Here is a 57,671-nt window from a genome sequence, read left to right as displayed (position 1 = left end):
GGCGAAAAAATTGAACCGGGCGACTGGATGCCCGACCGCTACCGCAACGGACTCATCCGCATGATCTCGCAGCACGCCCACAGCGAAGTGATCGGCGCGCTGCCCGAAGGAACGTGGATCCCCTACGCACCCTCATTGCGGCGCAAAATGATCCTCATCGCCAAGGTGCAGGACGAGATCGGACACGGACAGATGCTGTATCGCGCGGCCGAAACACTCGGACCCTCCCGCGAGGAAATGATCGATCAACTGCTCACGGGCAAGGCGATCTATTCCAACGTCTTTAATTATCCGGCCGAGACCTGGGCCGACGTCGCCATCATCGGCTGGCTCATCGACGGCGGCGCCATCGTGAATCAGACGAAGCTGCTGCTCGGTTCGTACGGACCGTATGCGCGCGCCATGGAACGCATCTGCTGGGAGGAGGGCTTCCACCTCAAACAGGGCTACGACGCCATCTGCGTGCTTATGGCCGGATCGAAGTATCAGCGCGATATGGTGCAGGATGCGCTCAACCGCTGGTGGTGGCCGATCATGACCTTCTTCGGTCCGCGCGACAAGGACTCGGTGCACAGCAGCGATCTGATGCGCTGGAAAATCAAGATCAAGTCCAACGACGAACTGCGCCAGGAATTCCTCTCGAAATTTGTCCCCAAAATCCGCGCCTTCGATTTGGTCATTCCGGATCCGGAACTCCGTTATGTGGAGGAGAAGAAGGAATGGGTGTTCACGGAACCGGATTGGGAGGAATTCCACCGCGTGATCCGCGGCGACGGTCCGATGAACAAGGAACGGCTCGGAGTGCGCCGCCTCGCGCACGACGAAGGCCGCTGGGTGCGCGAAGCGCTCGAGTCCTTCGCCCGCTCCACCCGCAACTGACCGGTCGCTTCTCACATCGTTTAACACTTTCGAGAAAGGAACCCAGGAGCTACTCCCGACTCCCTACTCCCCACTCCCAACTCCCTACTGCACGACGCCATGCCCCGCTGGAAATTCACACCCTACCATCAGCCCATCGAAGAGGGCCTCGACCGCCTCTCCGAACCTTTGCCCGAACACGACACGCAGTGGCCCGAATGGGAGGTGTTTGTGCAGCCGAAACGCGGCGCGGCGCATGTGCGCGTCGGCGCGGTGCACGCACCGGATCCCGAAATGGCGCTTCTTCTCGCGAAGGAGAACTTCATCCGCCGCGAACCCTGCGTCAATCTCTGGATCGTCGATACACGCAACATCCATTCGACGTCGTACGAGGACGAGGACATGTTCGCGTACACGTTCGACAGGGATTACCGGAACACCTCGGGCTTCAAACTGGCCAAGCCGACCGCGGGCAAGGAGGACGAATGAACGCCGATCAGAAAACCGCTCTCGCCGGCATGCTGCTTTTCCTCGCCGACGACGAATACATGCTCGGCCACCGCATGTCGGAATGGACGGGCATGGGTCCCATCATCGAGGAAGACATCGCCTTTTCGTCGATGGCGCAGGACGAACTCGGGCATGCCCTCGGCTTCTACACCCTGCGTGAAGAATTGGGCGAGCCGGATGCCGATACCATGCTCTACTCGCGTGTGTCGGCCGATTTCCGCAACAGCATTCTCACGGAATTGCCGCGGGGCGATTATGCATATAGCATGATGCGGCAGTTCCTCTACGACGGCGCCGAGGCCGAACGTCTCGCAGCCCTCAAGGAATCCGCCTACGAACCGCTGCGCGATCTCGCGGCGCGTATGCTGCAGGAGGAGCGCTACCACTGGATGCACGGCACGACCATGGTGCGCCGTCTCGCGGGCGGAGCGGACAATGCGCGCCTTCGCATGCAGAAGGCCCTCGACGCGCTGTTCCCGTACGCCCTCGGCCTCTTCGAACCATACCATGGAGAGACGCTGCTGCGCGAAGCCGGAATCGCACCGGGCGAAACGGAGCTGCGCAACCGCTGGCTCGCGCGCCTCTGCCCACTGCTGCAAGATTTTGGTCTCCTGCCGCCCGCGGTGCAGACAGGCGGCCTGTGGCTGGCAACGGTCGATCCGGTGCTCGGCGGACGCACGGGCGTGCATACCGAACACCTCGACACGATTCTCGAGGCGATGGCCGTGCTGCATCGCGCGGATCCCGGCGCCACCTGGTGATCCGTGCGGGACGGACGCTGCACACGTCTGTTTGCACGATGACTGTACTTGTTGCCGTGTCAGTGTGCCGGGATCAGGATATCCACGACGGAACACGAGGATAGGATGAGCGATATTTCAACGCGGATTTGGGCGGCATTGGAAGAAGTGAAGGATCCCGAAATTCCCACGGTGTCGGTGGTGGAAATGGGGATCATCGATGAGGTGAACATCGAGGACGGCATCGCGTCCATCACGATGATTCCCACATTCTCCGGCTGTCCGGCCCTGCACGAAATACGCGCCGACATCGCCGCAGCGGTGCGGGCGGTGGGCTTCGAACCCGATGTGGTCGTCTCGAAAAAAGCCTGGAGCACGGACCGTCTCTCGGACAGCGCGCGTGAGAAAATGCGCGCCGTCGGACTTGCCCCGCCTTCGTCGCACGCGGGCGATGTCGAGTGGGAATGGTTCTCGGCCGTCCCCTGTCCCTTCTGCGGCAGCACCGACACGGTGATGGACAATGCCTTCGGTCCGACACTCTGCCGCGCCATCATGTACTGCAACGCGTGCAGTCAACCCTTCGAGAAGTTCAAACCCCTGTAGCAGCAACTGCCTTTTTCCGCATGCGCGGAATGTGTAACGTATCCCGAATCGTCGAACATCGGACCTCCGCCATGACCCGTACCCTATATCTCAGTGCCGTCCTTCTGCTCGCAGTGCCCATGCTGCGCGCGCAACAGACCGACTTTGCACCCACCCTCCAACCGGATCGGAGCTACACGTTCACGATCAAGAAGTCGCACAGCGGCAACGACGGCTTCAAGGACATCATTCCGCAGGGCAGTGAACAGACAATTGTGATCGAGACGGGTCCCGCAAATCCCGCCGGTCTTGCCGCCACGATGCGAATCGAGCGTCCCGAAAGTGTGGAGAAGAGAAAAACCGCGGGCGCACCGACGCGTGAATGGCTGTTCAGCTTCCGCGTCCGCGACGATGGCGCGCTTGTCGATATCACGTCGGAATCGAGCGACGGGGAAGTGCCCGAATCGCTCAATCGTACAGTGCTCTCGTCGCAGTTGCGCCAGTTCCTCTTCCTTCCGCGCCTGCAGCTCGGCCCCGCCGCGTCGGCTCAGCCGATCATCGTGTCACAGCGCGCCGCGGCCGATGGCGCGGTCACCATCACCTACGAAATGACACAGGCGCAGGCCGAATCCGCGCCCGACGGTTCGCCCGCCACCATCGTCACGCAGGGCGGTACCGCCGTCTACAGCACTGCCGAGAAGTTCTTCACGCAGCGCTCACACATCGAGACCTCGAAAATGTTTATGCCCGCCGATCCCGCCTCCGGCGAACAGCGCGTCGTGACCATGGTTGTTACCACGAATTACTCTGTGCGTATTTCCGGGAAGTAATTTCGAACGGAAATTCTAGATGGTAGATGGTAGATGGTAGTTGGTAGATGGTAGTTGGTAGCTCCGAGCGAGATCCTACCATCTACTGATCTACCAACTACCATCTACTGTTCTACTATTCCTTCACCCGCATGGAATCCCACGCCAGATACACCGCAAGAAGCGCGAACGCAACGATGGCAAGCATTTCCGCGGGGGGAGTTTCGACCCAGGTCCAGCCCCACTCCTCGTAGTTCGCGCCGAAGAATTTCATGCCGGCGCTCACCACGCCCATGATCGATCCGCCTGCGATGAAGCCCGAGGCGATGAGTGTGCCGCGCTCGCGGCGCGCGGTGTTGATCTTCTCGTCCTTCGACCGTTTGGAGACGAAGTGCGCGACCATGCCGCCCGCGAGTATCGGTGTGTTCAGTTCGAGCGGGATGTACATGCCGAGCGCGAAGGCCAGGGGCGGCACGTGGATCAACTCGAGGATGATGGCGAGAATGGCGCCGGCGAGATACAACGCCCACGGCGCGGGCTGATTCGACATCAGCGGCTGAATCACGGCGGCCATGGCGTTGGCCTGCGGCGCGACGAGCGCGTTTTCACCCGTGAAGCCGTACGTCTCGTTGAGAAGAAGGATCACGCCGCCGACGGAGGCCGCGGCCAGGATGGTGCCGAGGAATTTCCACTGCTGCTGGTATTTCGGCGTGTTGCCGAGCCAGTAGCCGATCTTGAGATCCGTGATGAAACCGCCGGCCATCGACAGGGCGGTGCAGACCACGCCGCCGATGATGAGAGCCGAGATCATTCCGGTCGGACCTGTCAGACCCACCTGCACGAGAATGAACGACGAGATGATGAGAGTCATCAGCGTCATGCCCGAGACGGGATTCGTGCCCACAATCGCGATGGCGCGCGCGGCCACGGTCGTGAACAGGAAGGCGATGACGGCGACAATCAGAAGTCCGGTGATCGCCTGCGTGAGATCGCCGACAACACCCTTCCAGAAAAAGATGAACACGCCCGCAAGCACCGCGACGATCAACCCCACAACAAAACTCATCGGGATGTCCTTGTCCGTGCGCTCTGTCGCTGTCTCCGAGGCCTCGGTCTTGCGCCCAAACAATTCGGAGGCCGCAAGACTCATCGCGCCGGCAATAATCTTGCGTGATTTGAAGATCCCGATCAGGCCCGCCATCGCGATGCCGCCGATGCCGATGTGGCGCACGTAGGCGCGGAACACCTGCGCTGCGTCGAGTCCTGTCGTCTGTATCGACAGCGTCCCGAGCTGATAGGGCAGTTCATTGCCGAGATAGCCGATCAGCGGGATAAGCACGAACCACGAGAGGAAGGAACCCGCGCAGATGATGGCCGCGTATTTCAATCCGATGATGTAGCCGAGGCCCATCACCGACGCGAGCGTGTTGAGCCGGAATTCGAGACGGAAGTTTTCCGCCAGGGATGAAAATCCCGGGAGCACCTTCGTCGAGAAGGTCTCCTTCCACGCGCCGAACGTCGCGACGAGGAAGTCGTACGCGCCGCCCACGAGGGACGCGGTGAGCAGGATCTTCGCCTGATTGCCGCCGCTCTCGCCCGCGACCAGCACTTCCGTTGTTGCGGTGGCTTCGGGGAAGGGCAGTTCGCCGTGCATCTCCTTCACGAAATAGCGGCGGAAGGGGATCAGGTACAGGATGCCCAGGAAACCGCCGAACATCGACGCGAGAAACACCTGCAGGAAACTCGCAGGAAGATTGAGGATGTAGAGCGCGGGTATGGTGAAAATGGCGCCCGCCACCACCACGCCCGACGACGCGCCGATGGACTGGATGATCACGTTCTCCGACAACGCGTTCTTGCGTTTAGTGGCGGTGGAAAAACCGACGGCGATGATCGCGATGGGAATCGCGGCTTCAAACACCTGGCCGATCTTCAGTCCCAGATATGCCGCCGCGGCGGAGAACAGGACCGAGAAGAACATGCCCCAGCCGACGGAGTAGAGACTGATCTCGCGCGGGGTCTGACCCGCGGGCACCAGGGGAATGTACTTCTCGCCCGGCTGCAACGGTGTGTACGCGTTTTTGGGCAGACTGCGTGTCGTGGGCTCCATACGCGATCCTCGAATTGGGTGATGAACTGTGCGGTGGATGTGGCGGATGCTGGGACCCGCCGGTGGGTCGTCCAAAGTAGAGAATTCGAGGAGAAGAGGCAATGTGATGCGCCTGTGGATCCGCTCTGTAACGTGTGCTGTCCCATCCTTGTCTTTCCTGAGTATAGACTTTTGCATTGTGGCGGCACGGCGCTTTCGCTAATATTGTTCGATTCATAAAATGAGGTCCGTTATGAAACATGTGTTCCGGCGCGCGGGTATTGCTGGTTGTCTCTTCCTTGCCGCGGTCCTGGCCGTAAAGGCGCAGGCGCCTTTTGATGTCGCTGCATACAAATCGTATCTGGCCTCGCATGCCTCCGCCACCGGATCCTCGGTCCGCGCGGAGTATCCCGCGCCGCTGTTCCAGAAGCGCGCTGCCGCTGCAACACCGCGCTATCTCGATTCCGTGCTGATCAAGTACCGGCTCACCGATGACGAGCGCGATCTGCTGGACCGCAACGGCTTCCTCGTGACGGAGCGCCTGTCCTTCGACTCCTTCGGCGACGCCTACGGCGATGCCTGGGTAAAGGACATGCCCGTGTTCGTGACAAGTGACGCCATTCTGCATGCCGTGCACATGTCGTACGACGAGATACTCATCGCCACGGAAATGCAGTACCTGATCCCCCGGCTCGAGTCGCTGCTCGCGGCGCTGCACACGCAGGCGCTGCCCGGACTCGAATCCTCCTACACGGGCATGGATGGAATGCGCGCGCCGCTGCGCGACGTGGACCTCTACCTCACCGTCGCGCGCCGTCTGCTACTCGGAACTGATGTCGCTCCGTTCTATCCCGAAAACAAGACCCCCGTATCCGATATTCTGACACGTATCGAGGCCCTCGCGCCGGCCGATGTCACCCTGTTCAGCGGCACCCCGCGCACGCTCGATTTCAGCCAGTTCACCATCCGCGGTCACTACACGCGGAGCATGCAACTCGGCCGCTATTTCCGGAGCATGATATGGCTCGGCCGCACCGAGTTTATGCTCACCAAACCCGTGGAGCAGGGGCCCTTCACACCCACCGACGAGGATATCCAGCGCCAGATCATCGCCTCCTACCTCGTGCGCGAGGCGCTTGACCGCGGCACCTCCCTCGCGACATTGAACGAGATCGACGACTTCCTCGCCTTTCTCGTCGGCGAGAGCGACAATGTCGGCGCGGCGCAGCTCGACGAATTACAAAACGAAACCGGTTTTTCATCGGCCGCCTCGCTGCTCGACATGAATGTCGTCCGCTCGCTGCAGGCCGTGCTTGCAACCAAGCCGTTTGCGGGTCAGCGTATCAATTCGCAGATACTGATGTCCGATCCGTTCGCTCCCGAACAGATCGCGCCGCCGTCCGCCTTTCTGCTTCTCGGCCAGCGCTTCATCATCGATTCCTATGTGTTCGGGAATGTGGTCTATGATAAAATCCTGAAGGACGGACAGAAGGTGCGCCGCATGCTGCCGAAGCCGCTGGACGCGCTCTTTGCCCTGGGCAATGACGCCGCCGCGCAGTTCCTGCAGGACGACATGGCGCGTTTCCACTACGCGCCCAATCTCACGTCGCTGCGCTACCTCATCGACGCATACGACGCGTCGTTCTGGACTTCCTCGCTCTACAACACCTGGCTCGACGCGGTACGCGCGCTCAATCCTCCCGCGTCCCTCGAAGGGCTGCCGCCGTTTATGCACACCGCCGCATGGTGGCAGCAGAAGATGAACACGCAGCTCGCCTCGTGGGCGCAGCTTCGTCACGACAATATCCTGTATGCAAAACAGTCGTACAGCGGCGGAGTCACCTGCTCCTTCCCTGAAGGATATGTTGAGCCGTATCCCGCTCTCTACAGCCGCCTGGCCGTGTTTGCGCGCAATGCCGAGGCCCTGTACAGGACGAAGAAACTCGACTACATCGCGCAGTACTTCAAACGTATGCAGGGCACGATGGACACCCTGCGTGTGATTGCAGAGAAGGAGCTTGCGGGCACCCCTCTTCTGGAGGGTGAATACACGTTTATTCAGAGCATGCTCTTCCGCGTCATGCGCGGTTGCGCACCCGCATATGACGGCTGGTACCAGAAACTGTTCTTCCAGCGCGACATCACCGATCACGACTTCATCGTGGCCGACGTGCACACCGCGCCGACCGATGAGGCAGGCAATCCCGTCGGCTGGGTGCTGCATGCGGGCACTGGGAAGGTGAATCTGGGCTTCGCCGTCGCACCGTCACAGAACGGTGGTACGGTGGTGTACACCGGCGCGATGATGAGTTACCACGAACACACCACCACGAATTTCAAGCGCCTCGACGACGAGCAGTGGAGCGAGTCGATCCGCCGCAGCGAGTACACGCGGCCCGACTGGGTGAATATCTACCTCGCCGACGCACATGGCTCGGGCCGCGTTCCGGGCCCCTCGCTCGAGACCTCTGTCACCGGCATGAAGGATGTGCCCGGTATCGCGATCTCGCCGTTGATTCACACAGTGTATCCGTCCCCTGTTCCGGCCGCCGGCAGTGTGATATCGTTCCATGTCCCGACGTCCGCGGCAGGCCCGGCCCGCCTCGAGGTGTTCGATCTGCAGGGCCGCCGTGTGCGCTCGCTGTTTGACGGCGAAACGAATGCCGGGTATTATTCGCTGCACTGGAACGGCCGCGACGACATGCACACTCCGCTCCCCGCGGGTCTGTACCTTCTGCGCTTGACCGCGGGCGGCGCAACCGACTCGCGGCGTGTCAGCATCGTGCGCTGAGACGTGTACTGAACCGGGAAGCCGCATGGAGGAGAAGATCCCGTACCACACGGATATGACGATCGCCTACGGGCACCTCGAGGTTATCGATGTGCCCGCTGTTGTGGCGGCGAATATACATCCGTGGTTCAACCGCACACTCACACAAGTGAACGGAAGTGTTGTGCGCATCGGCATCGTGCAGGGCGAATTCCACTGGCACAAACACGAAACGGATGACGAGTTCTTTTTTGTGCTCGAAGGGAGGCTGCTGATCGATCTCGAGGACAGGACGATCGAGCTGCTGCCGCAGCAGGGCACAACCATCACGAAAGGAGTGCTGCACCGACCGCGCGCACCCGAGAAAACGGTCATGTTGATGGTCGAAACATCCGATATCAGGCCTCTGGGCGATTGATATTCCCACGCCTCCACTCGGCGGAGGCAGACTATACGTCGCGACGTGTGGGCCGGTGATCGGCGTATAGTGTGGTATGAAGAATAGCGGAATCGTGTGATCCGTGTCGTGTTCGCGTCAGGTCACAAAAAAATACCCCGGAAATCCGGGAACGTTATTCCGTTTGCCGAGTACAAGCTACATTAGGCCGTGTACGGCACAACAGAAACGATCGCATTGCGAAGGAGCACCCATGCGCCCCATCATCCGTGTCGCCGGAATTGTACTCATTTCGGGAATCGTCTTTTTCTTTTCACCATGGCTGCCCGGGAATCCCGGAGAGGAGTCGTCCATGATCAGGGAAACACGCGGAGAGGAGTATTACCGCGAACAGTGGAAACGTGTTGATGAAGCGATGGGCAAGGGCCTCCCGAAAACCGCCCTCGAGATTGTTGTCGCCATTTACGACCGTGCACGCGCCGAGAAGAACGACGCGCAGTATATCAAGGCAGTCGCGTATCGCGTGGTACTCGCGGGCGAATTGAGCGAGACCGGCGAGACGACACTCATCACGGATCTGGAGAAAGAGGTCCGCACCGCGCGGCAGCCCGTGCGTTCCATTCTGCAGTCGTATCTCGCGACGGCATACTGGTCGCATTACCAAAACAACCGCTGGGAGATCGCGTCGCGCACACGTGTCAATGACGCGCCGGATGCGGACTTCCTCACCTGGGACGCGGCAAAATTCATCGACACCGCGCGCGCGCTGTTTCTTGCCTCCATCGAGGACGCGTCAGCTCTGCAGGCCATTCCGATACGCGACTTCCGCCGGATACTCGTCGGGGAAGAGGAGAAGTCCGAGTACCGTCCGACGCTCTTTGATGTGCTCGCCTTCCGCGCCTTGTCGTTTTTCGAAAACGACGAGACCGATCTGCCGCGTCCCGCACGCGAGTTCGAACTCACCACACTCGACGCGCTGGCGACTGCAGACGTGTTCGCGCGCCATGCCTTTGTTGCGCCCGACGAAACGGATCAGCAGTACATCACCGTCCGCCTGTACCAGCAGCTTCTCCGCTTTCATCTGTCCGATCCGTCCCCCGAGGCGCTGCTCGATCTGGATCTTCAGCGCCTGTCTTTCGCACGCAAGGCCACGCTGCACGAGGAGGCCGACACCACATACTACATGCAGCTCGAGCGTCTTGTTGCGGCCTTTGCACGGAATCCCATGGCCGCCGAGGTGCGGTATCGTATGGCGGAATACAAGAACGAGCAGGGCGACCATGTCGCTGCGATGAAAATGTGCGACGAGGTGATCGCCGCATCCGAGGGAACGCGCGGCGCGGTGAACTGTGCCTCTCTCAAAAGCCGCATCCTGACGAAGGACGTGGCCTGCGCGGTCGAGCAGACCGTGCTCCCCGACAAACCTTTCCTTCTGCCTGTCACATACCGGAATATTCCCACGATGTATTTCCGCATCGTGGAAATGAGCGAGTCGGATTGGGAAGAATGGACGTCCTATCGACGGAGCACGGAGGACCGTTTCCGCGACGTGCTGCGCAAACGACCGCTGCGTGCATGGAAGGCGGTCATGCCCGACGTGAAGGACTACAAGACACACACGGTGGATGTAAAGGGGCCCGAAACACCCTTCGGTCGTTTCCTTCTTCTCTGCAGTCCCGACGAAAAATTTTCGCTCGAAGAAAATGCGATCGCGTACACCCAGCTCACAGTCACCCAGCTCAGTCTCCAGAGTCAGGAACTGGTCGGAGGCACGCGCCGCTTCTGGGTGCGCGACGCCGAAAGCGGTGCGCCGCTGGCGGGAGTGGACGTCGAGTTTTCGACACTGCAGTGGGAGTCGTCCACTCAGCGATATACGCGCGTGTACGGACGCTCGCTGCGCTCCGATCGCGACGGCATGTTTGAACTCGAGCCCGAGTCCTCCCGCGACTATGTATATGTGACACTGCGCAAGGGCGCCGACGTCTACCGCGTCGATCAGCAGTTCTACGCGTACCGCCACGGCCGCGACGAGGAGAAGGTCCGTACCATCTTCTTCACCGACCGTTCGCTCTACAGGCCGGGACAGACCATCTACTTCAAGGGTATTGTGCTCCGCCAGGATGCGCAGAACGTCAAGTACCGCGTGCAGGCGAAACACGCCACCACCGTCACGTTCTACGATGTGAACAATCAGAAAATTGCGGAACAGAATTTCCGCACAAATGAATTCGGTTCCTTCAACGGAGTCTTCACCGCGCCCGCGGGCGTGCTCACCGGAGCCATGACGATCCGCAATGAAAATGGTGCGGTGTCGGTGCGTGTCGAGGAATACAAACGGCCGAAATTCGAAGTCGCATTCGAACCGCTGAAAGGCGAGGCCGCGTTGGGAGCCATCGTCACGGTGAAGGGCTCGGCCAAGGCCTATGCTGGATCGAACATCGACAACGCGGCCGTCACATACCGCGTGTTCCGTCGTGTGCGCTTCCCGTATTGGTGGTGGTGGTGGCGCCCGGCGCCCGGCGGCGCCGACAAGGAGATCGCGCACGGCACTGCGAAGACCAACGATGCCGGAGAATTTTCAATCGATTTCGAGGCGGTGCCGGATCGGACTGTCGACCGCAAGGATCTGCCGGTCTTCACCTACACCGTCAATGCCGATGTGACCGACATCAATGGTGAGACGCGCAGCGCGTCCACATCGGTGGTGCTCGGCTACACAACTCTCGAGATCAATGCCACAGCGCCGGAGTATGTAAACAGCAACGAAAAAGTGTCCGTGCCCGTACACGCGGCGAATCTCAACGGCCAGCCGCTGAAGGCCGCGGGCAGCGCTGTATTCGAGCGTCTTCGTACGCCCGGCCGCGTGTTCCGCGCCCGCACACTGACCGCGCCCGACGTATTTGCAATGGACGAGGCCGATTTCCATCGTTCCTTCCCGCACGACGCCTTCAAGGACGAGGCGCGGGAGGATTCGTGGGCGGTGGAAGAGACGGCGCTCTCTGGTCGTTTCTCGACCGACGACAAGGGCAACGATACTTTGAAGCTCGCGGGCTTTAGACCAGGCCGGTACCGCATGACACTCACCGCGAAGGATCCTTCGGGTGAAACGATCATCCTGAAACGTTTCTTCACAGTGTACGATCCTGAAGGAGGCCGGCCGCCGGTGCCCGAAGCGGCATTGTTTATTCCGAAAAAAATGGACGGGCAGCCGGGTGATGTGGCGCGTTTCCTCTTCGGTACCACATATTCGGATGCGCGGGTCCTGTATCAGATCGAACACCGGGGCCGCATCGTTTCGCAGGAGTGGCTGTCGCTCGACAATACCATGCGGGAGTTCACGATCCCCATCCGCGAGGAACACCGCGGCGGTTTGAGCCTGCGTTTTTCGATCGTGCGCGGCTACCGGCACGAGGTTATCGAACGCACGATCCATGTACCGTGGACAAACAAACAGCTCTCGATCGAAACCAGCACTTTCCGCGACAAGATGCGACCGGGCGAGAAGGAGGAATGGCGCATCACGCTTAAAGGCGACAGCGCGGGACGTGTTGCTGCCGAGATGCTGGCCTCGATGTATGATGCCTCGCTCGATGCGATCTACCCGCACGGGTGGAACAGTTTCGCCTGGCCGTCGTTCTGGCCCATGGCGTCGCTGTACGGAAGTGGCTTCGGCATTGCCTCATCCCAACTCTATAGCGAGGATTGGAATCAAACCACGTCCGGTTACTACGTGTCGTATCCGGAGCTGAACGTGTTCCTCCTCAATTACGGCTGGGGCTACCGCTACGGACGCCGATACAAATTGAGTAAACGCGGTTTCGAACGGGGTGAGGGGGACGTCATGTATTCCATGGCTGAAGCCGGAGCTCCTCCGCCACCTCCTGCCGCCGCACGCGAAGAAGCCGTGGCCGACAAGGCACTCCGTCTCAGCGACGAAAAGAAGAAAGACGGCGAGAACGAGGCAGTGGGCGGATTGAATGCTCCTGCACAGTCGGGGAAGGGCGACGACGGTCTCGGCCAGGTAAAAGCCCGCACGAACTTCAGCGAGACCGCCTTCTTTTTCCCTGCGGTGATGACGAACGAGAAGGGCGAATACGTGCTCTCCTTCACCGTGCCCGAGGCGCTCACGCGCTGGCGGCTTATGGCCTTTGCGCATACGCCTGATCTGAACGTGGGGTATTTCGAACACCGCTCAGTCACGCAGAAGGAACTGATGGTGATGCCCAACGCGCCGCGTTTCCTGCGCGAAGGTGATGCGATCGTGTTCCCGGTGAAAATCTCGAATCTCTCCGATACGACGCTCGAAGGCACGGCGAAGCTGCAGCTCTTTGATGCGGTTACCATGCAGCCTATCGACGCATTGTTCGGACTCTCCGACGCCCTGCGGCCCTTCAAGGCGGCGCAGGGCGCCAGCGCGGCGATTACGTGGGCACTGAAAGTGCCCGAAGGCCTCACGGCGATCGTGTACCGCGTGGTTGCCAAGGCCGGATCTTTCAGCGATGGCGAGGAGGCGCCGCTGCCTGTGCTGCCGAACCGTATGCTGGTGACGGAAACACTTCCCCTCAATGTGCGCGGGAATCAGACCCGCACGTACACTTTCGACAAGCTGGTCAATTCCGGCTCGTCGAAGACGCTGCGCCATCAGAAGCTCACGCTCGAGATGACGTCCAATCCGGCGTGGTACGCCGTGCAGGCGCTGCCCTACATCATGGAGTACCCGTATGAGTGCTCCGAGCAGCTCTTCAACCGCTTCTACGCGAACAGTATCGCCGCGCACATCGTACGCTCGAATCCAAAAATCGAGCGTGTTTTTAGCCAGTGGAAGGGTACGGATGCGCTGGTCTCGAATCTCGAAAAAAATCAGGAACTCAAATCGCTGCTGATTCAGGAAACGCCGTGGGTGATGCAGGGCCAGGACGAGGGTGAACGCAAGCGGCGCATCGCCCTGCTCTTCGATCTCAACGGCATGGCCAACACGCTCGACGCCGCTCTGCGGAAGATCGAGAAGGCGCAGGCGTCCAACGGCGGTTTCCCGTGGTTCCCCGGCATGCCCGAGAGCCGCTATATCACGCAGTACATCATCGCCGGATTTGGACATCTGCGCGAACTCGGCGTGAATGTCACGGAGCCGCGTGTGAAGAACATGATCGAGCGCGCGATTGAATGGGCCGACAGGGAAATGCAATCCGACTACGAACGTATGCGCCGCGAGAAGAGCTTTAATCCCGACCTCGATCATCTCGGATACCTCGAGATCCAATACCTGTATGCGCGGAGCTACTTCACAGAGCAGGAGGTCGAGAAAGCCAACCGGCCCGGAGCCGAGTTCTGGCGCAAGCAGGCAAAGAAATTCTGGGCGAAGAAAGGGCTCCTCTGCGAGGGGATGATCGCGCTCGCGTTGCACCGCCTCGACGATAAAAAAACACCCGGCGACATCGTGAACTCGCTGCGCGAACGCGCCATGATGAACGACGAACTCGGCATGTACTGGAAACAGAACGGAGGATGGTTCTGGTGGCAGGCGCCCATCGAAACGCAGGCGCTGCTGGTGGAGGTGTTCGACGTGGTCGCCAACGACGAGAATGCCGTGGAGGAATTGAAAATCTGGCTGCTCAAGCAGAAGCAGGTGCAGGATTGGAAGACGACTGTCGCAACGGCCGAAGCGTGTTATGCCCTTCTGCGCCGCGGCACCGATCTGCTCGCATCCGACAAACTCGTCGAAGTGAAGATGGGCGGAACCCTCGTCGATCCGCGCGGCGATGAGGGCAAGGCGCCCGAGGCCGGGACCGGCTACTACAAGGTCTCGTGGAACGGCAAACAGATCGAGGCGAAACAGGGCAACGTCGTGGTGACGAAGTCCGACAAGGGTATTGCCTGGGGCGCTGTGTACTGGCAGTATTTCGAACAGCTCGACAAGATCACGCCCGCGGCGACACCGCTGAAAATCGAGAAGGAACTGTATCGCAAGGCCGTCGGAGACAAGGGTGTCGCGCTCGAGCCCATCACCTCGAAGGATCCTTTGCATGTGGGTGATCTCCTGACGGCGCGTATCGTGATCCGCGTGGACCGCGACATGGAGTATGTGCACCTTAAGGATATGCGTGGGGCGGGATTCGAACTCGTCAACCAGCTTTCCCGGTATCGCTGGCAGGCGGGTTTCGGATATTATGAGGCCCCGAAGGACGCGTCGGTGAATTTCTTCATCTACTGGCTGCCCAAGGGTGTGCACGTTTTTGAGTACTCGTTGCGTGTCTCGCATCAGGGTACATTCTCGAACGGCATCTCCACCATCCAGTCGATGTATGCTCCTGAATTTGCCGCGCACACGCAGGGGTTTGTCGTCACGGTGAAATAGAACATAACGCTCGTCTGTCCGGCGCCCGCAGCGTGCCGGATGATCGAGCGGAGAACTCGCCGAGGCGCGTGCCGGTGCACCCACCCGATGTGGTCGCCGGCACGCGCTCGATTTTACCGCATCAATTGTACGGGTGTACGGTGCGGCATCCTGTGTGAGTCATGCTGTGATGGTGATATCGGATATGTATCTCCGCGAAACTTGTTTTAGGCGGCCTGCGTACATGCGGCATAACTGTTACAAAGGAACTCCCCATGAAAACGCTTCGTACGTTCATCCTGCTGCCTCTGTTTGCCCTCGTCCTCTCACTGAGCGTTGTCGCGGGCGGTGATTCTGTCAAGGACCTTGAAACATCGATGATCCTCCTTGCCGACGAGCATCCGGTGTTGTTCAAAAGAGCGGTGGATAATTACGTCGCCTGCCTGAAATCCGACAACTGCGGTGTAGTGGAATCGGCCCTCGCGCATGTTGTGAAACTGCGAATTGCGTTTCCGAATGAGTCCTTTACAGACGTATCGCGTGAGGTTACCCGTCTGGCTGCGAGCGGCAGCACACCCTACATCCGCTTCAAAGCCGCGCTGACACGTCAGGTGTTTGAAAATACGGATCTGCCCGACCTTGCCGACCTGCCTGACACCGCGAATCCCGATGCCTTTTTCTCGGAGCTCGGTATACGTTTGAGCCGCACGCTTGTACGTCGTTGAACACCGCGGCGCTGGCCCGCTGAATCATACACTGCGCCGGCCGCGGTACAAGACCACCCAGGAGGACCGGCAATACGACTTGCTCACATCACGGGATTCCGCTACCTTGCACGGCTCTAGTATTCATCACAAAGCGTGCACTGTATGATTGAGATTTTTGGTTTTCTCGTCCAACTGCCCTCGCTCGAGGAGATTGTGCAGTGGGGCGGCTATATAGGACTTTTTGCCATCATTTTTTCAGAAACCGGCCTTCTGGTTGGTTTTTTTCTGCCCGGCGATTCCTTGTTGGTTACGGCCGGACTCTTTGCATCCAATCCGGAAAACGGTCTGAATATCGCGATTCTGGTCCCGCTGTTGTGTGTGGCCGCAATTGCGGGGAACAGCACGGGATATGCCATTGGCAAGCGCGCCGGGAAGGCCCTGTTTAATCGTCCCCAGTCGCGTTTCTTTCGTCGCGATCACCTGCTTAAAACGCACGAGTTCTACGAGAAATACGGCGGCATCACCATCGTGATGGCGTGTTACATGCCTTTCGCGCGCACCTTCGCCCCGGTCGTTGCGGGTATTGCGGAGATGACCTACCGCCGCTTCATCATGTTCAACATCATCGGCGCCGTGTCGTGGATCAGCAGCATGACGCTGCTCGGATACTTCTTGGGACGAACCGTGCCGGGTATCGCGCACAACATCGAATACGTGATCCTTGTTGTGATCGCCGTCTCGGTGTCGCCGCTCATTTACAAGTACATGGTGCACAAGGTGAAGCAGCGCAAGCAGGCGCGGGAAACCGGCGCGTAATTGCCGGCGTTCACCCCGCCTGCACGCTTGTCATGATCTCGTTGAGCTGCGTGCCGTCGATGATTTCTTTGGTGACCAGCGCCTCGGCCACCGCATCGAGCTGCGCGCGGCGGCTTCGGAGAAGTTCGAGCGCGCGCTCGTAGGCTTCGTCGATGAAGCGCCGTGTTTCGGCATCGATGAGCCGCATCGTCTCCTCGCTGAAGTTCCTCTGCGAAAACGGGTTGTTGCCGAGATATGAATCGGCGCCCGGTTCCATGAGTGAAATGTTGCCGACGGTGTCGCTCATGCCGTAGCGTGCAACCATGTTGCGCGCGAGGGTGGTGCAGTGCATCAGATCGCTCTCCGCCCCCGTCGAGATCGACGCGAAGACGAGTTGTTCGGCCGCACGGCCTCCGAGTAATACCACGAGACGGTCGAGCAGGTACTCGCGCGTGTAGTTGTGCCGCTCGTCGAGCGGAGTCTGCATCGTGACACCGAGAGCGCGTCCGCGCGGCACGATGGTGACCTTGGTCACCGGATCGGATCCGGGCAGACTGATGGCGGTGAGCGCGTGCCCGGCCTCGTGGAACGCGGTGCGGCGTTTCTCCTCCTCGCTGAGAATGAGGGAGGAGCGAACTTGACCAAGCATGATGGTGTCGAGCGCAGCCCAGAAGTCCTCCATCTCCACCTGATCCTTGCGCTTCTTGGACGCATAAATCGCGGCTTCGTTGACGAGGTTCTTCAGGTCGGCGCCGGAATTTCCGGGAGTGGCCCGCGCGAGCGCGCGCAACTCCACTTCGGGTGCGAGAGGCACCTTGCGGACGTGCACCGCGAGAATCTCCTCGCGTTCGCTGAGGTTGGGGAGATCGACGGAGATCCGGCGGTCGAAACGTCCGGGTCGCAACAGGGCGGGATCGAGAACTTCGGGCTGATTCGTTGCGGCCATCACGATAACGTCTTCGTTGGATTCGAAACCGTCCATTTCGCTCAGGAGCTGATTCAGCGTCTGTTCCATCTCGCTTGCGCCGCCGCCGTAGAATCCCTGTATGCCGCCGCGCCTGCGGCCTATCGAATCGATCTCGTCGACAAATATGATGCACGGTGTGTTCTTCTTCGCCGTCGCAAACAGATCCCTCACGCGGCTCGCGCCCACACCCACAAGCATCTCGAGGAATGCCGAACCCGCCACATGGTAAAATGGGACGTCGGCTTCACCCGCCACCGCGCGCGCGAGCAGCGTTTTGCCTGTGCCCGGAGGACCGACGAGCAGCACTCCCTTCGGGGACGAGCCGCCGAGCTTCTTAAAATCCTGCGGCCGCTTCAGGAAGTGGATGATTTCAAAGAGGGCTTCCTTTTGTTCCTTCGAGCCGGCAACATCGGCAAAAGTGGTCTTCACCTTTTCCTTCGAATAGAGCTGCGCGTTCATCTTGCCCATCGACAGCAGACCGCCGCCACCGCCACCCTGTGCGCGCATCCGCGCGTTGAACACGAAGAAAAATGCGAGCATGATGCCGAGCGGCAGCACAAACCATATGATCGTGTTCCAAAAAGCCGACGCGTCCTGTACCGCGGTGACCGTCACCTTCTTCTCTTCGAGCAACTGCATGAGCGCATTGTCCGGAACGCTCGACGGTATGGTCACTGTGTAGGTCGTGCTCTTCGCGGCGTCCTTCTCGTCGGTTCCACGCGCGGTTGCGGAGAGCGACTGCCCGTCGATTTCGACCTTCGCGATTTTTCCCTCGGTGACGAATTGTTTGAAGGTGCTGTAGGGAATGGACTGACCCTGCGTGCTCCAATGATAGATGAACTCGATGCCGATCAGCACCGCCAATGCGACAAGGAACCACCGCATCATAGGCGGCATCCGAAGTGTCGCCAGGGGCGGCGTCTGTGTGCGCTTCTCGTTCTCCTTCGTACTGCTCATGTACTTGCTCCGTAAGTCTCGTGCGGCGCCGCGGTATGCGGCGCCTCCATGCGTAACATCCGGCGGGGCCGGAAGGTTCAGACCTATTTCTGTTTTCCCCGGAATTGCACCGCGATGGGCACGCCCTCGTACCCGAACAGGCGGCGCAGCGCGCGTTCGACAAAACGACGGTAGCTCTCGGGTATGTGTTTTGCCTCGTTCGTGAAGAGCACAAACACGGGCGGCGACTCGCGCACCTGCGTCGCGTACGAAATCTTCACTTCACGGCCGGTGGGTGTCGACGGCGGCGGCGTCTCGTGCACGATCTCGAGCAGCTTTTCGTTCAGTTCCGATGTGGAGACGCGTTTGCGGCGCTCTTCATGCACCCGGATGCACAGGTCGAGCGCCTTGTTCACACGCTGCTTTTCGAGGGCCGAGATCGTGATCACGGGAATAAAATCGTGCATCTTCAGCCGTTCGTGGATGTCCTTTTCGACACGCGCCGCCGAGTTCGAATCCTTTTCGATGAGATCCCATTTGTTCACCGCGATCACCACGCCCTTGCGGAGGGCGATGGCCTCGTTGATCACGTCGGTGTCCTGGTGTGTCAGTCCCGCCGTCGCGTCGATGATACACATGGCCACGTCGCATTGCTCGATGCTCTTTAACGTGCGCAGGGTCGAGTAGAACTCGATCGTCTCCTTCACCTTGCTGCGGCGGCGCAGCCCCGCCGTGTCGATCAATGTGATGGGGCGGCTGTGATATGTGAATTCCGAATCGAGCGCGTCGCGCGTCGTGCCGGGAATATCGGTGACGATGGCGCGCGTGATGCCAAGCAGCGCGTTCGTGAATGACGACTTGCCGACGTTCGGACGACCGATGATGGCAAGACGCAACCGCTCGCCGCTCTCCTCGCTCACACGTTCCGGAAAGCCCTTCACAATCTCATCGAGCAGGTCGCCCGAGAGCCGCCCCGAAATCGCCGACACCGGAACGGGATCGCCAAGACCGAGTTCGTAAAATTGCGCCACTTCGAGTTCGTACCGCGGACTGTCGACTTTGTTTACCGCCAGGACGACAGGCCTGCCGCTGCGGCGAAGCAGCGTCGCGATCTCGCTGTCCATGGGATGAACGCCTTCCTGTGCGTCGACGAGAAAGAGCACCACGGTCGATTCCGCTATCGATATTTCCACCTGCTCGCGTATTGCCTTCTCGAACACGTCCGGCGAATCGGGCACATACCCTCCGGTGTCGATCAGCGTGAATTCGCGTCCGGCCCAGTCGGTCTGCGCGTAATGCCTGTCGCGCGTCACTCCGGGAGCATCGTGCACGATCGCGCGCCGCACGCCGATGATCCTGTTGAATAATGTCGACTTGCCGACGTTTGGTCGCCCCACAATCGCCACTAACGGTTTAGCCATGTGTCTGTGCCTCTGTAACTGAATGTCGGATTGTGGATCGAGTGATAACTGGAAACTGTGATGCGAAAAGTTGTGCAGCGGTTGTTTCGCTTATTGTCGCGACTGCCCTTTGCCGAGCATTTTCATGACCACGTATCCGGCGGCCGCGATGAGACCGACAACGATGGCCCATTTCAGCGTCCACACGAGGACCTTGAGCACCAGCACGATGAGAATGATGAGACCAATCAAGAGCAGTACGTATTTCATGGCAGACTCCTTCGTTCAGGAACGTATCCAGCGGATAATTTCGGACAAACCAGGCCTTTTCCCGGTCAACAGTATGCCGACGCGGAATATCTTCGCCGCAGTCCATATCATGCCCGCGATGCTCGCGACGAGCAGGCCGAGACTCAGCGCGATTTGCCAGAAGGGCGGCGTGATGATCGGAAGGCGCAATATCATGATGGTGGAGGTGGTGGGCGGGAAAAACGACAGGCCCACGAGCAGGCCGCTGTCCGGATTCTGTATCGCAACCATCGAGATCGCAAGCGGGAGCGAGAGCAGGATCGAAAGATAGGCCGTCATCTGCTGCGCTTCCTGCTCCGTGCTTGCGATACATCCGAGCGCCACGAAGGTCGCCGCGTACAACAGGAAGCCGAGCAGGAAATACACGATCATCAGTCCGAGATTCTCGAGCGGGAGATTGGTCACACCCGACGTGATTACAAGCACCACGCTGATCGCGGACCAGAAGAGAACCTGCGTCAGACCGAGCAGGCTGAGCCCGATGATCTTGCCGAACATCAGGTCCATAGGTGAACACGACGACACGAGCACTTCCACGATGCGGTTGCTCTTCTCCTCGACCATGCTGCGTACGAGCATCTGTCCGGAACCGAGAATCATGATCAGCAGCATCAGCAGAAACACATACGAGATCCCGAAGGACTCGAGAAAGCCCGATTCCTTTTCACCTTCGGTGGAGATCCTCACAGTGCGGAGATTTGCATGCCTGTTCAACTCGCGCACGCGTCGCGGATCGAGCCCGGCCTTGACCAGTTTATGCGATGTGATGACTTCCGAGATGGCGCGTTCGAGTCCGGATATGTTTTCGATGTCGGCCACGTTGCGCGCGCGGTATTCCACATCGAGCGAATCGAGCGCGTTGCGCGGTATCAGAATCGCCGCGTCAATGCGTTCCATCAGGATGAGCGTGTCGACCGCCGCCTCGGCGCGCGGAAGCGGCGCCTCCGTGGGCAGCATGTGTATATCGTACAGCGCCGGACCCGATTCGATCCGGAAACTGCGGTCGAGAGTCGTGCGTACGCTGTCGGCAAGAATTCCCGTGCCGTCGTACAGCGCAAGACGGATAGGATCCTTCTTTGCGATAGTGTCGCGGAGCAGCATTGGCGCGATAAAAAACAGCGACATGATGCCGGGTGTGAGAAAGAGTCCGATGATGAAGCTTTTTGTTTTGACGCGCTCGATGAATTCCCAGCGCGCAACATGGAGTGCCTTGCCGGTGATCATGCGCGCTGCCCTCCATTGGCGCCCGCGCGCCTTTCGTCGGCGACGCGCCTCCTCGTCCGAATGTAGCGGTAGAGCACGAGCAGGGCGACCGCCGCGAAGCCGATGGGGAAGATCCATTCCGGATCTGCAGCCCGCACGGTCGTTGCCGTCATGTATGCGGTCATCAGGAACATCAGCACCATGCTGAAGAATGCCTTCCGCACACGTGTATCGGCGCTCATGGCTTTGGTGGTCGAGGGCGAAGGTGTTTCGTCGGCGGGCGTCGCCGCGGGCATGCCCACAGTGTCGATGAAAACGGCCTCGAGCGATGGAGCGATGCGCTCGAAGCGCGAGATCGAAAGCCTGGATGCGGCTTCCGTGAGCAGTGCATCACTGTGGGCGCCTTCGTCGAGGACCAGTTCGGCGAAGTTCTGGTCCACCCGCGCGTGTGTCACACCGTGAAGTGAACGCAGGAAGTCGCCGTCGCCCTGAAACTCTATCTGTACCGAATTACGTCCGAAGCGCTGCTTGATGGCCTGCGGCGATCCGCTGAGCACCACGTTTCCGCGGTTGATGAGCACGAGATCGTCACAAAGCTTCTCGGCGAATTCCATCTGATGTGTCGAAAAGATGATCGCGCGTTTGTCGTTCCGCAGTTCCTGCAGCGCGTCGCGGATGATGATCTGGTTCACGGGATCGAGCCCTGAAAAGACCTCGTCAAGCACGAGCAGCCGCGGCCGGTGCAATTCCGCGATAAGAAACTGCACCTTCTGCTGGTTGCCCTTCGATAGTTCCTCCACATTGCGGCGCAGATACGGCAGCAGCGAGAACCGCTCGAGCCATGGCATCGCGGCATCGCGCGCCGCGCGGGCATCCATGCCTCGTAACGATGCGAAGTAGGTTATGACGTCGATGAGTTTGTTCTTCCGATACAGTCCGCGCTCCTCGGGCAGATATCCCACCGCGTTGCGCCGGGCGTTGCCGTCGGGGATGCCCTCAAAACGTACGTCGCCCGAATCGGGCTTGATGATGTCCATGATCATCCGGATCGTCGTGCTCTTGCCCGCGCCATTCGGACCGATCAGCCCAAAAACCTGGCCCGACCGCACGGAGAACGAGACGTCGTCGACGGCGAGTACGTTGGAAAATTGTTTACGGAGATGGGAAACGGTAAGCATGTGCTGCGGGCAGTGAGACTACGGGTTGCGAGTGTGATCGTCAACAAAGATACGAAGAGGCGAGGAGACTGTTGCAGGGGTGCTGCGCCACGTGGTACGCGGCGCGGCCTCGTGTACCTGTGGCAACTTTTTGTTACCTTTTTTCTTCCTGTCACGCACCACACACCCCGCATGAAATATCAGCAAGTCCACACCTCCCGCCTCTCCTCCGCGGCCGAAAAACTCGTCCGCGATGGCGCATGGCATGGGTATGAGACGGATAGCCGCGCGTGGTATCGTGTGGTGGGGAAGGTGGTGCAGCGTGTGCGTCTGGAGGAAAGGGAGGAGGCCTCGCTGCTTGGACTTTTCGATCGGCTCGCGCCTCTGCCGAAAAAGGTGTTCAAGGAGGGTTTTCGCGAAGAACTGACTCTGCGCATCGACGACGACCGATATACGCTCAGCGGCATGTACCTGCGTTCGTTTATCGGATGGGATCTGCTGGCCCGCGCGGGCGAGAAGCTGGGCGTCGGCATCCGTTTTTATGCGGGCAATTCCATAGAATTCTCCGTGGCCATTCCAGAATGGACCACGCGCGATCTACTCCACGCGTTGGTCACTGCGAGGGCATTCGCGCAGGTTGGTGCATCACTCGTGCGTGACTCACGGGAGGGAATCCCACATACCGAGAAGGAAATTCGCGGACTGCTGCACACGGCCCGGGATTTGCTCCTCGAGGAGATCGGTGATACTGCACCCGAAGCATCGGCGGCTGTACCCGCGGGTCCAAAGCGGCGCCGCTCCTCGCAGCCGACACTCTTCACCGACGAGCCGGACGGGGCGTAGGGAACATGGATACCCTCCTGCTGCAGCCCGTTGGAGCGCGGGAACGCGCCCGGGCGGTGGAACACGCCGCCGTGTGTCTTCGACAGGGCGGAGTCGTCGCGTTTCCGACCGAAACGGTATACGGGCTCGGTGCAAACATTTTTTCCGAACGAGCACTGCACGCCGTATTCCGGGTGAAAGGCCGTCCGCCCGATAATCCGCTGATTGTGCATGTGGCGACGCCGGACCAGGCCTCGGAATTAACCGAGGCGATTCCGCCGCGTGCACATGCGCTCATGGAGAAGTTCTGGCCCGGTCCGTTGACCCTTGTTCTGCGCCGTAATGCGCTTGTGCCCGATGTGGTGACCGCCGCGCTCGACACTGTGGCTCTGCGCATGCCCGCGCACCCGCTGGCCCTTGCTCTCATCCGCGCCGCCGGTGTGCCGCTCGCTGCTCCCTCGGCGAACCGCTCCGGTAATCCGAGCCCCACCGATGCGGCACATGTCATTGCGCAACTGGCCGGACGAATCGACGTGATCCTCGATGGAGGACCCTGCCGCGTGGGCATAGAATCGACGGTCCTCGATCTCGCCGCGTCCCGGCCCCGCATTCTCCGACCGGGCGGTGTGACGCGGGAGCAGCTTGAAGACACGCTGCGCTGTCACGTCGCCGCGGCGCGCGGCGGTACGCTCCGTCCCGCGTCGCCGGGCATGAAGTACCGCCACTACGCGCCCGCGCACCCGCTGCTCCTTCTGCTTCCGCGAAGGGATGAGGACGATGCGCAGTTTCGGATCCGTTTCTCCGCAATGGTGCAGCGACAGCGTCTGCGTGGACTCCGCGTCGGAGTTCTTGCGCCGCGTGCCTGGAAGTCCGGTATCGACTGCGATGCATTTTTTTCGCTCGAATCGGGAACTCCTGCGGATTTGGCGCGTGTAATGTATCGGGGGCTGCATGCGTTCGACGATGCCGGCGTCGATGTGTTATGCTGCCCCGGTGTACGGGAAGAAGGCGGTATGGCTGACGCGGTGATGAACCGTCTGCGGAAGGCGGCAAGCTCCGTCATACGATGATGTGGCGGGACTCGTTTATCCTGGCGGATGTGGAGGACGGCGGTATTGTGCTGTCTGACACTCCCGCTGCGCAAACCGTGGCACGGATGTCCCAGCAGCGACAGTACCATCACACCGAAATGCGACACAAAAAAAGGGCGGGAAGGACATGAAACAGGACTCGGGCAGTATCCGCTGCTTCGCGGCCATGTATCCGGATGCGGAGGCGCTCGACGCGATTGCAACCGTGTTGAACCGGCTCCGTTCGAGCGAACCGCGCGTGCGTTGGGAGAAACTTGCGCAGGTGCATATCACCGCAAAATTCATCGGGGACATCTGCCCGGAAACAGCCGCGCGAATATCGGACGGCATCCGCGCCGCACTTGGCGGGAGTCCGCAGGTGCACACACGCATCGATGCAACCGGCGTGTTCCCGCACGCTCGCGCGCCGCGTATCGTGTGGCTCGGATTCAGAACGCCGCAGGCCGGGATTCTCGCGGCAGTGTCGGCCGTCGAGGATATCTGCGCTGCAGAAGGCATCGACCGCGAGAAAAAGCAGTTCACGCCGCATATGACCATCGGCCGCGTGAAGGATCCCTCGATCGCCGCGGATTTGCAAGAGGCCCTGCGCTCCTGTAGCTTCGAAGCTATCCCCGTCACTTTTCGGGCGGTACGCGTGATGCGGAGCACACTCACACCATCCGGCGCCATCCATCAGGAAATCGGACGCGCGGATCTTCTTTCCGATTGACAAACACGACTACGTTCATACTACACAACACAGGCACACAACATGGCAGAAGACAAGGAAGGAAAACTGAAAGCCCTCGGGCTCGCGGTCGATCAGATCGAGAAGGCCTTCGGCAAGGGCTCGATCATGCGTATGGGCGACGGAGTGATCGCCAAAGTCGAAGTGATCCCTTCAGGATCCATTTCGCTGGATGCGGCACTCGGCATTGGCGGGGTACCGCGCGGGCGAATCGTCGAGATCTACGGACCTGAATCCTCGGGCAAGACGACGATCTGTCTCCACATCGTGGCTGAGGCACAGAAGCGCAACGGCATGGCGGCCTTCGTCGATGCGGAGCATGCCCTCGACATCGGCTATGCGCGCAAGATCGGCGTCGATGTGGCGAATCTGCTGGTATCGCAGCCGGAAAACGGCGAACAGGCGCTGGAAATCGTCGAGACGCTCGTCCGATCAAACGCGCTCGACGTGGTGATCATCGACTCGGTCGCGGCGCTGGTCCCGAAGGCGGAAATCGAGGGCGAGATGGGCGATCCGACCATGGGCACGCAGGCGCGTCTCATGTCGCAGGCGCTGCGCAAACTCACCTCGGCGATTAGCAAGAGCAAGACCACGGTCATGTTCACGAATCAACTCCGGTCGAAAATCGGGATTGTGTTCGGCAATCCTGAAACAACCACGGGCGGCAACGCGCTGAAGTTCTATGCCTCGATCCGTCTAGACATCCGCCGAAAGGACGTGATCAAGGACAGCACCGGGAACATCATCGGCAACCGCGTGAAAGTGAAGGTGGTGAAGAACAAACTCGCTCCGCCTTTCCGCGAAGTGGAGTTCGACATCTTCTACAACGAGGGCATCTCCCATATCGGGGATTTGATGGATCTCGGCGTCGAAGCCGGCATTATCCAGAAGAGCGGCTCGTGGTTCTCGTACGAGAACGAGCGTTTGGGGCAGGGGCGCGAAGGTGTTCGCAAGCTGCTGAACGACACGCCCGATCTTTTGCGCCGTATCGAGAACGAGGTGAAAAAGGCGCTCGGCATCGACGCGGCCGATGTAATGCCCGTGGTTGAGGACGAGGAAGGCACCACGGCAGAGAAACCGCGGAAAGGCAAATAGCCGGGAGAAGTGCGCGAGCGGGGCGCCCGGAGGGCGCCCCGCGGCGTCGCTCTCACGACGTTTCTTTTCACCAGCGGTTTGTGCATTTTATAGGGCTTCATCCGTTGAACGTTTGTACGGATCCATCGGCATTGGAACCACTGGACACGGGAACGACGGATGTTTCCTTCATCATTGCGGGATATGTTTCCGACACCTTGTAGCGCGAAGAACCAAACGATTCCATGAATACACGATTCCGATTTAGTATTTCCCGCATGTTGCTGCCGGCCCTCCTGGCCGTGGCCGCGCTGCTGCCGTCCTGCGATAATTCGTTCACACCTAAATCCGATTACAAGGAACGGATCGTCGTGTTCTGCGTGCTGGAACCCTCGGCTCCGTATCAGATGGTGCGGCTCGAGACCACGTACGATGCCGCCACCACAAATCCCGACGATGCTCTGCCGAAGCGCAGGATCGACTCGGCCATCGTGCGCATCAATACCGACCGCCGCTCCTATCTTTTCACCGATACACTCATCGATGTTGGCGGAGGCGAACTGCGCCGTGTGTGGATCTCCCGCGCGTTTGTTCCCGCGGCGGGCGCATCCTATACCATGACCGTGCAGGTACCCGGCATGTCGACGATCAGCGCCGCCGTGCAAGTCCCGGGCCGGCCGTATCTCGATCTCGACACACCCAATCCGTCGGCGGGACGTCTGGGTGTCACACTGCGTGCCGGCGCCATCAGTGCGCAGGCGCCGCCGAAGGGATTCTATTTCCGGCTCTATGTCGAGGGTGAGGCCGTGGTCAACGGCAAGACGGTGAAGCTGCGCCGCGAGGTACCCCTGCGTGTAGACAATGCAAACAACGATACCACCTGGTCGAGCCCCATCCGCTCCTCGTCGCTGTCGTTTTCGGTGGACCATATCGCCGACGTCAAGACGCGGCTCGAAAATGTTGATGGTGCCAGGAACATGCAGATAATCGGCTTCGGCTATTCCCTGGACACTTTCATCTACAGCTACTTTCAGACGGTCCGCGGTTTCGATGATCCCGTGTCGGTTCGCCAGGACAGGCCCGATGTGACAAACATCGTGGGTGGTGTCGGGATTTTTGGCGCCATCGTGCGTGATACGCTCTCGAAGCCGTACGTGACTGTCATCACCAACTAGGCGGCCGCTCGGCCGCGATCCGGGCCATGGAACACCCGATCATCACTCGCATTGTCCGTCAGCAGAAGCGCGCGGGCCGCGTCTCCATTTTCCTCGACGGGGAATTTGCCTTCGGAGCACAGGACGATGTTGTGTATCGCTTCGGCCTTGCGAAAGGTGTGACAATGACGCCGGAGCTGCGTGTGCAGGTGGAGTCGGCCAATGCCGTTCTTGAGGGGAAACGCGCTGCGGAACGTCTTATCGCGCGGCGTCTGCGTGGCTCCGGCGAGATACGGCTTGCTCTGCGGAAAAAGGGCTATGCGCAGGAAGTGATCGATGTCGTTGTCGAGGATTTTACGCGAGCCGGACTTCTCGACGACGCGGAATTTGCGGCCGCATTCGTGCGCGACCGCATGCGCTTCAAGCCGAAGTCGCGCACGATGCTCGAGCGTGAACTCGAGGCGCGCGGCGTTTCTCCATCAATTGTACGCGCCGTCCTCGGCGAACTGCTCTGTGGTGATGCCGAGCGTGTTGCTGCGAAGGCGCTCGCGAGGAAATATCTCGCACGCCGCGCGCATGACGCGCCGGATGTGCTTCGTCGGCGCGCCTTTTCGTATCTGCTGCGAAGAGGGTATTCCGCGTCGCTGGTTTCTGCGGTGCTGCAGGAGTTGATCACCCGCAGCCCGGACGAGTACGTCGAAGAGTGACATCACCGCGTGTCACGGCCTGCACGTGGTCAAATTCTTCTTAAGGCCGGGCGCGGAGTCGAGACTTGCGATTCTAAAACGGCGGGATCAGAAGCCGAGCCCCATCTCCACCGTACATACAGCACCGTGCATACTGTAGTCGAATGCGGCGGTGTTGGACTGGTTTCGTGCAAATTGATAGTCGAGTGCCACTGTGAGATTCTCGACGAAGATCCATCCGGCCTCAAAGCTTTTTTCGATACCCGCTGAAAATCCTGAGCGGATGTCCCGCCGATCGGGTCCGCCGAGAACCGGATCAAGCGAAGAAGGGTAGTAGTACCGCTTGTCACGGATGAATCCGGCAAGCTGCAGCTTCATCGTCCATGGCAGAATTTGTGTGAGGGTAAGAGCTGCCTCATGTCCGCTGTAGGTGTACGGATCGTCCGAAAGTTCGTCGTCGCCGCCGTATTCTGTCCATCCGGCGATAAAAACCGATCCCTGCTCGGAGAGGTTTGCCCGGTATCTGTATCGGAGACTCAAGCCCGTGCTCTCAGTCAGAGATTGTGCAATATTCACGGCACCGCTGAGCTGTACTCCCTGTGTTTTATCGCTCACGAGCACTGGGATGGTTGTCCCGCCGCTGTGTTCGCCCGTCCCATTGCCGCTGCCATTTCCTCCGTTTCCGTTCCCACCGCCATTGCCGCCGCCATTGCCACCCCCGCCTCCACCTCCGCCTGGCCCGCCTCCGTCCACAAGGAGGCCCGACGCGACAGTCGATGCCGGGCTTGATGCAACTGTGGCAGGTGCCGCGGTCTCGTTGGCGTAGTTTTTTATTCCAAGCGAAAGTTCGAGATCGAAGCTTGTGCCGCTCTCGAGGGAGGTGTTGCCTCCCAAAGTCGCGAGGTGTTCAAAATATCCGAGTTCTTGAAATGAGGGATACGTGCGGTATCGCGCCCGGTACGCGGCGCGGAATCCGATGATATCGCCGTACGTGTCCCTGTACCCCGCCGAGGCGAGAAACTGCGAGTAGTCGAAAAGTGCAAAGGCATCGCGACCGAGGCGCGAGTTGCCTGACGCAAAAAAGGAAAGTGACGACGTCTCTTCGCTGTCGAGGGGCTGTACGATCGAGAGGGCCAGCCCGTGTGTCGCGAACTGCCTGTCGGGGAAAGCGGGAACCTGTGTGAAGGCACCTGTATAGCCAGCGGCCCAGCGACCGCTTTCCGCAAAATACCCGAAAGCGAGATCCGCGTCCTGCATCGAGGCGGCGGAAGGGAGGGATGTGCCGAAAATATTGTCCGAGTATCCGCTGCCCAGAGTCAGCGTCCCGCCCCATTGAGCGTGCAGAAACGGCGCGGTGAAAGTGCAGAGGATCGCGATGAGGACGAATCTATTCCAGAAGACCATGATGAGGTCCTTGCGGAGATAAAGAGTATGTGCGAGTGATATTATTTTTTTGCGCCGCGAAGCTGTCGGCCGTTGCCGCGTCGGAATCCAAATCCATCGCAGCGCGCATCGTTGATGCCGTCGCCGTCGCGGTCAATGAAGGCATCACGACGGTGCTGTCCCTTGCCGCGCCGGCGTCCGTTGCCTTCATCGTCCTTGCCTGCCGCATCTTTCCTGTCGTCGATACCGTCGTTGTTGTCGTCCACAAAGGCGGGATCAGCTTTTTTTCCCTTGGAGTCGGGAGCGGTCTGCTCCTGCGCGGGGGCGTCCTTCTTTTCGGCACCCGGAACCGATTGCGCATGCACCGTCGCAGACATGGCGAGGGAGAAGAACAAAGCGAAGGTGAAGATGATCAGGGGTTTCATGGCAGTGTTTCTGAAATGTCGGGCGGCGGTCAGTCTGACCGCCGCCCACGGGGATCGTGAGGGACGCGGGGTGCGCCTCTGGATTATTTGCGTCCGCCGCGGAAGCCGCGGCTTGTGCCTGTGCCTGTGCCGCTGTTCGTCGTGCCGCCTGCGGGGGCCGGGGTGATGCCGCACGAACCGTCACGGAGGCGCTTCTGCGTCTTCACACACGTGCCGTCGACCTGATTGTCACAGATGCCGTCGCCGTTGGCGTCGACGAAGTTCGGGCGAACCTTGCCCTGATTGCCCTGACCGTTGAGGGAGGCCTTGCCCTTGCCATTGTTCTGTGCGAAGGCGCTATTGTCGGCGGCGAGTCCGACGAGGAGGATGCCTGCGAGTGCGAGAGTGATGAGGTGTTTCACGATGTGCTCCTGCGAGATTTTGTGTGAGTGAGTCGCTGCGTTGCGTACGCTATCCACGATATCTCAATCACCGTGCCAGCTCTCATTTCTATGTTTTCTCTCGAATTTCGCCATGTGCTTCTATGATGCTCGACGATATTGTCGAGCCACAACACGAATTGTCGAAACACTTTTATCCCTTCAGACCGAGCTTCTGCATCTTGTATCGAAGTGTGCGCTCGGAAATCGCGAGCATCTCGGCGGCGCGGACCTGATTTCCGCCGCTCCGCTGCAGTGCTTCCGATATCATTGTGCGTTCGAGCTCGTTGACTGCCTCCGCGAGATCGCGTGGCTCCTCGGCTGTATCGCGTCTCTGTGCGGTGCCGGGGATCACAACATGTCCCGGCAGGTCCGCGACGCGGAGTATTTCGTCCCGGGCGAGTACCACCGCGCGTTGCACGATGTTCTCGAGCTCGCGCACATTGCCCGGGTAGGAGTATTGCACGAGAGCGTCCATGGCCTCCCGCGAGAGAGCGGTTACGTGTTTGTTGTTTGCCCGCGCGTATTTCTCGACAAATGCCTGCGCGAGCGGAGCGATGTCTGCGCGACGCTGACGCAGAGGAGGGATGACGATGGGCACGACGTTCAGGCGGTAATACAAGTCCTCCCGGAATGTACCCTCGCGGATCATCTCCTCCAGATTCCGGTTGGTCGCCGCAACGATGCGGACGTCCAGATCCAACGATTCGCTTCCCCCCAGGCGTTCGATGCGGCCGAATTGTATCGCACGAAGAAGCTTCACTTGCAGCGGCAGGGGGATATCTCCCACTTCATCGATGAAAAGTGTGCCACCGTTGGCCTGTTCGAACTTTCCGATGCGCTGTTTCTCGGCGCCGGTAAAGGCGCCCTTCTCATGTCCGAACAGTTCGCTTTCGAACAGGGATTCCGGAAGGGCGGCACAATTCACCACGACGAGCGGCTGGGCGTTGCGTGTGCTCGCGATATGTATGGCGCGGGCGACGAGTTCCTTGCCCGTGCCGCTCTCACCGCGCACCAGCACAGGGGCCGTGCTCGGGGCGACACGGCCGGCGGTGTTGAGCACATGTTCCATCTCGCCGCTGACAGAGACGATGGACTCGAATGAATATCGCTCGGTTAACTGTTCGCGCAGGGCCTTGTTTTCTCGTAGCAGTTGTCCCCGCTCTCGGGCGCGTTCGATCACGAGCACAAGCTCGTCGAGGTCGATGGGTTTCTGGAGATAGTCGAAGGCGCCCGACTTCATCAGACGCACAGCGCCATCGACGCTCCCGTATGCGGTCATGATGACCACCGGGGTGCCCGGACAGTTCTCCGTGCATTGTGCCAGCACGTCACCGCCCGTGAGGTCGGGCATCTTGAAGTCTGTCAGCACAATGTCCGCGTGATGCTCCTGTGCGCGGTGTATGCCCTCCGCGCCCGACGCCGCGGTCGCGACATCAAAACCCTTCTTGCGCAGGAAGCCGGCTATTGCGTCGCGTTGTGTGGCTTCGTCGTCGATGAGTACGATGCGGAATGGATTCATGACCTATGCTCTGATGCGGTGATTACGGAATGAGCCCGGCGGTGGATGCGAAAGAGTGTGGCAGTCGCTTCAGGTGTTCGCGAGCGGCACGCGGATGGTGAATGTTGTGCCACCATGCGCGACGCTGCGTACGTCGATGCTGCCGCCGTGTTCGCTCACAATCTGATGTACGAGTGTGAGCCCGAGGCCGGTGCCGCTGCTTTTTGTGGTGAAGTAGATGTTGAAGATACGGGGGATGACGTCGGGGGAAATTCCGACTCCTGTATCCGATATTGCCAGGAGTGCGTCCCTCCCGTCGCGACTGACGGCGCAACGAAGCGTCCCGCCCGAGGGCATCGCGTCGAGTGCATTCTGGAACAGGTTGATCAGTGCCTGCCGCCACTTCTCCTCGTCGAGATCCACGCGGACCTGCGCATGTTCTTCGCACTCCACCACAACCCCGGCCGCACGCGCCTGCGATTCGATGACTCGAAGAGCGCGGCGTGTCGAGGCGGCCAGATCCTTCGGCGTGGTGCGCAGCGGAGCCGGCCGTGCGAACTCGAGGAATTGGGTAATGATGCCGTTGACACGCGCAACTTCTCCGCGCACCGTGTCGGCGAGGGCGCGGTACTCCTCGGCGTCCTCGGTTGGGACAAACTCGTGCCGGAAACGCTGCGCGATAACGCCGATCGCGTTCAACGGATTGCGTATCTCATGCGCAATGCCGCTTGCGAGGCTTCCCATGGCGCTCAATTGCTCGCGGCGGCGCAACTGTTCGCGCAGGCGCCGCTCCTCCGTCAGATCGCGCGCAACGGCGATTGCAAGCTCGGGGAAGCCGTTTGCGGCGTGGATCACCGAGGTGCTTACGGCCAGGAACATGGTCTCCCCCGCGGATCCTGTCAATGCTTCTTCGAAATTGTTCCCGGATCCCGACCGTATTGCCGAATGGAGCTGCAACGGATCGTCCGGAAATAGGTCGGCGTATGCGGCGCCAGGCGCCTTATCTTCCGCGTGTCCGAACAGGCGACGCGCGGCACTGTTGTATACAGTCACCGCTCCCGCCGAATCAATGGCCACGACGGCATCGGCGATATTGTCGAGCACCAGATCAGTGGACGTTGTGACACGTCGATGTTCTTCGCGCAGTAGGCCGTAACGTTCCTGCGCAAGCAGGAAGCCGATGAGGAAACCACCCGCGACAAACACGCCCAGCGCGATAAATAGTATTCGCCGCATCGCGCGCTGCTGTATCGCGCGGACATCGGCGAGGGAGAGGCCTACTCTGGTAAGCGCCTGGTGATTGTCCGGCAGGTTGATACGCTGGGCGACTTCAAGGACACGTCCCTCGGGCAAGTCGAGGAGGCGTGTCCGCGGTTCCCCGCTCGTCAACGCCGCGAGCAGAAATGTGTCGGTCGCAATTTCCGTGAGTTCGGTGACCGCCTCGCTTGCGCTCAGGATGCCGTCGTGATCCTGCACTGCCGCGTACTCGATGCCTTGTGTGCGTCCCGCCTCCCGAAGCAGACGACCGATGCCGGTGCGTCGGCGAAAATCCAGCACCACACCGTCGTCGATACCCGCCAGAATCACGCCCTGTCCTCTCCGGCGTTCGTGGGCCACGAGCAGCATGGAACTGCGTGGTGGGAGCGCGATGCTCCCCAATGAAATCCAGGTGTACTCGCCGCGTCCGACAGCGGCGATACCTTCGAGAGCGGCGTCGGCAATTGCGGGTGCGACATCGGGGGAGGAGGATGCCATAAGCCGTCCCTGAACGTCGGCAACTGCGAGAAATCCGATATCGTTCTCGCGTGCCAGCGCCGCGAGTCGCGCATTCGTCAGCGCACCGTGTTCTTCAAGATGTGCGACGAGTCTCCCCGTAGCTGTGAGGCGTTCGAGCAGCAGTTCCTCGAGGCGCGCCGACGATTCGGCAATGGTCTCGCCCGCACGGTTCACGGTTGTGACAAGAGTTGATGCCTCCGATTCGAGGGCGCCCAGCAATTCGTCGCGCGATTCCTTCCACTCAATCGCAGCAACACCAAGCATGATCACACCGAGCAGCACTATCCCCAGGAAGGTCCGACGCGTATGCTTGCTCGCTCGGAAGGTGTCACGCAGTCGTGTAAACACCCCTCGTAAACCTGATCGGCTCATGCTCATCCGCGGACGTGCTGTGTGTCGAAGACACGTGGAGGGATGTTCATCAGTGATGGAGGTGCGTGGTGTGTGATGTGCGTGCGTATATCTCTGTAAGATGCGATTCCCCGACAAAGGTTTCATGACGTTGTGTTTGATTTGCAGCCCCCGGCAGGTAGATTGATGCGGTTCGCCCGCACACCGCCATGAAATCCCGAATTACCGTTTATTTGCTCACCAATCGATGGGAAATCGGAGGTGTGCGCACGCATATCATGGACCTCGCCGAGGGTTTGAAACAGCGCGGAGCGGATGTTGCGATCGCTGCGTGGGATGGGGGTGCGTCGCGGCCGAAGGACGTGCGCTTCCTTGCTCTGCGTCTCTACGGCAAGGGTGGCCGGCATAAATCCCTGCGCGGCTTTTTTGCTTCTGCCGATCGGCTGCGCCGCGTGATCCTTTCCGAGGAAGGCCCCGTCATTGTGCACACACATAGCCGCTATACGTTGCCTCTTGCCGCCCTCGCGGTGCGCGGCACCAAAGCGGCGCGAGTGTACACCGCCCACAGCAGCTTTTCAGACCTGGGTTTCTTACCGTGGTATCCACGGCATATCATCTGTCCGTCCGAAAGTGCCGCTGAGGCATTCCGTGCGCATGTGCGTCAGGCCGCGCGCTGCGTGCTCTCCATTATTCCGCACGGAGTGGCCGACTCCGGAATCCGCGTCGCGCGCCCCAGGGAGCTTCCATCGTCAATCCCGTCTTTTGTGTTTCTTGGTCGCCTCGCCGCGGGCAAAGGGGGCGAAACGCTTATCGATGCGGCGGGACGCCTCGCGCTGCGTGATGTCGACGCATTCAGGATTGTTGTTGTGGGGGATGGACCGGATCGGGACGCATGGGAAAGGCGTACGCGTTTGAGTGGTATCAAAAGTCTGGTGCATTTTGTCGGCGCTGTCGATGATCCGCGGCCCTTCCTGCAGCACGCGGCAGCCCTCGTATTTCCGTCCACGGAACTTGAGGCCGCGCCCATGTCGGTGCTCGAAGCGATGGCCGCACGCTGTCCGGTGCTGGCGAGCGATATTCCGCCCCTCCGAGAGCTACTCGCGGACGGCCGGCGCGGATTACTCGTCGAGCCCGGCAATGCGGACGCGCTTGCCGCGGGCATGGAACGGGTGCTGCGCGATCCCGCAGCGTTCACCCCGCAAATGGAAAACGCGCACGCGGAAGTGCGTGCGCGTCATTCATACGAAACGATGCTCGAGCAGACGCTCGACGTCTACAGCGCGTCCTGCGGTACGGGCCTTCCCATGTCGCGATAAATCATCTCGATCTGATTCACTTCGGCCTTGACCTTTTCGTTGTTTGGTTGCAAGGCAAGTGCGCGGCGGTATTCCACCAGAGCGCGGCGGTATTTGCCCTTGCGCGGTGTGACGGGGCTGTCGTACACCATGTAATTGCCGAATGCCGTATATGCCTCAACGAGCGCGTCGCGCGTTTTCTCGTTGTTCTTCGCGTCGTACACCGACTTCGCTTTGTCGACGGCATCCTGGTATTTCTGTATCTCCGGATCGATCTTTACAAGGGCCTCGTTCGAGATGTCCTGTGCGGCGGGAGGCGGGGTGGCCGACGATGGCTTTGTGCCGCCCGCGGGCGTGTCGGTCTTAGCTGCGGGTTCCTTGCCGCAGGATGCGAGCAGAAGTACAACGATGGCGGCGGTGATGAACTTGGTCATCGGAATTTCCTTTTTCGTGTTGAAACGTGGCTCTCTCTCTCCGAAACAAACAGTATCAACCGGCCAAAAGTTCTCCGATTTGGCGTATCAGTCGGGATTTACGACTTCAGCGCATCAGAGATCAGCACTTCAAGCGCCTCGCATTGCGCCGAGTGTGAAAAGCGCAGCATGGCCTCGTGCCGCGCCGCGTCGGACAGGGTGCGGGCGAGGACGGAATTTTCGAGCAGTTCTTCGATTGCCGATGCGAGCGCTGCACTGTCCGCGGGCGGGACGAGCAAACCAGTCCGTCCGTCATCAAGCAGCTCCGGCGTGCCGGCGCTGCGTGTGCCGATGACCGGTAGCCCCGATGCCATCGCCTCGATCGTCACAAGCCCATAGGTTTCGGAGAGACTCGTCAACGCGAAGATGTCCATCGCCCTGAACGCTGTTTCAACATCAGGCCGTGCTGCGTGAAAGAATGTGGCGTCCGATATGCCGAGCGCCTTCGCACGCGCTCGCAGGTGTGCGGCCGTGTTTTGTGATTCGCCGGCAGTTTCGTCGCCCACGATCAGTGCTACGACGTTCCTGCCGCGGCGGCGCAGGATGGCGAGTGCTTCGAGGAGGTGCACCTGGCCCTTCCCGTAGTCGAGCCGCCCGACGTTGCCAATGACGACGACATCGGAGGGCAGTCCGAACACCGTCCGCGCAGTCACGCGGTCGATGGCAGGTTGGATGAATCTCCGCAGCTCGATCCCGTGAGGAATGACGCGGATCTTCTCGCGTGGGATGCCTGTGGCCTGATGTGTCAGGTCGGCAAGACCCTGCAGAGGTGATACCCAATAGCTCAGCTTCGAAAACATCCATACGTGCAGCGGATCCCGCTTGCGTCGTCCGGGCTGCATGTGCTGCAACATCACCAGCGGGCATGCGGGTCTGCACAGCCATGCTCCTCGCACGGCAAGTCGCAGGTCGCGCGAGGAATTCACGAACATACATCGGATGTGTTCGTCCTCTATTCTCCGCGCATAGTTGCGCACGGATGCCGCGTCGATGACTGTGAGGCGATCCCCGCTCGTTGCTTCCCAGAGCGGATGAGTGCTACCGGCAAACAGGTACACCGGCCAGCCGCGCTCGGCCATCCACTGTGCGAGCCGGTGCGCCATGAGTTCTGCGCCTCCGGCAGCGTTCGACGATGTCAAAAACCCGATGCGCGGCCGATCGCCGATCATGCTGCTCCGGGTGTGCGCGCGGGCCGGTATCTCACCCGGCTGCCTACTCCACCTTCCATTCCACCGTGTAGAAGGTCAGGTCGCGCATGGACACCTTGAAGATCGCCGTGCCGGGAATCACGTAAATCTGCGTACGTTCCTTGCCCTCGTACTCGACCTCGTACTGATAACACGTGTACGCGCTGGTGGAATCGTAGTGCTGTACGACACAGCTCTTGCTCACGACACGCACGGTGTATTCGCTGCGCGGAAAGGTGCACACCGAATCGACACGCGCCGGGTATGGCAGTGTGAACATCATTTTCGGATATCTCGTCCCGTTCGAATCGAGGATCAGGTTGCGCTCGTAAAAGGTCAGCCCCTTTCCTTCGGGACGTATCAATGCCGGGAAAGCCGCCACGATGGGATTCCCGGGATGTGTGCCTTTCGGATGGAAATACAGGTACGGAAGTTCCCAGTACACCAGCCCGCTGAAAGTCTGCTGCAGTGCTGTGACTGCCGAGGGCGACTGAGGCCTGCCGGATTCAGGGACGGCGATATACTGCCATATGTTGCCGGTTCGCAAGGGCAGCAATGAACGCGCGGAGTCGATCTCGACCACCACTTTCGGCTCACCGCGACGCAGCGGCGGATCGTCAGGGAAGTCGCAGCCGGAAATCAGCGCCAGTGCCAAGGCGAGCAGCGAGAAAAAGCGCGCGGTCCGTTTCATGTTGGTGAGCTTCAAATTTCGATTGATGCAATTGCCGAACGTCCGGTGCGGGGAGGCCGGTACTGCAAATATACTCAGAGTCCGATCCAGGTGAGAGTGTGATACGTGACATCGTCCTGATCGATGCGGAGAAGCGCCTTGCCTGGAAGAGCGTAGATAACCAGCTTGCCGTTCCTGTATCCTGTGACGTCGTACCGGTACACGCGTCTCATCGCGCCGGTATGGTCCTCGATCACCGTGTCTTTTGCAGCCACAAGGACTGACACGTTACCGGTCGGACCGTTTGTCTCGGCGGTGCGCGAACCCACTTGAGCGGGATACGGAAGAATAAACGCGTATCGCGGTGATCGTCCGGGCTCACGCAAGGTGTCGAGAGGAAATTCGTAGAAGGCGATGCTTCTGTCGACTTGGCGGAGCAGTAACGGCATGGTCACGCCGAATCGTGAGGGTGCATCGGGAGTGTACCCGAAAGGAGCACGGAAGTACCGGGTTCCGGCGATGGTGACATCGGAGGGATTCAGCACATAGGTCTGCGGCTGTTCGCCGCGCGGCACAGCCATGTACACCCAGCTTATGCCGCGTTTCAATTCCAGAAGCGACTGCGCACTGTCGATGCGGCTCGGTTCTGTCACCACGGGAGGCACTATCGGCTTCAGCGGCGGATCGTCAGGAAAATCACATCCCTGCACGCAGAGCAGCCCTGCGAGTGCCAGAATCACTGAAACTGTCGCGAGGCGCCTGTTCAAAAAACTACTCCGATTCCGTAATGAACGCCGATCTTGGTGCTGACCTCGGACTTGAGATGCGACACAGCCGATGGGACAGCGAAGACGCCGATGTTATGGAAGAGCATCACGCGCACACCGATGCCGATTTCCGTGATCGTCGAAACATTCGAAAAGGCCGCGGAGGCATGAATGATCGGTTGCACGGTGCTGCCGCCCAATGTGAGCCGGGCGTATGGACCCACATATCCGTAGGTATAAGCCACGACCCCGCCGTATTCGTTGATACGGTCGACGTCCACCTGCGGCCCGGGCGTCTCGTGGAACGAGTCCTGCCCCCCCATGATTCCGAGTTCGAGGGCGTGAGAAATACGGTACCCCACACGTATGCCGATATGTGTGAACATGTGCCGCAGGGATTTTTTCTGATCCACGGGGAATTGATACGCAAAACCGCTCTCGGTGGAAATGGTGATGCGGCCGGTTGAGCTGACGGTTATCGCGGGAGGCCGTGTCGGCGTATAGGATCCCGCGGATTTATCCTTCGTGACGTCGAGCGTGCCTGTGAACAGCGGCCCGCCGGCGGAGTCGATGGCGTGAAGCGTGGCCGTGTACTTGCCGTCGGGGACGCTGGCCGCGTCCCACGGAATTTGGTATACACCGGCCTCACGTCGCCCCTGATCCAGCACACGCGTGCTGCCGTTCACTACCACCGAGAGGGTGACGACGGATGTTGCGGGAACGGCGTACGAAAGCCGTGTGCTGGCGGAAAAGGGCTCAGGTGAATTCCGCGAGAAACCAAAGTGACGCGGCGTTTCGAGCGTGATGATCAACGCTTCATCGAGTGAGGAAGGGACGACCTCATCAGTTGAGTTCTTGAGCGGTTCCCAGGTGGGGAGTGCGAAATGCAACGGTTCGTTCCCGACGATGTCCACGATCCGTGAAAAGACTTCGCTCTGCTGCACTGTCAGAATGGTACCGTCGAGGGTCACCACCGCGCGCTCCAGGAGTATGCGCGCGCGGAGGGAGCGGCCCGCATATGCGAGCGGTGCGATGGAGGCGCGGATCATGTATTTGGTGCGATCGTCGCTCGACGACACGTGACCTGCTGCCTCGCCGGCGCGCGGCACGTCCACCACGAGCCCGCCGATGAAAAACTTCTTCTGAAGATCGGCCTCGGAGACGGGCTGTGTGCCTTCCACCGGTATTTCCTTCGCGAAGGCGAGCGGATTCGCCTGATGCAGCGGGATGGGGCCACGGCGGTACGTGATGTCACGGCCCTCGAATCGCCGAATGTATTCTACCGCGCAATCGAGCAGGGGAAGGACTTCAGTGGATGTGCTGCCCAATGCCTGCACGGTCTCGCGCATGAAAATATCGTTCGGGGCAATGATGTCGTACCCGTTGACGTCCTGTCCGCGCGCAACTCCCCCCATGAAAATGGGAACGGCAAACGCGAGCGTTGCGAGAACGAGCGCGACGGGAAGGATGCCGGGTCGGTTCATGTGTCAGTTCCTGATGCGGTCGCTCGGTGTCAGGCGCACTTTTTCAAGCGAGGCCAGCATGACGTTGTATTGCTGGAGGTACGGGTGCGCGTCGGCAATACGTGTTTCGATCGGGGCGGCGGGAGTCTCGTCCTGCGCCACACCTTCGCTGACTGTCGGCACAGTCTCGTCGTTATGCGTGGGAGGGACCACGATGGTCTCGGCAACATCCACGGCCGGGGCGTGGTTCGCGGCGGGATCGGGTGTCGGTTCCGAAACAACCGGGGTGGCCTCGCGTTTGGTTATGTACACCGGCTTGATGACATCGCGGTACTCGGTGATGGTCTCCGTGCGAGTGACAACAACAGTGTCGATCCGCGCGGCCGAAAATGTCTCGGAGCCCTGGTTGCCGGAACCGGCGGGCCGGAAGAGCAGGAAAAGGATAACTGTGGCCGCCACGCCCGCGAGCGCGGTGCCGAAGAGATGCGCCCATCCGAAACCACGCGGACGCGCAGGCAGGACCGGAGCGGAATGTCCGGGTAGCTGCGCGACGGGAATGCTGTTTATGCGCTCCAGCAGGGCGTTGCGCGTCTCGAGCGGCACGGCCGTCGCATCGCGCAGACCGCGCAGTTTGAGGGACATCGTCACATGTCGGCGCAGCAACGCGGCGACGTCACTGTTGTTCTTGCACGCCTCGAACAGTTCGCGTTCCTGCTCCGGAGTGCTTCCGCGGTGCAGGTACGAGACGATCAGTTCTTCGATGCGATCATTCATAGTCGTTCAATATGGGCTGAAGGAGATGATGTAATTTCTGTTTTGCGCGGAAGATCCGGACCTTGACGTTCGAGAGGCTGGTACCGGTCAATTCGGCGATTTCTTTCAGGGAGTATCCTTCGAATTCGGCCAGGATGAGTGCTTCGCGATGTTCGGGAGACAGTTGGCTGATCCCCCAGTGGAGATGTTCGATTTCGTCGCTGTACTGTGATGACTCGGCTGCAAGTTCCAATGACGGATGTTCGTTTTCGTCTATACGCACCGAGCGGTTGTCTACTCTTTGTGTCGCCTTCATCGCGTTCAGACACTCGTTTCTCGCGATCCGGAATAGCCAGTTCGTGAGTTTGTCGGTGTCACGTACGGTGTGTAGCGATTTGAATGCCTTGACAAAAACCTCCTGAAATACGTCGTTTGCCTTGTCACGATCGCCGATCACGTAGAGGCAATACGCGAATACACGCCGATCATGGTCGGCGTAGAGCTGGTTGAAGACCCTCCTGCGGTCGGCTTCCGTCATGCGGTCTGGTATTGAGATCCTGTTCTTCGCGGGTGAACACTGTTCTCTCCGTTGCCCTCGACAATCTGGGACAACGGTAAAAAGACAAAGTCCTGAAGTCGAAAGTTACACCGGAAATCCTTGCATCTCAATGGTTTCGGGGGAAAACGCGTGCATTCAGGAGATTGGAATCGTTTCGTGTAAGTAGAAGTTTAGTGCAGTACGCACCCCCTGCTTGGATTTTCTCCTCATGAAATGGCATGTTTGTGCTCCGCCGGCCCGGCGGTGAAACTGGATCAGGAAAATCATGCAAAAAACACGAAAGTCACAACAAAGCGGCGGCAATCCGCTGCGCACACGCCTCTTGATTGCCGTGGGCATCCTTGCGGTTGCAGCCCTGCTTTATATCGGACGGACAATCTTTTCTCCAAATAGACAGGAAAGTACCGTGGAACGAAGCGAATCATACAATCCGGTACAGTCGCCGCTTCGTGCCGATGCATCCCTCACCTTCGCCGGTGCCGATGGTGCCGGGAAGTCGTCGGTGCAGGTGGAAGTGGCAAATGACGATGCCTCACGTACGCGTGGTTTGATGGGACGCACTTCCATGAGCGAGGATCAGGGCATGCTGTTCATTTTTGAGGATACGGACGTCCGGTCCTTCTGGATGGTGAATACGCCGCTTTCTCTGGATATTATGTTTGTTGGTGAAGATATGTCGATCGTGAAGATTCACCAGAACACAACGCCGTATTCCGATGCGTCTCTTGAATCCGGCGCCCCGGCGAAATACGTGGTGGAGACCAATGCCGGGTATTGTGCGCGGCATGGTATCGTTGAAGGCGACAAGATTCGTTTTACAATGAACGGTGCGAAGTGAGTGCGCCTCCGGATACTGCCGGTATGGATCGGAACGCGCGGAAGGTCCGCGTATTGCTCCTCACGTCCATTGCCGCCTTCCTCGTGCTCGGTACGGTTGCGGCCATCTACGTTATAAAAGGCGGCGAGGATGCTCCGGCATCACCCATGGTGTGTGAAACCGACAGTACATCACGGACGTCGCGCTTGTTCCGTAGCGCTCTCCCTGATCTTGCGTTGTCAGCGCTCGATGGCACGCCAGTTTCGATACGGTCGCTCGCAGGACCCTCGCTAACAGTGCTCGTCTTTGCATCCGCCACCTGCCCGTGTTCCGACGGGTACACGGGCCGCCTGAAGGAGCTGTTGGATATGTACGCGCCGAAGGGTGTGGGTTTTGCCGCCATCGATGCAAATACGGATGAATCCATCGATCAGATAAAACGCTATGTCACGGCGAAAAAATACCCGCTCACGATGTATCGCGACGAATTGCAGGCCGCCGCGGATTCGATGGGTGCAACGGTGACGCCGGAAGTCTTTGTATTCAGGCCGGACTGGACTCTCGTCTACCATGGCCGTATCGACGACGACAAAAGCGGCATTCTCGTCGAGGAGCGTTCGCTCGCCCTCGCGCTGGACACCCTTCTCATGGGAACGGCGCTGGCCGCGTCCGAGAAGCCCGCGCGCGGCTGCGCGATCCGACGATAGCCCTCCGGCAGACGCATGCGGTCGGCATAAAATGAAACAGCCGCGGCGAGACGCCGCGGCTGTTCAAATAAACGGATCAGCGAGTCTTATTTTACGTACGGGAAATTCATGCAGTCCGTCGGAATGAAGGCGGTCTTTTTCGCATCAACCATCTGCTGGTGGATGAGCGCCTGTGTGCCGAAGCTGAGTGATTTTGCATCGTAGCCGAGGACGCGCAGAATGGCGGCCACGTTCGCGCTGGTCTGACCGGTGTAACAGTACACCACGATGGTCTTGTTCGTCGGAAGGGTCTTGAGGAAGGTCGAGAGTTTCAGGTCGGCCTTCGGTGTATACTGGATGGCGCCCGGGATGTGTTTCATGCTTGTATAATCCGCAAGCGTCCAGTAGTTGACGATGTAGTACTGGGTCGGATCCTGCATAACAGTGGAGGCCGCGATGGAGCACTTCGAGTAACCACCCGCGAGGAGGGAATCGAGGCGCACCTTCAGAATTTCGGCGCCTGTGGTTTTGCCGGTGTTGATGGTCGGCATCGTGCCTGCGGCCGCCTTTGCGGTGACTGCATCGGTGAACTGGGTGGCATATTGGCTGTTGATGTTGGCGGTAATCTTGTCGAAATCCGCGTGCCATGACGACATGCCGAATTTCATCGAGAACACAGTGTTGTAGCCGCTCATGCGAAGGACTGCCGTGGTCCATGCAGCCGACTGGCCCGAGTAACAAATAACAACGATTTTGTCGTACGAGGCGGGAGTGATGGTCTTCATATACGTGAGGATGTCGGCGATGGCGACATTCACGGCGCCTGCCACATGGCCCTTGTCATAGTCGGCCTTCGCGCGCACGTCGATCAGATGAAACTTCTTTACGCCGTCGAGATCTTCCTTCACCATCTGCGCTGTGACGATGGCGGGACAATCCGTGTTCAGATATCCTGCATCACCGCCGGCAAGCAGCTCTTTCACGAGAAGATCCGCCTCGTCTATTGCGGGCGGAACGACGGGATCGTCATCCTTGGAGCAGGCGCTCACAAAGAGCATGACGGGGATAAGAAGTGCGAACAGCTTTGTGTAACGATTCATGAGGTACTCCGATACTGATGAGTGATGGGGTGTATTATTGGGTGTTGAACGAGTGCTAATTCCAACCGGCCGGGAGTGTTCCGTCTACAACGACGGGTTTGTTGGCCATGACTTCCCAGGATTTGAGATCCGCTTCGAACAGGAACCAGTTCTTGTTGCGGCCGTTCTGAATATGACAGGCGTCGAAGCAGGGTTTTCCGGACTCGATCTTGGTCCTGTCTGTCCAACGTTGAATATTGTGCGGGGATGCGAGTTTGAAGGTCGGCGCTGCGTCGAAGTTGGCTATGAGCGGGATGCCGTAATTGCTCCAAGTATCCGGTGCAAACGGCGCGTTGCGAACGACGACGTATTTGAAGCGTTTCGTCTGCGGCATCGCGTTGCGGCCGATCTTGAACGCGAAATACGGGCCGTTGCGGACGCCGGTGCCCACATGGCAGGAGCCGCAATTCTGGTATTCCTGCGAATGGCATGTGTAGCAGCTTATGTCGTTCCAGTGTTTTGAATGATACGGGTTGGCGCTTGCCTTCTCGGCGTGGCAATCCTCGCACTGGGGCATGTCGACCATTTTATACCGCTGATTGTATATCTTCCCGTCGCCGTGCATTTCCTGTCCCTTGTGGCAGTTGATGCAATGGCCACCCGGGAATTTCGAGTAGTGCACATCCGGGCGAGTTCCGAACGCCTCGCCGAAATACGCGTTCGCGACGCGGGCCGAGTGGCAGGCGGTGCAGTTCTCACGCATATCCGGTATGCGTTTGAAATCGTGGGCGGCGAGAAAACCGCCGAGCGCCTGACGCGGACGCATCACATGACATTCGCCGCAGGATGCATGGCATTTCCCGCAGTTCTTATCATATCCTGTCTTGAGCATCTCCGGGAATGATGCATAATCCGGAAATCCTCCGCGCAACGCGACCATGTGTTTCTGACCAAAGCCCTGAGTGTGGAGACTGGTGAGATCTTTCGATGCAATCGCGGGATGGCAATTGCCGCAGGCGTTTTGCGCGTCCTTCGAAGGAGCGGCGATAAATCCGCCGGCATGAGCCGCATTTTTATCGGCCGCCGGCTCAACGCCGCCGTGGCAGGCAACACATTTCATTTTCCCATGTGTGGATGCCAGGAATTTCTGTCCGTTCGGCCCGCCGATATAGACCTTCTGCCAGGCCTCCATCTCGGGGAGCGTGCCGCCGCAGCCGCCTTCACCGGGAGGTGGCGGTGGATTCGGTGCAGCGACTTTCTTCAGTGTCGCTTCGCTGCTGTGACATTCAAGGCAGGTCATCGGACCCGCTGTCGGATCCGTCGGTGCGGGAGTCTCGTCGTCCTTCGAACATCCCTGGAAGAACACAAGAGCTGCAAAAAGCAGCATGGGGAGCACGGTCAGTTTCATAGGTGCGTATCCATTCTTGGATGTGAGAAAAGTGCGGGTATCAATGTCGCATTTCGACGTGCAGAGGGACACGAAATCGCCGAAATCGCGTAATCGGCGCATATCTTGCTCTGACGATTATTTAATATAAGCAAATATAGTGCCCGTTACGAATTGACACAGGCACTCTCCAGTCCCCAGTTCCTAGTTCCCACTCCCCAGTTCCCAGTTCCCAGTTCCTAGCTCCTAGCTCCTAGCTCCTAGTTCCTAGTTCCTAGTTCCTAGTTCCTAGTTCCTAGTTCCTAGTTCCTAGTTCCCGATTCCTTGCTCCTCATCCACGAAACACGTACATTTATTGACCCATTGAAGGCCAAGTCCTTCGCAATGCAATGATGCTCAACCCCGCCAGGTCCGGAAGGAAGCAACGGCCAGCACTCGTTCATGTGACGAAGGGGAGCTTGGCCTTCTTTATTTGCCGCGAGCCTATTTGAGAAGGGAAATACGCCTGGTATCCCGCGAATCGGGTGCGATAAATTCGAGGAGGTAGGAGCCGCTGGCCAATCCGCCGCCGTCGACGACGGTCTGGTGTTCGCCGGCTGTTGTGCTCGCGACGGCGGTCTCACGCACAAGTCGTCCAAACGTATCGTACAACCGAAGGACAGCGGGACCGTCCAAGGCCAGTCTGTACCGGATCCGTGCAACGGGATTGAAGGGATTCGGACTGACGGCGAGCAGCACGCTCTTCTGTGTGCTGCGGATCGGTGCGCGCTGCACTGCCTGTCGGCACACCCCGTTGATCGTGATGGACGAGTTGTTGCCGGCGGTGATCGTACAAGCGGGATCGACTTCCACCGCCTGAATCACAAAGGGTGTTTTGACGCTTTCTGTTCTGTCGTGGGCGGAGAAATGTGCAAAGGCGAGGATGCCCGTGTCGCGTACAGCCGTCGATCCATTCAAAGTGATACGTCGACCCAGCGCCAGAGCCGCCGTGGTGATGGAGTATCCGGTGGTGAGTCTGCTGCGTGTCACGGAATCGAGTCGCACGAGTGTGGTGTCGTAGATTACATCGAATCGAAACAGGCGCGGCGGACGGTTGCTGCTCACACGAGTCAGTTGCAGAGGAACCGTGATCGATGCTCCCGCATCCACGGCAAGGTCCGCATCCGATGCGAGAGTAATGTACGAAAAGGACGTGCTGTCGTAAGGCAGTGTATAATTTCTGTTGTCGCGGTCGTCCATGTTTGAATGACGGACCTCTATCTCCACACGGTGCAGCGAGCCGTCGAGACAGGTGAGCCGCGACTGATACCGCAGTTCACAGATCCCGGTGGGAGTGATCTGATTTGTGATATCCTGGTAAATCTGATCGAGATCGGCGCCGCTCGGAGCGTTGTAGTAGCGTCCGCCTGTCGCGGTTGCGAGACTCCGCAGTTCGCTGGTGTTGATATTGTTTCCCAGCCCTATACTGTAAACACGGACGTTGTTCTTCTGCACCGAATCGCGCGCAGCGTTGAACGAACTGTTCGATTCTGTGTCGACGCCGTCGGTGAGCACAATCATGACTTTTCGATTGACACGGCCGCGCATGTAAATCGCGCCGGTGATGATGGCGTCCCACACGGCGGTGCCGCCGCTCGTCCGTATCGCGTTGATCCGGTTTTTAAGCAGTGTTTTGTCCGCGGTCCAATTTTGATCGTACGAGGGGCTGTCGTTGAAGGACAGGAGAGCCGCCTCGTCGCCTGCACCCAGCCGGTCAACAAATTTAGTTGCGGCGCTTTTGGCGTCCACAATAGCGTTGCTCCCGATAATCGGGCCCATGCTGTTGCTTTTGTCGATGATGAGCATCACTGAGACCGGACCGGACTGTGCCGTATCATCGCAGCCGCCTGTCACCGGGGCCTGAATGAGACCGTCCTCGAACACGGTAAAATTGGCCACGCTTAATCCGGTGAGCGCCGACGAACCGGAGCGCACTTTTACTTTCGCGCGGATGGTCGGAAATTGCGACGCGTCCAGTGTGTCGATCGAGATGCTGAGCTGGGCCTGCGCTGTCTCTGCAAACAGCGCGAAGGCGCACAGCAGGGCCGCGACAGACTGAAGGATAAATCGGAAATGACGAATCATGGCGGCCCCGCGCGGGATTTCTCGGTAGTTGAAACTCGAGGTGATGATGCTGAATAAAAAAGTACTGCGAAACCCTCTGCGTTTCAAGTGTGTATTTTGTCTCCTCCCGCTTCTGGTGGTTCAGTGCATGGAGGCGCAGAATGCGGGCCGCCTGGCTGTATCGAAACACGCGATGGTCGTGTCGGCCGAGGAGCGCGCAACACGCGCCGGTCTCGCGGTTCTGAAAGAGGGAGGAAATGCCGTTGATGCGGCGGTCGCCATCGGATTTGCTCTCGCCGTCACGTATCCGTCCGCGGGAAATATCGGAGGCGGTTCGTTTATTCTGGTTCGCATGGCGGACGGACGCGCGAGCGTCATCGATGCTCGCGAAACCGCGCCGATCGCCGCGCGGAAAAACATGTATCTCGATGCCGCGGGCCGGCCGGTGCCGCTGGCCTCATTGCGCGGTCCGCTCGCCTCCGGTGTTCCAGGAGCCGTCGATGGCTTGCTTCTCGCGTTGCGTAGGTATGGCACGTGGGGACGCGTCCGTGTCATGCAACCGGCTCTTGCTCTGGCGCGTGATGGTTTCAGGTTGAAAAAATACGAGGCGAATTTTCTCGAGCGGCAACTCCCGTATTTCGAACAATACCCGGCATCGATGCATGTATACACAAAAAACGGGAAGGTGTATCGCGAAGGCGACCTGTTCCGTCAGACGGAATTGGCCGCGACACTCGATCGCATCGCGCGCTTGGGACGAGCCGGTTTCTACGAGGGTGTGACCGCGGATTCGATAGTCGCGCATATGCGGCGGGACGGAGGTATCATAACCCACGAGGATCTGCGCGAATACGTGGCCGTGGAACGACGGCCTCTTTCCGGCGGCTATCGTGGATACACGATTCTTGTACCGCCCCCTCCCAGCGGAGGCGGTATGGCGCTGTTGCAGTTGCTGAATATTCTCGAAGGATATGCCCGGCAGGACATGCAGGACCTGGAACCGCGCACACTGCATCGTGCGGCCGAAGCGATGCGCCGGGTGTATCGCGACAGGTGGCGCTTCCTCGGTGATCCGGCCTTTGTATCCATGCCGGTTGATTCGTTGATATCGAAAGAAACTGCAGGACGGCTTCGCGAAACAATTACCGATGAAAGTGCCACGGATAGCAGAACACTTGCGCCGGGTGGCGGGCTGCCGCATGAAGGGGAGAATACAACACATTACTGCGTTGTTGATCGCTGGGGGAATACCGTCTCCGTTACAACAACGTTAAACGATGTGTGTGGTAATAAGTCTGTTGTGCCGGGCGCGGGTTTTCTTCTTAACAACGAGATGGATGACTTCAGCACCGCTCCCGGAGTTCTGAATCAATTCGGCCTCCCCGGCAGCGTGGCTAATGTCATTGAACCACGGAAACGTATGCTGAGTTCGATGGTCCCAACCATCATCATCCGTGACGGCAAGCCCGTTATGCTGCTCGGCAGTCCGGGCGGCTCACGGATTATTACCTCTGTTCTGCAAGTGATGATTTCGGTCATCGACAAGGGACTGAGAATCGATTCGGCAGTCGCACGCGGACGTATGCACCACCAGTGGATACCCGATACTCTGTATGTTGAAAATGGTGCGCTGCCGCAAAACACAATAGACATACTAAGATCAATGGGCCATGCGGTCAAATTCACCGGGCCCTTCGGCCGGGTGGAAGGCATTGTGTATAATGCGAACAAGAAGCGATGGGAGGCTGCATCCGATCCCCGCGGACATGGAATGGCGGCCGGATATTGACTGGTTCCACGGAATGTAAAATGAAATACGATATTCGAAGTATTGGATATTGTTGACAGTGGGGTAATACTGTATATTGCGGCGTATCCCGAAATGCCACTATTTAATCTTGGAGTATCAATGGAAACTGTTAAGGAGGTACGCACCCGGCTTGCCGCCATGGAGAAGTCCACCTCCCTGTTGCAGATTTCGAAGGGCAGTAAGATCAATTACATCACCCTGAGAAAAATCAAGGCCGGCGTGACCCAGCGGATTTCCACAAGTGTCCTCAAGCGGTTTAATGATTACTCGGCTGCGTTCGGAACGGGTGCAGCACCTGCAGTTACGAAAAAGGCAGGCAAGGTAAAATCCGCTGCAAAGAAATCCGCTCCCGTGACAGCGAAAGGAAAGGGGAAGAAGCAGACAGCCGGGGCCGTTTCTCCTTCCGCAACGAAGGCGGCACCGAAACGTCGTGGCCCAGCTCCGAAAGTTGCAGCCGGGGCATCTGCGCCGGAAGGCACGGCTGCGTCCGCTCCGAAACGTCGCGGCCGCAAGCCGAAGGCGGTGTCCGCTGCCACAGCGACGCCGAAGAAGAAGGGCGCACGCCGCGGCCGGAAGCCCGGAACAGTGGTGAAGAAAGTCGCTGTGAGCGTTCCTGCGTCGGCTCCGCTCGTTTTGAGCGATCGTCTGAAAGCCGAGATTGCCGCGACAAAAAAATATCTTGCGTACTTGATGAAACTCGAGGAACTCGAGACGGAATTCCATTCGCTGAAGAAATAATTTCCTATTCACACGCGTGCCGCCGATCCGCGAACCTGTCGACGCCTGGCGTCCTTGACGCGGTATCGGCGGCACGTGTCTTGTAAACGACCGACGCATGAGTTATCAACAAAAAGAAATCCGCTGCTCCTTCTGTGGAAAATCATCCCGCGAGGTGGAAAATATCATTGCCGGACCAGATGCATATATCTGCAATGCATGTGTGCTCAGTTCGGTCGATATACTCCGCAACAACGCCGCCGCAATCTCGGCCCAGTCTTCCAAACCCAAAAAACATCTGGCTCCCGCGCAGATAAAGGCGTCGCTTGATGAGTTTGTGATCGGCCAGGAGGAGGCGAAAAAAACCCTCGCTGTCGCTGTGTATAATCACTACAAGCGCATCGACGCAAAACAGCTTGCCGGCGCGGAGGATGTCGAGATAGAAAAGAGCAACGTGCTTTTGGTCGGTCCGACAGGCACGGGCAAGACGCTGCTGGCGCGCACGCTCGCGCGTGTGCTCGACGTTCCCTTTGCCATTGCGGATGCGACCACGCTCACAGAGGCGGGATATGTGGGCGACGATGTCGAGACGATTCTCGTGCACCTCCTGCAGAATTCCGACTATAATGTTCAGCGCGCCGAACGCGGTATCGTGTACATCGACGAGATAGACAAGATCGCCCGGAAAAGCGACAACGTGTCGATTACGCGCGATGTTTCAGGCGAGGGAGTGCAGCAGGCGCTGTTGAAAATTCTTGAAGGATCGGTCGTGGGTGTGCCCCCCAAAGGCGGACGAAAACATCCCGAACAGCCGTTGATCAACATCAACACGCGTGATATTCTCTTCATCTGCGGCGGAGCGTTCGAAGGTTTGAATACTGTTGTCGCGCGCCGCATCGGCAGAAATCCGGTGGGATTCGGAGCGGATGTGGATGCGCGGACCGCGTCATCCGACTATTATGTACCTTTCCTCGAGCCGGATGATCTGCTGAAATACGGACTCATCCCAGAATTGATCGGCCGCCTCCCTGTGGTGTCCGTCCTCCATCCCATGACACGGGAAGGTCTGATGAGCATCCTGACGCGGCCGCGTAACGCGTTGGTGAAACAGTTCAAGAAATTGTTCGAGATGGAGAATGTGACGCTGGAATTTGATCAGGCAGCTCTTGACGCGATTGTTGACAAGGCGCTTGAACGTGGCACCGGCGCGCGCGCGTTGCGTTCCATCACCGAGCGGGTGATGCTCGATATTATGTATCAACTTCCATCGCTCGCCGATGTGAGCCGCTGCTTTATCACACGTGAGACGGTGGAATCCGGCAGCGAGCCCTTGTATTCGTTCAACGAGAGAAAAAAGACGGCCTGACGCCTGATCTCAACGTCTGCCGCCACCGCCTCCTCCACCGCGCCGGCGCTTTGGTCCCTTTCCGGAAGCGGAAGGTCCCTGCTGCGCAACAGGTGGGGGCGGTTCGGGTGTAAACACCGGCATCTGCAGACCACGGGTGTACGCCCGATCGAGTAGCATCGCCAGAAGCTTCTTGCCGTCTTCATCCTCTCGCAGTGTCTCGACGAGTGGACCGTAGCGCTCGAGACGTTCGCGATCCTGCAGCGCGAGACCTGTCATCTCTGTCTCAAGCAGAACCAGCAGTCGCTCGCCTGTGCGCGCGGCAACATCTTCGGGGGTTGGCAGTTCACGTTTCGCTATATCGAAGTGATACTGCCGCGCAATCGCGAGGAGACGGCCTTCTTCGAAATCCTCGCACAGCGTGATCGCTATGCCGGTTTTTCCCGCGCGCGCTGTGCGTCCAGAGCGATGGACGTACACGGCGATGTTCTCGGGAATATCGTAGAGGAACACGTGACTCAGGTCGCTGATGTCGATGCCGCGCGCGATAACATCGGTTGCGACAATAAAACGGAGCGTGCCATCGCGCAACTGCTGCACTGTGCGTTCGCGGGCGTTTTGCGCCACATCGCCGGTGAGATGGCGCGCGTCGTATCCGTTGTTCTTGAGAACCTGCGACAAGTATTCCACTTCGCGTTTTGTGTTGCAGAACACGATGGCGGAATCGGGGTTCTCCATTTCGATGAGCCGGAGGAGCATCCTGTCCTTTTGCAGCGCGGGCACCACGTAGTACATGTGCTCGAGCGTCGAGACCACTTCCTGGCCCCGGCTGAGGATCAGGCGTTCAGGATTGTGAAGGAAGGAATGGGCGAGGTCTTCGACATGGTAGGGTATGGTGGCGGAACAGAGGCAGGTCTGCCTGTCCTTCGGCAACTGCGCGCGCAGCTTGCGTAATGCGGGAAGGAAGCCCATCGAGAGCAGTTCGTCGGCCTCGTCGAGCACCAGCCACGTGATGCGCTGCACCGAAAACGTTCCGCGATAGATGTGATCGAGTATACGTCCGGGCGTGCCCACCACTATGTGCGCACCACCGCGCAGCGCGGCGTTTTGCTCGCCGTATCCGACACCGCCGTACACGAGCGCGCCACGAAGAGGCAGTCCCTCGATGAGCTGCATCAGCACCTCGTACACCTGCCGCGCGAGTTCGCGTGTCGGTACAAGCACAAGCGCCTGGCTCCACTCGTTCTCCGGCACGACGGTCTGTATCATCGGCAGGAGGTACGCCGCGGTCTTGCCGCTTCCTGTTTTGGCCTGGACGATCAGGTCACGTCCGGACATGAGCGTCGGAATCGCGGCGCTCTGCACGGGTGTGGGATCGGTCCAGCCAATGGATGCGACGATCGAGCGCAGCGTTTCGGGGAGGTCGTTGAAGGAGAAGTCGGATGCCAGCGGCGTCATGTCGCCCTGGGCGGCATCGTCGAATTCGGGAATGGGCTGGTCTTCGGTCATGGAGATGGAATCGTTCATGCGGTACGGTGAGATGAGTGCACTGGCTGCGCGTCACGCATTGTGTCGCGGATGCCAGTACGAAAATCGGTGAATGGAAATCCTGTCGCAAGACGGACCTTCTCCGTTCGCAGACTGGTGTCGTCGATCGGATACGCATCCACACCGCGAACGTACACGGTGGAGGTGATGCGCGGATCGGAAATATTCGCTTCTTCGGAAATGATACGGCCCATTTCCTCGCGCGAGAGCCTGTCGGGCCCCGCCGCGTGATAGATGCCTGCGTTCTCTACGCGCTCGAGGAGGGGAACAAGCAGTGCCGGCACATCAGGTGCGTAGAGCGGAGTACGGAATTGATTCGCGTACAGGCGCAGTTCGTCCCGCGCGTGTAAAGCGGGCAGCGTCCACGACAGGAAGCCGCCCGGACCGTTTCGCGACGGACCGTACATCAGCGCTGTGCGCAGCACGATGACGCGTCCGCCCGATTCGAGCGCGGCCGCTTCACCCTCGTATTTGCTCTGTGCATAGACCGACGGCGGCTGTGGCACGTCGTTTTCTGTGTACCATCCGTCGCGACCGTCGAATACGAGGTCCGTGGAAATATATACAAAGGCGGTGCCGTTGGCCGCCGCGGCCTCGGCCAGCGCGCGTGTGCCGTCTCTGTTCACGCGCATAGCGAGCGCTGGCTGGGCGTGGCAGGAGTGCACGCTGGACATAGCCGCGCAGTGTATCACCGCGTCGTAGTCCTGAAAGCGAATCGTAGGTGACGTCGCCAAGTCCAACGGGAGCCAGCGCCATGGCGCCTCCGGCGGCGGAGCGGCGTTATACGTGGCACTCACGACGAGGCCGCGGGCGGAGAATGCGCGCGCGCAATTCCATCCGAGGAAGCCGGTTGCACCGGTGACGAGAACACGTTGAAAACCCATGTCACTCAATGTATCGCGTTTCCGCGTGCCGAACAATTGTGATGGTTGGGAGTTCGTCGTTCATTTCCGTAATCTACGTGATTACTCTTGGAACTTCGCATGAAAAAATTCGAACTCGTTTCCGACTATAAACCGACGGGTGATCAGCCCGAGGCCATACGGCAGCTCATCGAGGGTGTGCAGAGGGGCGATGCATACCAGACACTCCTCGGCGTCACGGGCAGCGGCAAGACCTTCACCATCTCGAATGTTGTCGCGGCCATCAACCGTCCGACCCTGGTTATTTCGCACAACAAGACGCTCGCCGCGCAGTTGTACGGCGAATTCAAGAGCTTTTTTCCGAACAACGCGGTCGAGTTTTTCATTTCGTATTACGACTATTATCAGCCGGAAGCGTATATCCCGACCACGGACACCTACATCGAGAAGGACATGTCGATTAACGAGGAGATCGACCGTCTGCGGTTGAAGGCGACCAGCGCTCTTGTGGACGGCCGCCGCGACGTGATCGTCATCGCCTCCGTCTCGTGCATCTACGGCATCGGTTCGAAAGAGCAATATGCAAATCAGGTGACGGTCATTCATCGTGGTGACACGCTCGACCGCAACCGTTTCCTCCGCACGCTCACCGACCTGCACTTCGTCCGCAACGATTTCGACTTCACGCGCGGCACCTTCCGCGTGCGCGGTGATGTCGTGGAAATCATCCAGGCCTACGAGGACGAGGAGACCATCCGTATCGAGTTCTTCGGTGACGAGATCGAAAGTATCGCGCTTGTAGATCGGATGACCGGCAAGGTGCGGGAGAAGGTGGACGACGCGGTGATATTTCCCGCGAAACATTTTCTCACCTCGCCCGATCAACTCGAGCGCGCCATCGTGCTCATCGAGGAGGAATTGGAGGCGCGGCTCTCGTATTTCCGCGGCTGCGGCAAACTGCTCGAAGCCCAGCGCCTCGAACAGCGCACGCGTTACGACATCGAAATGATGAAGGAGATCGGGTACTGCTCGGGCATTGAAAACTATTCGCGGCAACTGGCGGGCAGGCAGAAGGGCGACACGCCCGAGTGCCTGATCAATTACTTCCCCGACGATTTCCTGCTTGTCATTGACGAATCACATCAGACCCTGCCGCAGGTGCGGGCTATGTACAACGGCGATCGCATGAGGAAGGAGACACTTGTCGAACACGGCTTCCGTCTGCCGTCCGCCCTCGACAATAGGCCTCTGAAGTTCGAGGAATTCGAAGCCATGACGCGCCAGTGCATTTTCGTCAGCGCGACGCCGGCCAAATACGAGCTGGAGAAAAGCAGCGGCGTGGTGGTGGAACAGATCATCCGTCCCACCGGCCTGCTCGATCCCCCCGTCTCCGTGCGACCGATCAAAAATCAGATCGACGATCTGATCGCCGAGATCCGCGAGCGCACCGCTGGCGGCGACCGTGTGCTTGTCACGACTCTGACAAAACGCATGTCGGAGGATCTGACCGAGTATCTCGAAAACATCGGCATCCGCGTGCGGTACATGCACTCCGACATCGAATCCCTCGAGCGCATGGAGATTCTTCGCGATCTGCGTCTCGGAAATTTTGATGTGCTGGTCGGCGTCAATCTGCTGCGCGAAGGCCTCGATCTTCCGGAGGTGTCACTCGTCGCGATCCTCGACGCCGACAAGGAGGGCTTCCTTCGAAGCGAGTCTGCCCTCATGCAGATCGCCGGCCGTACAGCGCGCAATGTGGACGGGCTCGTGATCCTCTACGCCGAACGTATCACAGATTCCATGCAGCGTGTGCTCGACGAAACAACTCGACGCCGCACCGTGCAATCGGAGTACAACACCGAGCATAACATCAATCCGCAGACCATCCGCAAGTCGATGGACGACATCCTCCACGCCACAGCCATCGCCGATGTGAAAGTGCGGCAGGATGAAAAGCGCGCCGCCCGCGAAAAGCCGCGTCTTGTCGCTGAACCGATCCTGAAATACATGACACAGGACCAAAAGGCCGAACTGATCGAGCAGTTGCGGACAGAGATGCGCCAGGCCGCGCGCGACCTCGAATTCGAACGCGCCGCGCAACTCCGCGACGAAATCACGCGTCTCGAAGCGGCGTAACGGGCGTGGAAGCGCAAGCTTGAGAAATCAAAATATCGCAACGGAGCGCCATTCCAACCCGTTTGTATGCATGACACGCAGGAGGTAGTACCCCCTCGGGAGTGCATGGACGTCCAGCGTAGCGGAGGCGGGTGCATCCAATACATCGAGCTCGTGTGTCGCCGCCAGACGACCGAGCGCATCGTACAGGTGGAATGTGACACGTCCGCGCACGTCGCGTACAGTTAGATACAATCTGTCGCAAGCGGGGTTGGGGTGGATGGATACAGATGCTGAGGGTGCTGCGACTACGGTGCCCGCCGCCAGCGTGCCGACATAGAAATTTTCGGATTCGGTGCTGCACCCGCGTGCATCGGTGATACGCACCTTGTACGATCCTGTACGTACTGCCGTGTATACTGTGTCGACGGCGCCCGCAATCGCGGTATTGCCATAGTACCACTGCAGCCGGTACCCTGCCGCGGTGTGCAGTACATCGCCGCTGCGGGTGATAACCGGTGTCGGCGGTGCATCGTACACCGTCACGGTGATGCTGTTGGACGTGCCGCTGCAGGAGTCTGACGCATCGTACACGGTGACGAAGTATTCGCCGGATTCCGTAACCCAGAGTTGGTTATCGTTGCTTCCGCCCTTGTTCCAACGGTATCCTGCAAATCCCGTCTGGGTTTCAAGAACGACGGAACCGCCGCGGCAGAATGCCACCGGTCCGCGCGCGGACAGGACGGGTTGCAGCGAGGGGACAACGAGAACAAACACGGTATCGGATGTGTATGTACACCCACCGGGCTCGACAGCGGTGACTGCATATTTCCCGGAAGCCGCCACAGAGATCTCTCGTGTTCGCTCGCCGGTGGACCAGAGGATATCACCCTCTTCAATGCCTGAATAGAGAATTGTCCGATGACCCGCGCACAGTAACAGCGTGTCTTGCGGCCAGATAACGGGTTTTTTCACATCGGTGATTGTGACCGTCCCATACCGCTCACATCCGGCGTATACACGTACACGTACGATGTACTTCCCGCCCTGTCGGACAACAATGCGCTGTGTCGTATCACCTGTTGACCACGAATAGGTTGCGTATCCGGGTCCCACATCGAGCACGGCGCTGTCGCCCGGACAGAGCCTTCGTGGTCCCGCTACGTCGACCGGTATGGGGACGGCCGACGACGACGCCTGCGTGTGCACCGTTATTGTTGTATCACATGCTCCGTGAACGGTGAGCGAATATGTGTGCTTCCCTCCATCAGGGCACGGTTCGGCGGCATGTACGAAAAACAGCGCAGGGTCTCCGGATGTTCTCGGTGAGGTGATGGAGTCGATGGAGATCTGCCGGCCGTCGATCGCGAGGGACACGCCAACGCCAGCGAGCGAACGGAGCGCATCGCCGTTGCACACGGCACGAAGACCAACCATGGTGCGGCCGTTCTGCGAAACGACGGGACCAATCGCGGCGGACAGGCCGAGGCGTGTGAGTTTCAGCGTGCCACACGCTTCAACCACGGCGGTATTCGACGAACGCACCCCGGCACAGATGCCCGTGGTGTCCACACCGCGGATGTGTGTGGTCCGGAACTGCCATGTGTATGTGCGCGTCGCGCCCGGTTCGATGGACGTGGTATCGGCCGACGGACCCGAACCGATGAGTCCCACCACCTTGTCGTTGCAGGCCACCCACTGCCGGATCGGTGTGGCGGGCAATTCGCCGATGTTCGTAACACGCAATGAAATGGAGAACGGTTCGGGCGTGTACATTCGCAGCGAGGGATTCCATGCCAGCGAATCCGGAAATGATAGTGTGGCCGTGAGATGTGGTGAAGGTGGAAGAAGTTCGAGCGTCGTCGTGAGTGTGTCTCGCATCGCGCACGGTGCCATCGAGGCAAAAATGCATGTGAGCGGGATGCGTGTCGTGTCGCTGAGAGCGATGTGTGGTGAATATGCGAGTGCAATAAGAGGCTGCCCCGGTTTCTGAGGAAAGGTCCCGTGTCCACGCAAACTCCCCGTGACACCGGATTCGTCGCGCGACCAATGCAGTTGCATG

General features: G+C 59.4%; 47 protein-coding genes and 1 other RNA gene (2 of these 48 running past the window's edge). 24 read left to right on the top strand and 24 right to left on the bottom strand.

Annotation, left to right across the window (positions count from 1 at the left end; all coding sequences use genetic code 11):
• From paaA to HY962_03315, 5 genes are all read left to right on the top strand, one after another.
• Window positions 1-879, top strand: partial view of a 1,2-phenylacetyl-CoA epoxidase subunit A gene (paaA, locus tag HY962_03335; GenBank protein ID MBI5645940.1) — the 3' portion only. The gene continues 48 nt to the left of window position 1, outside the view; only the last 879 of its 927 coding nucleotides appear in the window; its start codon lies beyond the left edge, outside the window; the stop codon is at window positions 877-879.
• A gap of 99 nt (window positions 880-978) precedes the next feature.
• Window positions 979-1,347 carry a 1,2-phenylacetyl-CoA epoxidase subunit B gene (locus HY962_03330; protein ID MBI5645939.1) on the top strand — a complete coding sequence of 123 codons (369 nt, stop codon included), beginning with the start codon at window positions 979-981 and terminating at the stop codon, window positions 1,345-1,347.
• Complete coding sequence (gene paaC, locus HY962_03325; GenBank protein MBI5645938.1) at window positions 1,344-2,129, top strand: phenylacetate-CoA oxygenase subunit PaaC; 786 nt, start codon at window positions 1,344-1,346, stop codon at window positions 2,127-2,129. The genes HY962_03330 and paaC overlap by 4 nt, the downstream gene beginning before the upstream one ends.
• 105 nt (window positions 2,130-2,234) lie before the next feature.
• On the top strand, window positions 2,235-2,711 hold the full coding sequence (paaJ, locus tag HY962_03320) for a phenylacetate-CoA oxygenase subunit PaaJ (protein MBI5645937.1): 477 nt from the start codon (window positions 2,235-2,237) through the stop codon (window positions 2,709-2,711).
• A 71-nt stretch (window positions 2,712-2,782) separates the two neighbouring features.
• Window positions 2,783-3,520, top strand: coding sequence for a hypothetical protein (locus tag HY962_03315; protein ID MBI5645936.1), 738 nt, complete (start codon window positions 2,783-2,785; stop codon window positions 3,518-3,520).
• Between the two features lie 115 nt (window positions 3,521-3,635).
• Here HY962_03315 and HY962_03310 read toward each other — a convergent pair whose 3' ends face one another.
• Window positions 3,636-5,609 (bottom strand): oligopeptide transporter, OPT family, encoded by a 1,974-nt coding sequence (locus tag HY962_03310; protein MBI5645935.1) that lies wholly within the window; start codon window positions 5,607-5,609, stop codon window positions 3,636-3,638.
• A 232-nt stretch (window positions 5,610-5,841) separates the two neighbouring features.
• On the opposite strand from HY962_03310, the gene HY962_03305 reads away from it, so the two are divergent.
• From HY962_03305 to HY962_03285, 5 genes are all read left to right on the top strand, one after another.
• Entirely contained in the window at window positions 5,842-8,379 is a 2,538-nt protein-coding gene (locus tag HY962_03305; protein ID MBI5645934.1) for a DUF3160 domain-containing protein, read from the top strand.
• Window positions 8,380-8,404: 25 nt separating this feature from the next.
• The gene (locus HY962_03300; protein ID MBI5645933.1) at window positions 8,405-8,776 is read left to right on the top strand and encodes a cupin domain-containing protein; all 372 of its coding nucleotides are present in this window, start codon (window positions 8,405-8,407) and stop codon (window positions 8,774-8,776) included.
• Window positions 8,777-9,008: 232 nt separating this feature from the next.
• Window positions 9,009-15,110, top strand: a complete 6,102-nt coding sequence (locus tag HY962_03295; GenBank protein MBI5645932.1) for a hypothetical protein — start codon at window positions 9,009-9,011, stop codon at window positions 15,108-15,110.
• A gap of 254 nt (window positions 15,111-15,364) precedes the next feature.
• Window positions 15,365-15,814: a hypothetical protein gene (locus HY962_03290; protein MBI5645931.1), complete on the top strand. Its 450-nt coding sequence runs from the start codon at window positions 15,365-15,367 to the stop codon at window positions 15,812-15,814.
• 144 nt (window positions 15,815-15,958) lie between these two features.
• Window positions 15,959-16,612, top strand: coding sequence for a VTT domain-containing protein (locus tag HY962_03285; GenBank protein MBI5645930.1), 654 nt, complete (start codon window positions 15,959-15,961; stop codon window positions 16,610-16,612).
• Between the two features lie 10 nt (window positions 16,613-16,622).
• On the opposite strand, the gene HY962_03280 is transcribed toward HY962_03285, so the two are convergent.
• The 5 genes from HY962_03280 to HY962_03260 all read right to left on the bottom strand — a co-directional run bounded on the left by HY962_03280 (window position 16,623) and on the right by HY962_03260 (window position 22,584).
• Entirely contained in the window at window positions 16,623-18,515 is a 1,893-nt protein-coding gene (locus HY962_03280; GenBank protein MBI5645929.1) for an ATP-dependent metallopeptidase FtsH/Yme1/Tma family protein, read from the bottom strand.
• A gap of 83 nt (window positions 18,516-18,598) precedes the next feature.
• On the bottom strand, window positions 18,599-19,915 hold the full coding sequence (der, locus tag HY962_03275; GenBank protein MBI5645928.1) for a ribosome biogenesis GTPase Der: 1,317 nt from the start codon (window positions 19,913-19,915) through the stop codon (window positions 18,599-18,601).
• 90 nt (window positions 19,916-20,005) lie between these two features.
• Window positions 20,006-20,164 (bottom strand): hypothetical protein, encoded by a 159-nt coding sequence (locus HY962_03270; protein ID MBI5645927.1) that lies wholly within the window; start codon window positions 20,162-20,164, stop codon window positions 20,006-20,008.
• Window positions 20,165-20,179: 15 nt separating this feature from the next.
• A complete protein-coding gene (locus HY962_03265) occupies window positions 20,180-21,427 on the bottom strand; it encodes an ABC transporter permease (GenBank protein MBI5645926.1) in 1,248 nt (415 codons plus the stop codon).
• Entirely contained in the window at window positions 21,424-22,584 is a 1,161-nt protein-coding gene (locus tag HY962_03260) for an ATP-binding cassette domain-containing protein (GenBank protein MBI5645925.1), read from the bottom strand. Before HY962_03260 ends, HY962_03265 begins: the two co-directional genes overlap by 4 nt.
• 171 nt (window positions 22,585-22,755) lie before the next feature.
• Here HY962_03260 and HY962_03255 point away from each other — a divergent pair, with 171 nt between their 5' ends.
• The 6 genes from HY962_03255 (at window position 22,756) to HY962_03230 (ending at window position 28,138) form a co-directional block, all read left to right on the top strand.
• Window positions 22,756-23,406, top strand: coding sequence for a hypothetical protein (locus HY962_03255; protein ID MBI5645924.1), 651 nt, complete (start codon window positions 22,756-22,758; stop codon window positions 23,404-23,406).
• Window positions 23,407-23,411: 5 nt separating this feature from the next.
• Window positions 23,412-24,455, top strand: coding sequence for a threonylcarbamoyl-AMP synthase (locus HY962_03250; protein ID MBI5645923.1), 1,044 nt, complete (start codon window positions 23,412-23,414; stop codon window positions 24,453-24,455).
• A 148-nt stretch (window positions 24,456-24,603) separates the two neighbouring features.
• Window positions 24,604-25,185 (top strand): RNA 2',3'-cyclic phosphodiesterase, encoded by a 582-nt coding sequence (gene thpR / locus HY962_03245; GenBank protein MBI5645922.1) that lies wholly within the window; start codon window positions 24,604-24,606, stop codon window positions 25,183-25,185.
• 42 nt (window positions 25,186-25,227) lie between these two features.
• Window positions 25,228-26,298 (top strand): recombinase RecA, encoded by a 1,071-nt coding sequence (gene recA, locus HY962_03240; GenBank protein ID MBI5645921.1) that lies wholly within the window; start codon window positions 25,228-25,230, stop codon window positions 26,296-26,298.
• A 224-nt stretch (window positions 26,299-26,522) separates the two neighbouring features.
• On the top strand, window positions 26,523-27,452 hold the full coding sequence (locus HY962_03235; GenBank protein ID MBI5645920.1) for a DUF4249 family protein: 930 nt from the start codon (window positions 26,523-26,525) through the stop codon (window positions 27,450-27,452).
• 26 nt (window positions 27,453-27,478) lie between these two features.
• Entirely contained in the window at window positions 27,479-28,138 is a 660-nt protein-coding gene (locus tag HY962_03230) for a RecX family transcriptional regulator (protein MBI5645919.1), read from the top strand.
• Between the two features lie 87 nt (window positions 28,139-28,225).
• Here the strand turns inward: HY962_03230 and HY962_03225 are convergent, their stop codons facing one another.
• From HY962_03225 to HY962_03205, 5 genes are all read right to left on the bottom strand, one after another.
• Entirely contained in the window at window positions 28,226-29,521 is a 1,296-nt protein-coding gene (locus HY962_03225; protein MBI5645918.1) for a hypothetical protein, read from the bottom strand.
• 41 nt (window positions 29,522-29,562) lie between these two features.
• The gene (locus HY962_03220; protein MBI5645917.1) at window positions 29,563-29,925 is read right to left on the bottom strand and encodes a hypothetical protein; all 363 of its coding nucleotides are present in this window, start codon (window positions 29,923-29,925) and stop codon (window positions 29,563-29,565) included.
• An 83-nt stretch (window positions 29,926-30,008) separates the two neighbouring features.
• Entirely contained in the window at window positions 30,009-30,326 is a 318-nt protein-coding gene (locus HY962_03215; GenBank protein ID MBI5645916.1) for a hypothetical protein, read from the bottom strand.
• A 172-nt stretch (window positions 30,327-30,498) separates the two neighbouring features.
• Window positions 30,499-31,866 (bottom strand): sigma-54-dependent Fis family transcriptional regulator, encoded by a 1,368-nt coding sequence (locus tag HY962_03210; protein MBI5645915.1) that lies wholly within the window; start codon window positions 31,864-31,866, stop codon window positions 30,499-30,501.
• A 69-nt stretch (window positions 31,867-31,935) separates the two neighbouring features.
• The gene (locus HY962_03205; protein ID MBI5645914.1) at window positions 31,936-33,993 is read right to left on the bottom strand and encodes a PAS domain S-box protein; all 2,058 of its coding nucleotides are present in this window, start codon (window positions 33,991-33,993) and stop codon (window positions 31,936-31,938) included.
• Window positions 33,994-34,181: 188 nt separating this feature from the next.
• On the opposite strand from HY962_03205, the gene HY962_03200 reads away from it, so the two are divergent.
• The gene (locus HY962_03200) at window positions 34,182-35,288 is read left to right on the top strand and encodes a glycosyltransferase family 4 protein (protein ID MBI5645913.1); all 1,107 of its coding nucleotides are present in this window, start codon (window positions 34,182-34,184) and stop codon (window positions 35,286-35,288) included.
• Here the strand turns inward: HY962_03200 and HY962_03195 are convergent.
• From HY962_03195 to HY962_03165, 7 genes are all read right to left on the bottom strand, one after another.
• Window positions 35,246-35,701, bottom strand: coding sequence for a hypothetical protein (locus HY962_03195; GenBank protein MBI5645912.1), 456 nt, complete (start codon window positions 35,699-35,701; stop codon window positions 35,246-35,248). The genes HY962_03200 and HY962_03195 overlap by 43 nt on opposite strands.
• A gap of 98 nt (window positions 35,702-35,799) precedes the next feature.
• The gene (locus tag HY962_03190) at window positions 35,800-36,909 is read right to left on the bottom strand and encodes a glycosyltransferase family 4 protein (protein MBI5645911.1); all 1,110 of its coding nucleotides are present in this window, start codon (window positions 36,907-36,909) and stop codon (window positions 35,800-35,802) included.
• A 43-nt stretch (window positions 36,910-36,952) separates the two neighbouring features.
• The gene (locus HY962_03185; GenBank protein ID MBI5645910.1) at window positions 36,953-37,618 is read right to left on the bottom strand and encodes a hypothetical protein; all 666 of its coding nucleotides are present in this window, start codon (window positions 37,616-37,618) and stop codon (window positions 36,953-36,955) included.
• A 74-nt stretch (window positions 37,619-37,692) separates the two neighbouring features.
• The gene (locus HY962_03180; protein ID MBI5645909.1) at window positions 37,693-38,364 is read right to left on the bottom strand and encodes a hypothetical protein; all 672 of its coding nucleotides are present in this window, start codon (window positions 38,362-38,364) and stop codon (window positions 37,693-37,695) included.
• On the bottom strand, window positions 38,361-39,848 hold the full coding sequence (locus tag HY962_03175; protein ID MBI5645908.1) for a hypothetical protein: 1,488 nt from the start codon (window positions 39,846-39,848) through the stop codon (window positions 38,361-38,363). Before HY962_03175 ends, HY962_03180 begins: the two co-directional genes overlap by 4 nt.
• A 3-nt stretch (window positions 39,849-39,851) precedes the next feature.
• A complete protein-coding gene (locus tag HY962_03170) occupies window positions 39,852-40,601 on the bottom strand; it encodes a hypothetical protein (GenBank protein MBI5645907.1) in 750 nt (249 codons plus the stop codon).
• The gene (locus HY962_03165) at window positions 40,594-41,118 is read right to left on the bottom strand and encodes an RNA polymerase sigma factor (GenBank protein ID MBI5645906.1); all 525 of its coding nucleotides are present in this window, start codon (window positions 41,116-41,118) and stop codon (window positions 40,594-40,596) included. The genes HY962_03170 and HY962_03165 overlap by 8 nt, the downstream gene beginning before the upstream one ends.
• 343 nt (window positions 41,119-41,461) lie before the next feature.
• On the opposite strand from HY962_03165, the gene HY962_03160 reads away from it, so the two are divergent.
• Window positions 41,462-41,977 (top strand): DUF192 domain-containing protein, encoded by a 516-nt coding sequence (locus HY962_03160; protein ID MBI5645905.1) that lies wholly within the window; start codon window positions 41,462-41,464, stop codon window positions 41,975-41,977.
• Between the two features lie 23 nt (window positions 41,978-42,000).
• On the top strand, window positions 42,001-42,663 hold the full coding sequence (locus HY962_03155; GenBank protein ID MBI5645904.1) for a redoxin domain-containing protein: 663 nt from the start codon (window positions 42,001-42,003) through the stop codon (window positions 42,661-42,663).
• 86 nt (window positions 42,664-42,749) lie between these two features.
• On the opposite strand, the gene HY962_03150 is transcribed toward HY962_03155, so the two are convergent.
• Together HY962_03150 and HY962_03145 are read right to left on the bottom strand one after the other, a co-directional pair.
• Window positions 42,750-43,742: a hypothetical protein gene (locus HY962_03150; GenBank protein MBI5645903.1), complete on the bottom strand. Its 993-nt coding sequence runs from the start codon at window positions 43,740-43,742 to the stop codon at window positions 42,750-42,752.
• 55 nt (window positions 43,743-43,797) lie between these two features.
• On the bottom strand, window positions 43,798-45,129 hold the full coding sequence (locus HY962_03145; protein MBI5645902.1) for a hypothetical protein: 1,332 nt from the start codon (window positions 45,127-45,129) through the stop codon (window positions 43,798-43,800).
• Window positions 45,130-45,476: 347 nt separating this feature from the next.
• Here HY962_03145 and ffs point away from each other — a divergent pair.
• An RNA gene (gene ffs / locus HY962_03140) (signal recognition particle sRNA small type) lies at window positions 45,477-45,575 on the top strand.
• 16 nt (window positions 45,576-45,591) lie between these two features.
• Here ffs and HY962_03135 read toward each other — a convergent pair.
• Window positions 45,592-47,232, bottom strand: coding sequence for a VWA domain-containing protein (locus HY962_03135; protein ID MBI5645901.1), 1,641 nt, complete (start codon window positions 47,230-47,232; stop codon window positions 45,592-45,594).
• Between the two features lie 127 nt (window positions 47,233-47,359).
• Between HY962_03135 and ggt the strand changes: the two genes are divergently transcribed.
• From ggt to clpX, 3 genes are all read left to right on the top strand, one after another.
• Window positions 47,360-49,000 carry a gamma-glutamyltransferase gene (gene ggt / locus HY962_03130; GenBank protein MBI5645900.1) on the top strand — a complete coding sequence of 547 codons (1,641 nt, stop codon included), beginning with the start codon at window positions 47,360-47,362 and terminating at the stop codon, window positions 48,998-49,000.
• A gap of 42 nt (window positions 49,001-49,042) precedes the next feature.
• A complete protein-coding gene (locus tag HY962_03125) occupies window positions 49,043-49,759 on the top strand; it encodes a hypothetical protein (protein ID MBI5645899.1) in 717 nt (238 codons plus the stop codon).
• A 97-nt stretch (window positions 49,760-49,856) separates the two neighbouring features.
• Window positions 49,857-51,104, top strand: a complete 1,248-nt coding sequence (gene clpX / locus HY962_03120; GenBank protein ID MBI5645898.1) for an ATP-dependent Clp protease ATP-binding subunit ClpX — start codon at window positions 49,857-49,859, stop codon at window positions 51,102-51,104.
• Between the two features lie 9 nt (window positions 51,105-51,113).
• Here clpX and HY962_03115 read toward each other — a convergent pair whose 3' ends face one another.
• Both HY962_03115 and HY962_03110 read right to left on the bottom strand, forming a co-directional pair.
• The gene (locus HY962_03115) at window positions 51,114-52,610 is read right to left on the bottom strand and encodes a DEAD/DEAH box helicase (protein MBI5645897.1); all 1,497 of its coding nucleotides are present in this window, start codon (window positions 52,608-52,610) and stop codon (window positions 51,114-51,116) included.
• Window positions 52,607-53,515 (bottom strand): SDR family oxidoreductase, encoded by a 909-nt coding sequence (locus HY962_03110; GenBank protein ID MBI5645896.1) that lies wholly within the window; start codon window positions 53,513-53,515, stop codon window positions 52,607-52,609. The genes HY962_03115 and HY962_03110 overlap by 4 nt, the downstream gene beginning before the upstream one ends.
• A 99-nt stretch (window positions 53,516-53,614) precedes the next feature.
• On the opposite strand from HY962_03110, the gene uvrB reads away from it, so the two are divergent.
• The gene (gene uvrB / locus HY962_03105; GenBank protein MBI5645895.1) at window positions 53,615-55,630 is read left to right on the top strand and encodes an excinuclease ABC subunit UvrB; all 2,016 of its coding nucleotides are present in this window, start codon (window positions 53,615-53,617) and stop codon (window positions 55,628-55,630) included.
• Between the two features lie 27 nt (window positions 55,631-55,657).
• Here uvrB and HY962_03100 read toward each other — a convergent pair whose 3' ends face one another.
• On the bottom strand, window positions 55,658-57,671 hold the 3' portion of the coding sequence (locus tag HY962_03100; GenBank protein MBI5645894.1) for a VWA domain-containing protein. Its footprint extends 1,121 nt past the window's final position; 2,014 of the gene's 3,135 nt are visible here — the last part of the coding sequence; its start codon lies beyond the right edge, outside the window — the gene reads right to left on this strand; the stop codon is at window positions 55,658-55,660.

This window comes from Ignavibacteriota bacterium, from assembly GCA_016218045.1.
Taxonomy (GTDB): Bacteria; Bacteroidota; Ignavibacteria; order SZUA-365; family SZUA-365; genus JACRFB01.
Note: the sequence above shows the minus strand (reverse complement) of the source record. Positions and strands in the feature narration are given on the sequence as shown.

Coding starts and splice junctions, on each gene's coding strand:
- HY962_03330 (MBI5645939.1), top strand. CDS start 979: ATGCCCCGCTGGAAATTCACACCCTACCATCAGCCCATCGAAGAGGGC.
- paaC (MBI5645938.1), top strand. CDS start 1,344: ATGAACGCCGATCAGAAAACCGCTCTCGCCGGCATGCTGCTTTTCCTC.
- paaJ (MBI5645937.1), top strand. CDS start 2,235: ATGAGCGATATTTCAACGCGGATTTGGGCGGCATTGGAAGAAGTGAAG.
- HY962_03315 (MBI5645936.1), top strand. CDS start 2,783: ATGACCCGTACCCTATATCTCAGTGCCGTCCTTCTGCTCGCAGTGCCC.
- HY962_03310 (MBI5645935.1), bottom strand. CDS start 5,609: ATGGAGCCCACGACACGCAGTCTGCCCAAAAACGCGTACACACCGTTG.
- HY962_03305 (MBI5645934.1), top strand. CDS start 5,842: ATGAAACATGTGTTCCGGCGCGCGGGTATTGCTGGTTGTCTCTTCCTT.
- HY962_03300 (MBI5645933.1), top strand. CDS start 8,405: ATGGAGGAGAAGATCCCGTACCACACGGATATGACGATCGCCTACGGG.
- HY962_03295 (MBI5645932.1), top strand. CDS start 9,009: ATGCGCCCCATCATCCGTGTCGCCGGAATTGTACTCATTTCGGGAATC.
- HY962_03290 (MBI5645931.1), top strand. CDS start 15,365: ATGAAAACGCTTCGTACGTTCATCCTGCTGCCTCTGTTTGCCCTCGTC.
- HY962_03285 (MBI5645930.1), top strand. CDS start 15,959: ATGATTGAGATTTTTGGTTTTCTCGTCCAACTGCCCTCGCTCGAGGAG.
- HY962_03280 (MBI5645929.1), bottom strand. CDS start 18,515: ATGAGCAGTACGAAGGAGAACGAGAAGCGCACACAGACGCCGCCCCTG.
- der (MBI5645928.1), bottom strand. CDS start 19,915: ATGGCTAAACCGTTAGTGGCGATTGTGGGGCGACCAAACGTCGGCAAG.
- HY962_03270 (MBI5645927.1), bottom strand. CDS start 20,164: ATGAAATACGTACTGCTCTTGATTGGTCTCATCATTCTCATCGTGCTG.
- HY962_03265 (MBI5645926.1), bottom strand. CDS start 21,427: ATGATCACCGGCAAGGCACTCCATGTTGCGCGCTGGGAATTCATCGAG.
- HY962_03260 (MBI5645925.1), bottom strand. CDS start 22,584: ATGCTTACCGTTTCCCATCTCCGTAAACAATTTTCCAACGTACTCGCC.
- HY962_03255 (MBI5645924.1), top strand. CDS start 22,756: ATGAAATATCAGCAAGTCCACACCTCCCGCCTCTCCTCCGCGGCCGAA.
- HY962_03250 (MBI5645923.1), top strand. CDS start 23,412: ATGGATACCCTCCTGCTGCAGCCCGTTGGAGCGCGGGAACGCGCCCGG.
- thpR (MBI5645922.1), top strand. CDS start 24,604: ATGAAACAGGACTCGGGCAGTATCCGCTGCTTCGCGGCCATGTATCCG.
- recA (MBI5645921.1), top strand. CDS start 25,228: ATGGCAGAAGACAAGGAAGGAAAACTGAAAGCCCTCGGGCTCGCGGTC.
- HY962_03235 (MBI5645920.1), top strand. CDS start 26,523: ATGAATACACGATTCCGATTTAGTATTTCCCGCATGTTGCTGCCGGCC.
- HY962_03230 (MBI5645919.1), top strand. CDS start 27,479: ATGGAACACCCGATCATCACTCGCATTGTCCGTCAGCAGAAGCGCGCG.
- HY962_03225 (MBI5645918.1), bottom strand. CDS start 29,521: ATGGTCTTCTGGAATAGATTCGTCCTCATCGCGATCCTCTGCACTTTC.
- HY962_03220 (MBI5645917.1), bottom strand. CDS start 29,925: ATGAAACCCCTGATCATCTTCACCTTCGCTTTGTTCTTCTCCCTCGCC.
- HY962_03210 (MBI5645915.1), bottom strand. CDS start 31,866: ATGAATCCATTCCGCATCGTACTCATCGACGACGAAGCCACACAACGC.
- HY962_03205 (MBI5645914.1), bottom strand. CDS start 33,993: ATGAGCCGATCAGGTTTACGAGGGGTGTTTACACGACTGCGTGACACC.
- HY962_03200 (MBI5645913.1), top strand. CDS start 34,182: ATGAAATCCCGAATTACCGTTTATTTGCTCACCAATCGATGGGAAATC.
- HY962_03195 (MBI5645912.1), bottom strand. CDS start 35,701: ATGACCAAGTTCATCACCGCCGCCATCGTTGTACTTCTGCTCGCATCC.
- HY962_03190 (MBI5645911.1), bottom strand. CDS start 36,909: ATGATCGGCGATCGGCCGCGCATCGGGTTTTTGACATCGTCGAACGCT.
- HY962_03185 (MBI5645910.1), bottom strand. CDS start 37,618: ATGAAACGGACCGCGCGCTTTTTCTCGCTGCTCGCCTTGGCACTGGCG.
- HY962_03175 (MBI5645908.1), bottom strand. CDS start 39,848: ATGAACCGACCCGGCATCCTTCCCGTCGCGCTCGTTCTCGCAACGCTC.
- HY962_03170 (MBI5645907.1), bottom strand. CDS start 40,601: ATGAATGATCGCATCGAAGAACTGATCGTCTCGTACCTGCACCGCGGA.
- HY962_03165 (MBI5645906.1), bottom strand. CDS start 41,118: ATGACGGAAGCCGACCGCAGGAGGGTCTTCAACCAGCTCTACGCCGAC.
- HY962_03155 (MBI5645904.1), top strand. CDS start 42,001: ATGGATCGGAACGCGCGGAAGGTCCGCGTATTGCTCCTCACGTCCATT.
- HY962_03150 (MBI5645903.1), bottom strand. CDS start 43,742: ATGAATCGTTACACAAAGCTGTTCGCACTTCTTATCCCCGTCATGCTC.
- HY962_03145 (MBI5645902.1), bottom strand. CDS start 45,129: ATGAAACTGACCGTGCTCCCCATGCTGCTTTTTGCAGCTCTTGTGTTC.
- HY962_03135 (MBI5645901.1), bottom strand. CDS start 47,232: ATGATTCGTCATTTCCGATTTATCCTTCAGTCTGTCGCGGCCCTGCTG.
- ggt (MBI5645900.1), top strand. CDS start 47,360: ATGGAGGCGCAGAATGCGGGCCGCCTGGCTGTATCGAAACACGCGATG.
- clpX (MBI5645898.1), top strand. CDS start 49,857: ATGAGTTATCAACAAAAAGAAATCCGCTGCTCCTTCTGTGGAAAATCA.
- HY962_03115 (MBI5645897.1), bottom strand. CDS start 52,610: ATGAACGATTCCATCTCCATGACCGAAGACCAGCCCATTCCCGAATTC.
- HY962_03110 (MBI5645896.1), bottom strand. CDS start 53,515: ATGGGTTTTCAACGTGTTCTCGTCACCGGTGCAACCGGCTTCCTCGGA.
- uvrB (MBI5645895.1), top strand. CDS start 53,615: ATGAAAAAATTCGAACTCGTTTCCGACTATAAACCGACGGGTGATCAG.